Here is a 57,671-nt window from a genome sequence, read left to right as displayed (position 1 = left end):
GCTGAAAGAGTTTGAATGAGAGCGCTTGCGGCTATTTTTTTGATTTTTAATCTTGCATTTTGCGAGGCAAATTCTACGCTCTCCGCCGCGCACACGCGCTTAGAATCTAACGCTAGCTCTGCCGCTAGTGAGAAGAAAGATGAAAATTCCAAGCTATCCGCGTCGCTAAAAGATCAGATCCGTGTTATTGACGATGAGATCAAAAATAATATCTGGATTTCGCGCTTTTCAAATTTCATCGGCTATCAAAATTTACAAAAGCAATCCAGCCAGCTCGAAGCGGAGCTAAAAAAGAGCGCCGGCACCGATAAGATCGCAGAGATTCAAAAAAGACTTCGCGCCGTAAAAGAGCAGCTCATACTGCTAAAAGAGTATGAAAAATCTCCGTTTTTAGATATCATCGCGATGCCCGAAACTCCAGAGCCTGCGCGCATTACAAATCCTTTTTCGATAATTTCGGGTTTTTCTACGATTAGAAATTTGCAAGCTCAAAAGATGGAGCAGAAAAACGCCATAGAAAATATTAAAGCTTTAATCGATAAACTTGAAGCAAAAAGGGCGCTATATGAGCGCTTGATGCAGATTGATACAGACGCAAGCGCTGCGGCGGAGCTTAAAAGCTTAGATTACGAGCTTAGCGAGTTTAGCTCCGCATATGAGATCGCGCAGACTACGTATGACGTTTACGAAAAAAAGATCAACTCCCAAATCGCCGTGCAGACCGCCGATATAAAAGCGCAGATCAAGCGCGCGGGAAACATCGCCGTGTGGATTTTAATCGTCATCGCGCTGTCGTTTTTCTGCAAAGTGGTGGCGAAAAAATATATCAAAAACGACGAGAATTTTTATATCGTAAATAAAGCTATCAATGTTTTAAATTTCACGCTGATTGCGCTGATACTGCTCTTTTCTTACATCGAGAATATGACGCACTTCGTGACGGTTCTTGGCTTTGCCTCGGCAGGTCTTGCGATTGCGATGAAAGATATGTTTATGAGCTCCTTAGGCTGGCTTACGATCGTGCTTGGCGGCAGCTTTCGCGTGGGCGATCGCATCAGGGTGCATAAAAACGGCGAGACCTATGTAGGCGATATCATCGATATTTCGGTGCTTAGGATGACGATTTTTGAGGACGTTACTATGACTACGTGGAGAGAAAATAAACGCGCGGGCAGGGTAATTTTCATACCTAACAATTATATTTTTACAGATCTTATCTCAAACTACACCCATAGCGGGCTTAAGACCGTCTGGGACGGCATTAGCATACTTTTAACATTTGATAGCAACCATAAAAAGGCGATGTATCTCATAAAAAACATCGTGCGGAAGTATTCCAAGGGCTACACCGACATCGCCAAAAAGCAGATGGGCAAGCTTCGTTCGCAATATAGCATCAAAAATCCAAACGTCGAGCCTAGAATTTTTAGCTTCTTCGAGCCATACGGCATTGAAATTTCGGTTTGGTACATGACGAACTCTTACGCTACGCTCGGGCTTCGTAGTAACATCTCGGCTGAAATTTTAGACGCGCTAAGAAGCGAGCCCGACATCAAGATCGCCTATCCCGCATACACGCTTTTTAACGGCAAAAACTACGCGGCTGCAGGCGGAAATTTTGCGGCGCAAGATCTCGGCTCGGAGCAGCAAGGCTCACAAAATTTAAACGCAGCGGCGCAGGGCGCGGGCTTTGCTGGGGGAAGCGGATCCGGGAGCGAAATTTGAAAATTTATTTTAAAACGTTTGGATGTCGCACAAATATCTACGACACGCAGCTTATCAAAAGCAACCTCAAATCGGGCGAGATCACGCACGACGAGCAGGGCGCGGACGTCGTCGTGATAAACTCCTGCACCGTTACGAACGGCGCCGACGCAGACGTGCGAAACTACGTAAATAAGATGAACCGCCTCGGCAAAAAGATATTGCTAACCGGCTGCGGCGCGGTATCGCGCGGCGAGGAGCTGTATAAAAACGGCGCGGTATTCGGGGTGTTTGGGATGTCGCAAAAGGAAAAGATCGATGAGTTTTTAGGCTCGGAGTCGAAATTTTACGATATCGGAGATCTTGACGGCGTCGAAAAAAATCTGGTAAGCGACTACGAGGATCACACCAAGGCCTTTATTAAAATTCAAGAGGGATGCGATTTTAACTGCAGCTACTGCATAATCCCCTCGGTGCGCGGCCGCTCGCGCAGCAGCTCTGAAGACGTGATCTTAAAAGAGGCGGAAAGCCTCGCCGCAAACGGCTTTAGCGAGATTGTGCTAACCGGCACCAATATCGGAAGCTACGGTAGAGCCGCGGGCACGAGCCTGGGCGCGTTGCTTCAAAAGCTGGGCGCGATACGCGGAATTCGACGCATTCGCCTAGGCAGCATCGAGCCCTCGCAGATAGATGCAAGCTTTCGCGAAATTTTATCCGAGCCGTGGCTGGAGCGGCATCTGCACATCGCGCTTCAGCACACTTCGCAAAAGATGCTTAGCATAATGCGCCGCCGAAATTCCGCGCTAAGGGATTTGGAGCTTTTTTGCGAGCTTGCGGAGCGAGGGTTTGCGCTGGGGACGGACTTTATCGTCGCGCACCCGGGCGAGAGCGAAGAGATTTGGCTCGAAGCGGTAGAAAATTTCAAAAAATTTCCGCTCACGCATCTGCACGCCTTTATCTTTTCGCCGCGGCAAGGGACCGCCTCGGCGTCGCTAAAAGGTCGCATAGACGGCAAAACGGCGAAGGCGCGGCTAAAGATGCTGCAGAACATAACGGCGCTGAATAATTATAAATTTCGCCTTTCGCACAAGGTGCCGCTAAATGTGCTGATCGAGCGTAAAAACGGAGAGTTTTATGAAGGATATGATCAATTTTATGATAAAATTTGGATCGAAAGCGATGATGATTTGTCGAAAAAATGGATGGAGATAAGAGATTATGAGGTTAAATTTGATGGAAATTTTGCATAAAATCAAAAAAAGCAAGCTAAATATAATTCTGATTTTTTTAGTGCTGCTTATCGTTTTGCTCTCGATCGTTTATTTTAAGGACGATTCGCGATACATCACCGAGCGCGAATTTAGCGAGCTGGTGCGAAAAGATCAGATCAAGCGCGCGCATATCGAGGACGGCACGCTAAGCTTCGTTTACGACGGCAAACGCTATAAAATTTTAACCGATATCGTTAATTTAAAAGAGCTCTCCAACCACGCTTTGATTACGAAGGAAGAGGATAACGAAAGCGGCGGTATCAGCGCGATCTTGGTAATTTTTACGTTCGCATTTTTTCTCTTTGTATATTATTTTGAAACCGTTTTGGCTAGGCGCCGCAGGCTGGACGGCGTAGGCGCTGCGCGTCAAGGCGGCGCAAACGCAGAGCTCGGCGATCTTTCACCGAGCGTTAGCGACGTGAGATTTAGCGACGTCGCGGGCATCAGCGAGGTTAAAGACGAACTCATAGAGATTGTGGATTTTTTAAAAAATCCCGCAAAATATCGCAATTTCGGCATCAAGCTGCCGAAAGGAATTTTAATGATCGGCGAGCCCGGCGTCGGTAAAACGCTAATTGCAAAAGCCGTAGCGGGCGAGGCGGACGTGCCGTTTTTTTACCAAAGCGGCGCAAGCTTCGCCGAGGTCTTTGTGGGCGTCGGCGCTAGGCGGGTTCGCGAGCTGTTTGCGAAAGCCAAATCCTGTGCGCCCGCGATTATTTTTATCGACGAGATCGACGCGGTCGGCGGCAAGCGCGGTATAGGGCGCAACGACGAGCGGGAAGCGACGCTAAATCAGCTGCTGACCGAGATGGACGGATTTGAGGAAAATAGCGGCGTGATGGTAATCGGCGCAACCAACAAAATAAATATGATCGACGACGCGCTGCTGCGCTCGGGGCGCTTTGATAGGCGCGTTTTTATCGGGCTTCCGAACTACAAAGACCGCATCGAAATTTTAAAAATTTACCTCGAGGGCAAAAGATGCAGCGCGAATATCAACAAAGTAAGCCGCCTCTGCGTGGGCTTTAGCGGCGCAGGGGTAGCGACGCTGGTAAATGAAGCTGCGATCAACGCTCTTAAGCGCGGCAGCGATACGATCGAGCTTAGCGATTTTGAAAACGTGCGAATGAGGGTCTTTTATGGCGTGCAAAAAAGTAGAATTCTCACCGAATACGAAAAGGAGATCCAGGCGTTCTATCAGGGCGCAAAGGCGCTTAGCGCGTATTGGTATTCGTTTGATTTCGAAAAAATAGAGCTTTTAAACGATAAATTTTTAAACGAGGATTTCGAGATCGAATCCAAAACGCAAATTTTAAATCAAATCAAAGTGCTTTTAAGCGGCATGGCGGCGCTACAGATCCATAAAAACGACGCTTTTTCAAATTCTGCTAGCGACGTAAAGCAGGCTATCGCGCTGGCGCAAAAGATGGTTTTCGAGCTCGCGATGGGCGATAGTTTCACCCCTAGCGCGCAGAGCGTGAATAAAATTTTGCAAGATTGCTACGACGAGGTAAGCGAGATAATCCGCACGATGCAGGATAAGCTAAATCAAATTTCAAAGCAAATTTTCGTCTATGAGTTCATAACTTTCGAAGATGTTCAAAAGATCTGCGAATCCGATGGTGTGGAGCAAGAAGGCGTCTCCGCGCAAGAGCAGGATTTGCAAAAGCTGGAAAAAGATAGCGAAAGCTCTGAAGAAAAGCCGCAAGACGGCACGCTAAATTTCGATTAAATTTTAAAATTCCAATATAAGGAGAGGAAAATGGTAAAAATAGGTGTTTTAACGATCAGTGATCGCGCTAGCGGTGGCGTTTACGAGGATTTAGGAGGCAAAGAGATAATTGCCGTGATGGATGATTGGCTAACTTGCGAGAAAGAGTATTTTTATGAAATTGTCCCCGATGAGCTGGAGCTGATCAAAGATAAGCTGATTTATCTTTGCGACGAAGCAGGTTGTGATTTGGTGCTAACTACGGGCGGTACGGGTCCTGCTCCACGCGATGTAACGCCTGAAGCGACCGAAGCAGTAAGTGAGAAATTAATGCCAGGCTTTGGCGAACTAATGCGCGCAGAAAGCCAAAAGATCGTGCCTACGGCAATTTTATCTCGCCAGATAGCAGCGATCCGCAAAAAATCTCTGATTATAAACTTACCGGGCAATCCAAAAGCGATTAAAGAGTGCCTTCTGCCGGTATTTCCTGCCGTGCCGTATTGTATTGATCTAATGGGAGGGAATTACATAACAGCGGATGAAAATAAGATAAAAATATTTCGCCCTAAACGCAAATAATTCGCAAAATTTAGCAGGAATTAAATGATTTATGATATTATTTGGGCGCAAATTTAAGGAAAAATATGAAAATAAATCACAACGATATTTTGGAATTTCATAAGTATTTTAGCAAAATCAGCCACAGCAAAGGTCGTATCCGTATCCGCGTAAGTCCCAAAATTAGGGAGTTGCGAGATAGTGTGAGCGAGGAGAGCCTGAAGGCTAAAATAGCTGCAATTCGCGGGATAAAAGAGTATAAATTTAACTCCCTAATTGGCTCGCTGACGATTCATTACGACGAAAATATTTTTCCGATGCACCTTTGGGAGCAGTTTTTAAGCGGCATCAGTTCGCCTGAGCTAGTAGCGCTTGTAAATTCCAATATAGAGGCGATTTCTTGAGCGAAGAAGCATTGCGTAGTACTAAAAAATCGCGCAAATTTTCTAATAAATCTCGGAATTTAAATGAGGCGCAAATTGCAGATATCGCTCTTTTGCTCGAAAAAGAGGCGCAAATTTTACAGTTTTATTCGCTGGGCACAGTTAAATTTCAAGATAAAAAGTTAGGAGAAATTCTATCTTTACGAGCTGGATTACTTGAGCGGATGCTAGACTTTGCAAATTCTTGCGGGCTTGGCGCTATGCCTCCTGAAAATAGCAGTGAGGGACTGGTTGCAAAAGGTCTAAATGAGTTTTTGGCTTCGGCACTTTTGATAGAAAAAAGCTCTATGATGTTTTATGACGATCTAATTAATTCGTGCAAGAACGCGGAATTTAAAGAGCTGCTGTATAAGGCGCAGGCGGTTTCGTATAATGAAATTTTGCCGATTTTAAAGGAACTGAATTCTAAATACGAGGCTGATTTAAATTCTTTGAATTTCGCTGACTTATTAAATGAAATTTTAAAAAATCCGCAGGGATTAGAGCGGATATTTCAAAAATACGATTTGCAAAATATCTTAAATAGCGCATTTTCCAATTTAATTAAAGGAATTTTGCAGAAAAATTAAATTAGGATTGCAAAAATCTAAAAAAGTCGCTATAATATCAAAATCTATGTAAAGTTGATAAAACGACTTTATAATCTTAACACGAGGAGAATGAAATGCCGATCCCATTTCTAGCAGGTTTTGCGCTTGGTTGCGCGGCGGTTTACGCTTATAACAATCGAGATAAAATCAAAGAAGGTGCGAATAAAATCGTAAGTAGCAAAAGCGTCGAGGAGCTAAAAAATAGCGTCAAAGGCGGAGCGGAAAAATTAAGCAAAAAATCAAAAGAAATTTTTGCGGAAGCCAAAGAAGGCTTAGACGATGTCGCTGAGGCGGTAAAAGGTAAAAGAAAGTCTAGTAGCAAAAAAGCTGCGACAAGTAGCGATAGCACTGCAAAAAAAACCAGAAAAAAGCCGGGACCGAAACCTGGATTTAAAAGAACTAAAAAATCCACCGCGAGCGCTAAGACTGGCGCAACACCGGTAGGTGAGACATCCGCAGCATCTACTACTCCGCTTAATATCCCGCAGATCGTAAAAATGGACGATAATTCTTCGGCTAAATTTACGTCCGCAGACGATAAATCAGAAAAATAGAGGCCTAAATGAATAGATCACTTACGACACAGCGTTCGCCGCTGGATCACGTTTTAAGCGGCGCTATAGCGGGGGCGATCGGCGGTTGCGCCGTAGAGCTCGTTAAAGCCAAAGAAGGCAAGAGCAAATCTAAAGCGATTCGAGATGCGTTAGATATAGCGCTAAGCGGCGGTATCATCGGCGGCGGCGCGATTTACAGCGCAAATAAGCTCGTACAAGGCGAGTATCTACGCGCAGCAGCAGGCGTCGCAGTATGCGTAGGCGCGCTCATTGCGGGTAGAAATTTTATTCTTAAGGTAGGCAATGAGTAATCCCTATATCACAAAAAAAGATTTGAAAGAAATTCTAGACGATTACGATTTTGGTGACAACAAATATGCTAGCGGCTCTACGGGTAGCTTTGCCGGCGATGATAAGCTTGGCGGTTGGGCTAAATGGATAAATGAGCGGGTAAATTCTGCACCTTTTAACAGCTCTGCTTCCAGCAATAACTCGGATAGCAAAGATTCCGCCGCTCAAAGCTCAAGCGACGTAAATTCTACCCAGGGCTCGCAAAATTCCGCTTTCGGTGGAATTTTTAATTCCTTAGGTAGCAGACAAAACGCGAACGGCTTATTTGGTAGCAACTCATTTATCACAGGCATCGTTCTGGGAGCCGCAGCGACCTATTTTCTAACCGACGAAAACGCGCAAAAAAAGCTTTTTAAGCTCATCGCAAAGGGTACCGAGATGTTTCAGATGGGCATCGAAGAGATGAAGGAACGCTTCGAAGACGCCAAGGCAGAGATGCAAGAGTAGTCGATGCAAAATTTTAAAATTTTACATGAGACTAAAACTAGACTACGGCTAAAGATCGTCGGTTTTAGAGACATCGATGCGAGCGCACTACAAAAAGCAGCTACGAGGCTTGAAGGCGTAACGGAAGCTAGATTTAACGCTAAAATCGGCTCTTTGATCCTTAAGCTTGACGCAGGCGTAAATAAGGCAGGAATTCTAAAGCAACTTGAAGCTTTAAATTTAAGTGAGCTAAAATCAATTATCCCCTCTAGCCATAAAAATCTGCCAAGCAAAAACGAATTTATCTTAGCGCTTCTTGCGTTGGGCGGAAATTTAATCTTTCGCACTTCGCCTTTAGCGCGCGCATTTAGCATCGTAGCGTGCTTGCCTATCTTAAAAGAAGGCATTAAAGAAAGCTTTCGTCATGGGCTTACTTCAAAGGGCTTGGAGGCTGCCGCTGTTGGGATTTCTCTCGCGCGCGGCGATATCTTTGCCGCAAATAGCACCAACACAATGCTTGCTCTTGGCGAATATATGGAAGAGAGCACCGTTTATAAAAGCGACGATCTTATCCGCGAGCTAGCCCGCCCGGACATCGTCGAGGCGTGGGTAGAGATAGATCAAAACGGCAAAAAGACCGAGATTAAAATCGCAACTTCTAAGCTAAAGGTAGGCGATATCGTGGTCGTGGGCGCAGGCGATGTCATAGCCGTGGACGGACACGTCGTAAGTGGCGAAGCGATGGTAAATCAAGCCAACATGACGGGCGAATCGGTCGCGGTGAAAAAATCTCGCGGCGATAGCGTGCTAAGCGGAACGATCGTAGAGGAGGGTAGGATTCGTATCTGGGCGGAAAACGTCGGTGAAAACACCTCCACGCAGCGTATCAAGCACTACATCACGGCATCTCTTAACGAGCGCTCCAGCATCGGTATGCATACGACCCACCTAGCCGACAAGCTCGTGCCGGTGACCTTCGGGCTCGCGGGCGTGTCCTATCTGATAAATCGAAATTTTATGAGCGTAGCTTCGGTGCTGCAGGCGGATTACTCTTGCGCGCTTAAGCTGCCTACGCCGGTTGCTTTTAAGTCGAGCATTTCAAAAGCGGGCAAGAACGGGATTTTGATCAAAGGCGCCAAGGCTCTTGAGTCGCTTGCGAGTGCCGACACCTTCGTATTTGATAAGACGGGCACGCTTACGTACGGCAACCTGGAGGTCGCCGAGATCATATCGTTTGACGAGCGCTTTAGCAAAAACGATATTTTAAATTTAACCGCGAGCGCCGAGGAGCATTACTTTCATCCCGTAGCCGAGGCGATCGTGGATGCTGCCAAAAAGCACGGTTTTATCCACAAACACCACGACGAGGTGGAATTCGTCGTCGCTCACGGCGTTAAAACAAGCATCGAGGGCAAAAAGCTCATCATCGGCTCGCGCCACTTCCTGGAGGACGACGAGATGATCTCGTTTGCAGCGCATGAGCAGACCATCGATCTTGCGATGCAAAAGGGGCTTGCGCTGCTTTACATCGCATTTGACGGCAGACTTTTGGGGCTCATCGGACTTAGGGATGAAGTGCGCGCAAACGCCCGCGCCGTCATCGCTAGGCTCCGTGAGCTGGGCGCTAAACAGATCGTCATGCTAAGCGGCGACGTGAGCTCAAAAGCCCGCGCCGTAGCCAAAAAGCTCGGCGTAGATCGCTATTACGGCGAGCTGCTGCCGACGCAAAAGACCGAAATCTTAGAACAGCTGAAAGCCGAGGGGCGGAAGGTGGTCTTCGTGGGCGACGGCATAAACGACGCGCCGAGCCTGATGAAGGCAGACATCGGCATCAGTATGCTAAACGGCGCCGAGATCGCCAAGGCTTCCGCGCAGATCGGGCTTTTGAAAAATGACATCGAGGGCGTCGCGCAGGTAAAGGCGCTGGCCAACGACACGCTGCGGCTCGTGAATCGAAATTTCAACGCCACCGTGGGGATAAATTCGATCATTTTATTTTTGGCGACCTTCGGCACGCTAAGTCCCGTAGCTACGGCGCTGCTGCATAATGGCACGACGATCGGTCTACTACTAAATTCCATTAAAGGGGTAAAATTTGAGCATTGAAGATAAAATTTTGGATCTAAATTTTCAGCGCAAAGCGGCTAAAGTGACGCTTGGAGTAAGTATGGGCATCACAGCTCTAACCGCGCTGAGTATGAACTCGCGCATGTCGCAGCTACATAAAATTTCCGGGCTAGTGATGCTAGGATGCGCGATATGGCACGCTAGCCTTTACGGCTCGCCGTACAGCGAGTTTTTGCAAAATAGAAAAGCAAAGAGCAGGGGCAGAAAGAGATCCGTAGTAAATTTAGCCTTGGAAAATCTGCCAGACGGCAAAAGCGCTCCTGCAAAAAGCACGCCCCTAAAAAGAAAGCCTCGCGCCCGCAAAAGCACCTAACGGCATAGCGTGTCGCAGCTTTAAAGCGCAAAGATAAACTCTAAAGCCGCTAAATTTCTTTAGACGCAGCCGCCGAATAAAACGTCGCAAGCGGTCAAATCTGCGCCGTTTGCGACTAATTTATAGTCAATAATCTCTCACTTTGTAAATTTAAGTGATATTTGTATTTTTAAATTATGCGTTCATATTTCCGCTTGTAAATTTTACATTTAGCGGCTATGTCGGTCGCTAGCTACCGAAATTTTAATCCCAAACGTCTCAAATATTCTTTAAATTTTTTCACCCGTCTTTACCTGCCGCAAATTTAAATTTCGCTACAATCGCTTTTTAAAATTTTGCGCCGAGCGCGCGAAAAGAGGCTAAAAAAGCCAAAAAGCTAAATTTAAAGGATCAAGATGGATTTTCAAATAGACGCCGAGGACGGCGCGGCGCGCGCCTGCACGATCCGCACGGCGCATAGCACGATCCGCACCCCCGTTTTTATGCCGGTCGGCACCGTGGGCGCGGTCAAGGCGCTCGATGCGACGGACGTAGCGCAGCTTTTAGGCGCGCAGATCATCCTTGCTAACACCTATCACATGTATCTGCGCCCGGGCTCGCGGGTGGTGGCGGGCTTCGGCGGGCTGCACGGATTTACGAAATTTCCTCGCAGCTTTTTGACCGACAGCGGCGGCTTTCAGGCTTTCAGCCTGCGCGCAAACACCAAAAACGACGAGGGCGGCATAAAATTTAAAAGCCACATCGACGGCAGCACGCATTATTTCACGCCGCGCTCGGTGCTGGATACGCAGTATGAGCTGAATTCCGATATTATGATGATTTTGGACGATTTGGTGGAGCTGCCGCGTGAGCCGGGCGCGCTTAGCGCAGACGATAGATCGCGGCTTAAAAAGCGGATCGATCTAAGCGTCGCGCGCACGATAAAATGGGCTCGCGAGGCGATAGATTATCACGAGGCTATGAAATCTCGCGGCCTGCACGCGCATCAAAATATCTTCGGTATCATCCAAGGCGGCACTGACCCGCAGGCGCGTAAATTTTGCGCCGAAGCGCTGTGCGAGATGAGCTTTGATGGGCTTGCGATCGGAGGGCTCAGCGTGGGCGAGAAAAACGAGCTGATGTACGAAACCGTAGAGGCTATGATGCCTTACGTCGATCCCGCGCGCCCGCGATATTTGATGGGGGTCGGCACGCCTGAAGATCTCGTCGAAAACGTCGCTCGCGGCGTGGATATGTTCGACTGCGTGATGCCTACGCGAAATGCGCGCAACGGCACGCTTTTTACGAGCTTCGGCAAGATCAGCATCAAAAACGCGGGCTTTATCAGCGATCACGATCCGATCGATCCGCACTGCGACTGCTACACGTGCAAGCGCTTCAGTCGCGGCTACCTAAATCATCTATTTCGCGCGCGAGAGCTTAGCTTTTACCGCCTCGCGAGTATTCACAATCTACACTATTACCTGCGTCTTGCCGCAGATATGAGAGAGGCGATCGTGCACGGGCGGTTTGCGGAGTTTAGGCGTGAATTTTACGCCGCACGAAGTAGAGTACGAGATTGAATTTTAGCGGGCGAGAGCGTTTAAATTTAGCGAGTTAGTTGAATTTAGCCGCGACAGCGGGGCGGATTTTAATACGGCGCGCGCGGCTAAATTTAAACGCGACAAAATTTTGGCTATGAAATTTAATTAGCTGTGGAGTGCAGAGTCCATAGCTTTAAATTTGATTTAAATTCCGCGCTTAGATTTTTGCATCAATTAGAGTTTTATTTCAGCAAAATTTTATTATGATAAAGCTATGTCTTGAAATTTCGCCGTAGAATATGAGATAAAATTTAGTTTTGAAGCTTAGCACTGAATCCGTGGATAAAATTCTGCGTTGATATGCGCTGAGCGCGCGAGATTTAAAGATGGAATTTAGCGGTAGGATTTTACAGACGCGATGTCAATTGCCGCGGCTTTTATCAAATAAAAGGGGAGACATTGCATCGAAATTTCTCAGGCATTGGTGTATTTTTGTAAGCGCGCGTTAACGCGTAAAAAAGACATATATTGCTTTAGGGCGTGCGATCTGCGCCTACAATTGCGGAATTTTATTGCGATAAAATTTTACTTTGATAAAGTTCAAATCCCCGCTAAATTCTGTCTTCGTGCTAAATTTTGTGATGAAATTTTGAGTGGAATTCTATCGTGGTAAAATTTCATCATAGCGAGATTTGCAGCAAAATTTTGTAAAATTATTTTTTAATCCGCCTTAGCATACAAAATCCAAGGAAATAAAGCGGCGACATAACGATAAAAATTATGATATACCTCCACGCCGTGCTCGCAAAAAATAGCCCCGTAAGCTCCATAAATTTTATCGATGCGCCAGTATAGCGGTCGCCGATGCCTATGAAAATAATAGCTGCGAGCTCTACGAGCAGCGCAGGAGCAAATAGGATCGAGCCTGCAGTTTTGAAAAACATAAATGCAAAAGCCTTGAACTTATAATAAAACGAAATGAGCCCAAATCCGATCACGCCGCAGATGAAAATCTGCTCGAACTCATCCAGCCCCAGGCTCTTATCCTGCAGGATCGTAGAGATGACGCACAGGATGATAAAGACGTTGTAATTCGCCATTTGACGCATTGGGTATTGATCGTGCGTCGCTATGGAGAGTAGGTTTATCGCGCGGTTAAGCGGCAGCAGATAAAATAGCGCAAAACTAAGGAAAATAAGTAGGTCCATCACCATATAAACCGTGTCTTGATTGACATAAGCTTCGATCTGCGAAAAAGATAGAAATATGCTTGCGATTTGCGAGCGGAATATCAAAATAATGACTATTGGCGCTATGGGCAGGATTATGGATTTAAGCCCTTCCTTGCGGATAGATGAAGTATAAATTTTACTCTCGACGCTTTGTGTGGTGCGCAGATCGTCTGTTTGGACGAACTCAAATCCAAAGAATTTCGGTTTTTTTGCACTCGTAGGCTTGGCTTTGCGGTTAAATTTAAATTTATTAAATTTTTTTGCGACCTTCGTTTCTTTTACGGCAGAGTTATCCTCTGAGATCTTTTCGGCAGGACTTTGAATAAATGGCGCTTCGGATATATTATTTTCTGCAGAATTCTTATCGCCAAAAATTTCATCGTTTTGCTTTGCAGATTCTTTTGGCTGTGGGGCTACTTTTTGCGCTACGCGGTCTTTGGATTTAGAGCCCTCGACGCGCTTTATATTTATCGCGCTGGATGCTAGCGTGTCGAAACTTACCTCATCGCCGTCGGTTAGGCTAGGATCGCGCTCGCCCAGCATTTCATAGCTATACTCGACCCCGCCCGTGGCGACTATGACATTTTCACCTCTGATAAATCCAATAAGTCTCATATACTAACATTCCCCGATTTTTTAATGAGAAATATTAGTCAAAATGAACTTAAAAAACGATTATTCTACGGTGACGCTTTTGGCTAAATTCCGCGGCATATCTACGTCGTTGCCAAGTCTGACGGAGATTTCAAGAGCTAGAATTTGTAAAATTATCATCATCTCAAAAAACTCGCTCATCGCGTGACTCTGCTCGCTTGTTTTGATAAAATCATCCGCGATCTCTGGCTCTTCTGGACTGATCGCCAAAATATACGCATCGCGCGCAGCAAGCTCTTCGACATTGCTTTTGGTTTTTTCATAGAGCAAATGCTTTGGCATCAGCGCAACCGTAAAGAGATTAGAATCGGCAAGAGCGATCGGTCCGTGCTTCATCTCGCCGCTCGGATAGCCCTCGGCGTGCAGATAGGAGATCTCTTTGAGCTTGAGTGCGCCCTCAAGAGCGAGCGGATAGAAAATATCGCGACCGATAAAGAAAAAGCCGTGTCCGTGCAGATAGTGCTTGCTCATACGGTAAATTTTATCCTGCAAGCCGTCTTTGATCTTTAAAATTTGCGGGATATGAAGCATCGCCGAAATTTCAGCGGAATTCGTGCGCGCCGAGATGACTTCGCGCAGATTTGCAAGATACACCACAAACATCCATAGCACCATAACCTGCGTCGCAAAGGCCTTCGTAGATGCCACACCCTTTTCGATGCCTGCGCGGGTGAGGATCACGCTGCCTGCCATGCGCACGATCGAGCTGTTATCGACGTTGCAGATTGCAAGCGTCCTAAGACCAGCTTTTTTAGCGATATGCAGCGCCTCTAATGTATCGGCGGTCTCGCCGCTTTGCGAGATCACGATAAATAAGGAATTCTTGTTTAAAAATGGTTCTTTATAGCGGAATTCGCTAGCAACTTCTACTTTCGTGCGGATTTTAGCGATGCGCTCGAAAAGATACGAGCTTACGAGCGCGGCGTGATAGCTCGTGCCGCAGGCGCATAGCACGACCTCGTCGATGCCCTCAAACATCGCCGCATCAAGTTCGTCAAATTTTATCTTACCGCCCTTGATCACGCGCCCCATCATCGCTTCGGTTACGACTTGCGCTTGCTCGTAAATTTCTTTTTCCATAAAAAATCTAAAGCCCTCTTTTTGCGCATAGCCTTTATCTTTAGGAAGCTCACTAAAGGCGCAATTATGCGGTTTAGAGTTTTTAAAAATGTCGATTTGCCCTAGTTTGGCGACGCCGTAAATTTGATCGTCCAGATACGCAGCCGTATTCGCAAGCCCGATGAGCGGAGCGTCCGAGGAGCTAAAGAAAATTTCGTTTTTATCGTTTTTTGCGACGATGAGCGGAGCTGCATTTTTAGCAAAGAAAATTTCGCCGGGTGCTGCCTTGGTGATCAAAAGCGTTGCGTATGCGCCTTTTAGCCGTTTAATTGTGGCTTCATATGCCTTAAATGCGTCGTTACTAGCCTTGAAATTTTTTTCAAAAAGATGTACGATCACTTCGGTATCGGTCTGGCTTAAAAATTTCACGCCGTCCGCTTCGAGCTCATCTTTTAGCTCGATGTAGTTTTCGATGATGCCGTTATGTACGACGAAGCTAAAATCTCCAAAATGCGGATGCGCGTTAAGCTCGGTGGGCTTTCCGTGCGTCGCCCAGCGAGTATGTCCGATCGCAACGCCAAAGCCTTGCGAAGTGAAATCTTTCATCTTTTCTTCGAGATTATTTAGCTTGCCGACCGCTTTGAAGTACTTTATATTCGCACTCTCATCCATCACGGCAAGCCCAGCGCTGTCATATCCGCGATACTCGAGTTCTTTCAGTCCGTTTATTATGATTTTTTTCTTTTCGGCATTTCCTATGTAGCCTACGATTCCACACATTTTGCTTTCCTTATTTAAAATTTGGCGCCCATTTTACTACGCTATTTTAAATTAACGAAATTCGGCTCTAAATTTAGTCCGCTTATCCATTTTGTAAGCAAAAAATTATATAATTAGCTCAAAATTTGGCTTGGGAAATCGATGGAAATTTTAGAAAAACTACAAAGCGGCGAGAGATTAAATTACGAAGACGGCGTGAAATTATGGGATTTGGATCTTTTCGATCTGGGCAAATTCGCCTTTGCTATTCGCAAGCAAAAAAACGGCAAAAACGTCTATTTCAACGCAAATCGTCATATAAATCCTTCGAATTTATGCGCAGATACCTGTAAATTTTGCGCATTTTCGGCGCACCGCAAGAACGAAAACGCCTACACGATGAGCGATGATGAGATTATGCGTATCGTGGACGAGACGGTAGCGCGCGGCACGAAAGAGATTCATATCGTAAGCTCGCACAATCCATTCGTTACGCCGCAGCAATATTTAGGAATTTTTAAAGCGATAAAGCAAAAATATCCGCTTGTGCATATCAAGGCGATGACCGCGGCAGAGGTCGATTACTGGCGGCGAAAGTGGAAGATGAGCTACGAGGAGACGATAGAGCTGATGATGCAAAGCGGCGTGGATTCGATGCCGGGGGGCGGCGCCGAAATTTTTGATGAGGACGTGCGCGATAAAATTTGCAAAGGCAAGGTCTCAAGCGAGCAGTGGCTACGTATCCACTCGCTGTGGCATGCGCGCGGGCGTCAGAGCAACGCCACGATGCTCTTTGGACATATCGAAAGCCGCGCTCACCGCATCGATCACATCTTGCGTATCCGTGCGCTGCAAGATGAGAGCCTAGCTCGCGCTAACGGCGGCGGTTTCAACGCCTTTATCCCGCTCGTGTATCAGCGCGAGAATAACTATCTGGACGTGAAAGGCTTTTTGGGCTCGGTCGAAATTTTAAAAACGATTGCGATTAGTAGAATTTTGCTCGACAACGTCGCGCATATCAAGGCGTATTGGGCGACCTCGACGCTAAGCTTAGCTCTTGTAGCGCAGGATTTCGGCGCGGATGATCTTGACGGCACGATCGAGAACGAAAGCATTCAAAGCAGCGCCGGCGCCGGCAGCAAAAAAGGGCAGAGCAAGCGCGATTTTATCGATATGATCGGCACGGCAGGCTTTGTGCCGGTCGAGCGCGACAGCTTGTATAATCAGATCGAAATTTACGAATAAATTCTAAAGGAGGAGCAAGTGGAGAAATTCTTTCATCTCGCCGCGGCAAAAACGTCGGTAAGGCAGGAGCTTATTGCGGGGCTTACTACGTTTTTGGCGATGATTTACATCGTGCCGGTAAACGCTAACATTATGAGCATCGCAGGTATGCCGTTTGATGCGCTGGTTACGGCAACCGCGCTTATTACGATAATCGCGACGTTATTTAATGGGCTCTTTGCAAATACCCCCGTTGCGCTTAGCGTCGGCATGGGGCTAAATGCGTATTTTACCTTTGCGTTGTGCGTGGATGCGAAGATGCCGTGGCAGAGCGCGCTTGGCATCGTAGCAATAAGCGGGGCGCTTTTTACCGTGCTTTCGTTTACTAATTTTCGCGTTTGGGTTATCAAATCTATCCCACTTGATCTGCGTCGCGCCATAAGCGCGGGTATCGGCGCTTTTATCTGCTTCATCGGACTTAAGCAGATGGGTGTCATCGCGCCTAGTCAGGCGACGCTAGTAACTTTAGGAAATTTAAAAGATCTAAACGTTTTGCTTGGGATTTTAGGCTTAGCGGTCGTGCTGGTGCTTTTTGTGCTTAGAATCAAGGCAGCGTTTATCTTAAGCATTTTGATTACTTCGTGCGTTGCGTGGGTGGCTGGAATTTCACCCGCACCGCATGGCATAGTAAGTGCGCCAAGCGGCATAACGCCGATATTTGCTAAGCTAGATATCCCCGGAGCTCTGAAGCTTGCGTTCGTACCTTTTATAATCACATTTTTCGTTACGCATCTATTCGATAGCATCGGCACTCTAACTGGCGTAGGAAATCGCGCGGGGCTTTTTGGAGAGAATAGCAAAGACGGCATGAAAAAACTATCTAGAAATTTAACCTCCGATGCGATAGGTAGCGTCGCAGGAGCCGTTATCGGCACGAGCACGGTTACTGCATTTGCCGAAAGCGCCAGCGGCGTGGAGGCGGGCGGCCGCACGGGGCTTACCGCGGTATTTTGCGCTATGTTTTTCGTGCTGACGCTGTTTATGCTGCCGCTATTTAAGGCGATCCCTGCAAATGCAATCTATCCGATCCTCGTAATGGTCGGGGTTTTGATGTTTAGCGAGCTTGGCAAGATCGATTATAGCGACGCTGGAATTTTAATCCCTGCGTTTTTCATAGTATTTTTGATGCCTTTTACCTACTCGATCACCAACGGCCTAAGCTTCGGCTTTATCGCATATATCGTAGTTAGACTCGCTCAGCGCAGGATAAAAGATTTAAATTTCGGCGTTTTGACGCTTGGCGCGATTAGCGTTTTAGTATTTTTAATGCATTAAATTTTAAGGAAAGATATGAGATTTTATAGTTTTGACGAGATGGATCGCGACGCAAGAGTTATAGCAAAGCAGGTTAGGGACGAATTTATGCCCGATGCAATCGTGGCGATCGCTAGAGGCGGGCTCACATTCGGCCACGCGCTAGCCAATGCGCTTGATATGCGGACGATATTTTCGATAAATTCCATCCATTACGCGGACACCAAAAAGCTCGACACCATCGACGTTTTCAACGTGCCCGATCTGGAGCTTTACAAGCGCGTGCTGCTGGTGGACGATATCATCGACAGCGGCGACAGCATGGTCGAGATCAAGCGTGTGCTGCTGGAGAAATTTCCGCAAATAGAGCTTAAAACGGCGGTGATTTTTTACAAACCCAAGGCGCTTATCCAGCCCGATTTTAAAATTTCAAAGACGGATGAGTGGATAAATTTCTTTTGGGAAAATTATACGATAGAGGAATGAAGCGGCGCGCGGTTAAATTTAGCGGCTAAATTTTATAAAATTTCGGCCGTAGAATTCAGCCATAAATTTAAAGTGCCCGCAGCAAGGATGAGAGTGAAGAAGCTTTATCAAAACGAAATTTTCGTGATCTCTATAATGTGCCTGTTCCAGGGGATATTTTTGCTTTATGCGATCTCAAATTTAAGCATCAGCTACTACGAAGCCGAAATTTTTTATGAGAAAAAATCCCTCGTTTCGCTAATCGCAAATTTAAGTTGCGAAATTTTCGGGCGCAACGACTATGCCCTGCGCGTGCCGTTTATTTTGATCCACTTCGCAAACGCCGCGATGATCTATAAAATTTCAAAATTTATTCTAAAGCGCCGCTTCGATAGAGTAGTCGCTATGGCGCTGTTTATGGCGCTTCCTGCGTCGATGAGTAGCGCGATCTTGCTAAATCCCGCGGGCATCATCGTTTTTTTCACGTTGCTGGCGATCTATTTTGCAAAGAGCGAATACGATATCGCGCTTTTCGTGCTTCTCTCTGCCTGCGCCCTGATTGACAGAGCGTTTTTTATGCTCTACGTGGGCTTTGGAATTTGGGCTCTTTATATGCGCAAAAAGGAGCTTTTGCTGCTTTGCATAGCGCTTTTTAGCTTCAGCGTGATCTTTTACGACGTAAGTTCGAAGGGCAAGCCGAAGGGGTATTTTCTAGACACCGTGGGCGTTTTTGCGGGCGCGTTTTCGCCTTTAGTGTTTTTATTTTTCATCTACACTATCTATAGAATTTGGATCAAAGAGGAGAAGAGCTTGCTGTGGTTCATCGCTACAAGTGCGCTTTGTCTGACGATGCTTTTTTCGCTAAGACAGCGCGTGCCACTTGAGATTATGCTGCCGTATTGCGTCATCGCTACGCCTTTGATCATTCGGGTTCTGTTTAATTCATACCGAGTTAGATTGCCTAAATTTCGCACCTTTCATAAGATCGCCGTGGGCGTAACGCTGGCAAGCTTGATGTTTAGCTACTTCGCGGTGGTTTTTAGCGACGTGATGTATAAGGCGGTGTTTGCAAACAAGCCTCAGCGGCATTTCATCTATAAATTCGACGTAGCTAGGCAGCTGGCAAGTGAGCTAAAAAATCGCGGAGTAAAAAGCGTAAGCTGCGAGGACGAGAGGCTCTGCCTGCGCCTGAAATTTTACGGACTGCCTGGTGGGAATAGTGCTTTTATCTACGCGGATGAGCCGGAATATGTCTCGGATCATAAAAATTCGATACAAAATATAGATATTTACAAGCGAGGCGTGCGAATTGCGAAATTTTATGTTAAAATATAAACAAAATTTTTATGAAAGGTAAAAATTATGAAAAAAGCATTTACTATGATAGAGCTGATTTTCATCATCGTGGTGGTTGGAATTCTAGCGGCGGTGGCGGTGCCTCAAATCAATCGAAATAGCCTTGTGGAGGCGGCAGATCAAGTAGCTGCTCATATTCGCTATACTCAGCAGTTGGCTATGAATGATAACAAATTCGATCCTAATGACCCGGATTGGTTTAAAAAACTTTGGAGAATTCAATTTAGTTATACTACCGCCAAAGGTAGTGCCGAGGGTTGGACTTATACAGTGTATTACGATAGCACTATGAGCGGTAATCCTAACGGTAGTGCGGATCTGTCTGATCTATCGAGAGTTGATTTTGCTACGGATCCACAAAATCCAAATAAAATTTTGAGTGCCGGCTTTCAAAATCAGGCGATGAATAGAAATGCCGAGAGGATTAATAAGAAGCTAAATCTTACAAAAACTTACAATATTAGAAATATCACATTTACTAATTGCGGAGCCCCTACTAATCAAACTATAGTCTTTGACTCATATGGACGTCCTATGGGACAAGTAGCCGACTCTACAGTGCCTTATGATAGGCTTTTTGTGGGTCAAAATCCATGCATAATCACGCTTACCAATGATGCGAGAGAGACCGCTAGTATTACTATCGAGCCGGAGACCGGATACGTAAGATACACGCTAAATTCTAATACCGGCACAGCCACGCAATAGGACTAATAAAATTTTTACTCAAATTTAAGTAAGCGCAAGGAGAATGATGAAAAAATACATAATGACGCCGATTTATTACGTAAATGACGTCCCACACATCGGTCACGCATATACGACGATCATCGCCGATACGATGGCTAGATTTTACCGCCTGCAAGGACACGAGGTGTTTTTTAAAACGGGCACCGACGAGCACGGTCAAAAGATCGAGGAGGCCGCAGCCAAGCACGCTCAGAGCCCAAAGCAGTACGCAGACGGCGTAAGCGCTAAATTTAAAGACCTGTGGGACGAGTTTGACATCAGCTACGATATGTTTTCGCGCACTACCGATGCCGCGCACGAGGCGGCGGTGCAAAACGTATTTCGCAAGATGTATGAAAAGGGCGACATTTATAAGGGCGAATACGAGGGCAACTATTGCGTAAGCTGCGAGAGTTTTTTCCCTTCCGCTCAGCTCATCGACGGCGAGTATTGCCCCGACTGCGGCAAAAAGACTAAAATTTTAAAAGAGGAAAGCTATTTTTTCAGGCTTAGCGCCTATGCAGAGCGGCTTTTAAAATGGTACGAGGATGAAAAGTGCATCCTGCCGCTAGGCAAAAAAAACGAAGTGATAAGCTTTGTAAAAGGCGGTCTGAAGGATCTTTCGATCACGAGAACGGGCTTTGATTGGGGCGTTAAAATTCCGCCCGAGCTGAACGATCCGAAGCACGTGATTTACGTCTGGCTGGACGCGCTAATGGATTATCTTAGCTCGCTCGGATTTTGCGCGGGCGGCGAGCGGATGGAGTATTGGAGCGACGCGCTGCACATCGTGGGCAAGGATATTTTGCGCTTTCACGCCGTTTATTGGCCTGCGTTTTTGATGAGCCTGGGACTAAATATGCCACGCAGCATCGCAGCTCACGGCTGGTGGACGCGCGACGGCAAAAAGATGAGCAAGAGCCTGGGCAACGTCGTGGATCCGCGCGAGGTCGCAAACGCCTATGGGCTGGAGCAGTTTAGGTATTTCTTACTGCGCGAGGTACCGTTCGGTCAAGACGGCGATTTTTCGCAAAAAGCGATCATAAACCGCGTAAATTCCGAGCTTGCCAACGAGCTTGGAAATCTACTCAGCCGTATCGTCGGTATGAGCGCAAAATATTCGGACTACGTCATAAATTCCAAAGAGGTGATGAAATTTTTCGCCGCCGAGATAGAGGAAGCAAACTCCTATCTGAGCGCCGCGCTTAGCGCGCTTGAGGAGGTCGCTACTAATAGATACTTAGAGGAGCTTTGGAGGGCGCTTGCTCTTGCGAACGCTTCGATTGCGAAATACGAGCCGTGGAATTTGATGAAAAACGGCGAACAGGTTAAGGCGCTGGCTCTCGTCGCATTGGTCGCAAATATTTTGGCTAAAGTCGCCGTGCTGCTAAGCCCTGCAATGCCGAAGACGGCGGCACGTATCGCGGACACGCTCGGCTTTGAAATAGCCACGTCGCTTTATGAGAAGCTAGTGCTTCGCGGCGAAATTTTAGATTTTAAGGCCAAGCCGTGCGAGCCGCTTTTTACCAAGATCGATCACGAGCTAATGCCGAAGGCGGACTACGACAGGTTGGATGGCACTGCAAATTCTGCAAGCGGTTCGGGCACAGACGCTGCGGCAAAAAGCGCGCTAAACTCAAACGCAAACGCTTCCGGATCGGGCGCTACGGCGCAAGAAGCCCAAGGCGCAGCATCTGAAGTGCAGATTAAAATCGATGATTTTAAAAAGTGTGTTATCAAAGTCGGCACGATTTTGGAGTGCGAAAACATTGAGGGTAGCGAGAAGTTGTTGCGATTTATGATCGATTTGGGCGAGGAGAAACCGCGTCAAATCATCAGCGGTATCGCGAAATTTTACGATCCCGCCGCGCTTGTCGGCAAGCAGATCTGCGTGCTGGCAAATTTAAAACCCGCTAAAATTTTTAAACATAGCAGCGAGGGTATGATTTTAAGCGCCGAGGACGGCAGTCTTACGCTGCTTAGTACTCTCGCGCCCGTAAAAAACGGCGCGATCGTAGGTTAGCAATGAAGGCTTTAGCGCGCAAGGCTTCGAAGCTCGCTATCTACGGCGCGGCTGGGCTCTGTGCGCAAAAAAGCAGCGCTTCGGATAAAATTTTAAAGTTTTACCGCAGCTCCTCCCTCACCGCAAAGATCGGCACGGGCGGGCTTGTATGCGCCACGCCTTTGGCGCTAAAGCTCGGCGCAGGGGTTGCTTTAAAATTTGCGGCGCGTAAAATTTTAACGCTCGGCATTTGCGAGCTGTCGAAGTTTGCCGCTTTAAAATGTGCAAAGCTCGGCGCGCGCGCGGTCGTGCGCTCATTTTCACGCACCGATAAATTTACAGGCGAGCGCACGAAAAAATATGCGAGCGCGGATGGCGAGAGCTCTAAAGTAAGCGCCGCGTCGCGCAGAAAGCGCACGGCAGGTGTTTCTAGCGCAAGCATTAAAAAAGACGCCTTGCTTTCCAAAAGTGCCACTACTAAAAAAAACACAGCGATAAAAAGCGTGCCAGCAAGAAAATCCCTGCTTGCTAAAAAACCTGTACCTATCACAAAAACCGCATCGACCGCTAAAAGTATCGCAGCAAGTGTAGCCTCTACATCCACGGCAAAATCGCTATCTGTCGCAAAATCAGCGTCCGTAAAAAGCGCCGTGCAAAATAAAATTTCCGCAGCTAGCGCAAAAGTAGCACCCGCCAAAAATACGGCACAGAATGCAAAATCTCGCCGCGTTGCAAAAAACACCGCTACGCCTACCGCAGCCGCCGCAAAAGACGTCGCCGCGTCCGGTGCAATCTCCGCGCCTACCGCAAAGCAGTCGCATCGCGCCGCAAAGAGCGCGTCTGCCGCAGGGAAATCGTAATGGTAAATTTATTAAATTTAACCCGCATCGTAAACGGAACGATGCTAAATAATCCCGCGATCTCCGCGGTCGAGAGCTTTGCGATCGAGCCCGCAAAAGTCGCAAAAAAGGGCGCTTTCATCGCACTCGGCGCAAACGAGCGCGACGTGCGCACCGCGATCGATAACGGCGCGTATGCGATCATTTTCGATAATAATTTCAAGCCGCTTAACGACGAGATCGCCTTTATCAAGGTCGAAAATTTATGCTCGGCGCTAGTGCGGCTGATAAAATTTCTGGGCGAGACGTGGCGGCACGGCTTCGTGCTGATAAACGAGGTGCAAAGCGAGATCCTGCGCTACACGAGCGTGCCGAAAAATTTGATGTTTGCGCCGCGCAGCAAGGGCGAGCTTTTTATCAGTCTGCTGAATGCCAAGGAGAAAAATACCTACTTCACCACCGACGGCGATCTTTTGCAAAGCCTCGGTATCTCGCCCGTCACTATCCCCGCGAGCGCCGATTTTAGGCTGCTTTACGGCGGCTCGATATTTTACAGCAGCTTCGTTTTCGGCGGGCTTTATTATTCAAATTTAATCTTTCCGCAGCTGTTTTTGCCCGAGCTATGCGGCGTGATCGAGTATCTCTCGCGCAAAAACATACCCTTTAAATTTCAAAGCTTAAGCGCATTCGGCCATTTCGAGCCGATTTTTGTGGATAGATTTTTTAACGTTAGCTCGCTTGGCGGCAGCTACCGCGCCTTTATCGCCGAGAGCGATCCTGAGCTTTTTGCACGCGAGGCGGAGTTTTTGCGGGCGAAATTCCGCGAAAAAATTATCGTATGCGCTAGCTGGGAGGACCGCTTGGATGGCACCAAGATCGACTTTCGCTTCAATAAGCTAAGCGCGCTAAAGAGCCTGCCCGAGTTTCACTACGCGCTGGTTTTTGCGGAGAAGAGCGCGATCTTGCAGCTTCTAAATCAAAAACCGCAAGAAAAAAATCTATTTTTTTAAAGGCAGCGGATGCAGAGCTTTGATGAAATTTTAAACGGAAATTTTTGGATAAAGAGGCTTTACGAAAACGGGCTATTGCGCGAGGTAAAGGAGCAGATCGGCACCGAGCTTGAGATCGCGCACGCAAGTTACATCGAGGTCAAAAAGGGGCACTCGCAGGCGCTGCTTTTTACGAACGTGCGAAACGCGCAGGGCAAACGGATGCCGCCGGTGCTAACCAATATTTTCGGCTCCTTCGAGGCGTTAAATTTAATCCTCGGCCGCGAACCTGACGAGATCGCCGCCGAGATCGAGAGTCTGCTAAAGCCGAAGCGTCCGCAAAGCTTCGGTGAAAAGCTTGATTTTTTAGCGCACTTAATCTCGCTGCGTAAAATTTTTGTAAAGCGTCTTAGCGGTCGCGGAGAGTGCCAGCAGGTCGCGCATCTGGGCGCTGACGTCGATCTTGGCGAGCTTCCTGTGCTTAAGACCTGGGAGGGTGACGGCGGCGCGTTCATCACGATGGGGCAGGTTTATACGAAGGATCTGAACTCGCAAACGCAAAATCTCGGCATGTATCGCCTGCAAATTTACGGGCGCGACCGCTTGGGGATGCACTGGCAGATACACAAAGACGGCGCGGGCTTTTTTGACGAATATCGCAAAGCGGGGCGCAAGATGCCCGTATCCGTGGCGATCGGCGGCGATCCGCTCTATATCTGGTGCGGTCAGGCGCCGCTACCGAAGGGGATTTTTGAGCTGCTACTTTACGGCTTCATCCGCCGCAGCCCGGCTCGCCTCGTAAAATCGCTTACGAATGAAATTTACGTTCCCGCGGACGCTGATTACGTGATCGAGGGCTTTGTCGATCCCGCAGTAAGCGAGTCGGAGGGACCTTTCGGCGATCACACGGGATATTACACGCCGGTAGAGCCATTCCCAGTGATGGAGGTTAGCGCGATCACGCACAAGCGCGCGCCCGTATTTCACGCCACCGTCGTCGGCAAGCCGCCGCTTGAGGATAAATTTATGGGATACGCGACCGAGCGGATCTTTTTGCCGCTGTTTCGCACGAGCGCGCCCGATCTGATCGATTATAAAATGCCCGAGAACGGCGTATTTCACAACCTAATTTTGGCTAAGATCGCCGTGCGCTACCCCGCTGCGGCTAAGCAGATCATGCACGCGTTTTGGGGCGTGGGGCAGATGAGCTTCGTAAAACACGCCGTTTTCGTGCCGCAAGACGCGCCGAGCTTGGATGAGTACGAAGCGCTTACGAAGTACGTCCTAAACCGCATAGGCGCGCGCAGCCTCGTTTTTAGCGAGGGTGTGTGCGATCAGCTCGATCACGCAAGCCCGAACTCCTGCTTCGGCGGCAAGCTCGGCATCGATACGACGGCGGATTTAAGCTCGCAGGTGCCGCAAATTTTAAGCGACGAGGAGCTGCTAGCGAAATTTCAAAGCGAGGAGCCCGCTATTTTGGCGCTTAAGCAGCACTTTTGCGATACGAAAAACCCGCTCGTGCTGATAAACATAGACAAAAAAGAGCTAGTAGAGCGTAGCTGGCGGCGGCTTTTGAAATTTAGCGAGCATTTTAAAATTTTGATTTTTACCGATGCGAGAAACGACGCGAGCAACCTCTATATGAGCGTTTGGCGCGTCGTAAATAGCATCGATGCGCTGCGCGACGTGTTTGTGACGCAGGACGATCGCATCTGCATCGATGCTACGAGCAAGCACGAGTGGGAGGGCTATACGCGCCGGTGGCCGCAGGAGACGCTCTGCAACCGTAAAGTCGTAGCAAGCCTTATAGAGCGCGGCATCGTGCAGGACGAACCCGAGCTATTTAAGAAATTTGAAATTTTTTAAGGACGCGGGGCGAAACTTCGCGCGGATTTGAAATTTTAAAATTTAGCTTTGGTTTTAAGGGCTGCACATTAAATTTAAAATAAATTTATTTGAATTTATGTGTTTAAGCAGTGAAATTTTGTAAAATTTTCAATGATAGAAATAGCAAAATTTTTAAAATCTTTATAAAATTTGCAATAGCTAGATTTAGGAAGTATAAACGTATTGCGTATTTAGGATATGCCACAAATCCGAAGTCGGACGGGTTCGTGCGCCAAAGCAAAGTAAGCCAGCAGCTTAAAAGCTTTGAAATTTTAAAAATTTAAGGATCATATAAATTTAATGAAAGTAAGATCATCGATTTTTTACACCATCACGTTCATCTTCGCGCTCGCCGCCGTGGGCGTTTCGCTCGCGCTACTCTGGCTCATCGGCTACGATCAGCAAAACTACACCCGCGAGCTAAACTCCAAATACTCCATCGTCGCGCGCGCGAACCTATATCAGATGAGCAAGCTCATCAGCGATGTCGAATACGAACGGCAGGTCGCAAATTTCGAGTTTTCGACCATCCGCGATGAAGCTAAGCGCGATGAGATCATTAAAGGCGCTGAAATTTTAGACAGCATCTCCGCAGACATCGGCTCTGCAGACATCTTGCTGTTTAAGCGCAAGCACTACTTAAAAATCACTCACGCTGGCGAGACGCGGCTTTTAAACGACAAGGAGTATCAGCCCTACCGCTACGATATTTTCAAAGCGATCTACGGCGTCATTTTGGTGATCATCCTGCTTGCGTATATCTTCATCATCCGTAAAATTCGCCCCCTTCGCAAGCTCAAGCGTCAGATCGATAAATTTGCTAAAGGCGATCTTCAGATCAAGGACGTAAGTGCGGGAAATGATGAAATTTCCGAGGTTTCGCACGCATTTTACGAGGCGGTCACGCAGATAAATAAGCTTAATGAATCGCGCCATCTGTTTTTGCGAAACATAATGCACGAGCTTAAAACTCCCATCACAAAGGGTCGCATCGCCGTCGAGATGATCGAGCACGGCAAAAATCAAGAGCGCCTCATCTCGGTCTTTGAGCGACTGGAGAGCCTAATCAACGAATTTGCGGCGGTCGAGCGCGCGACTGCGGGAACGGCACTAGTCGAACGCGGAATTTTTTCAATGGATGAAATTTTAAAAGAAGCGCTTAGTATCGCAATGATCGAGCCCTGCTGCGTCACGCTGCAAAATCCGCTAGGCCTAAGCTTAAACGTCGATCTGAAGCTATTTTGCGTCGCGGTGAAAAATTTAATCGACAATGCCGTCAAATACGCCTCAGACGGTAAAATTTTAATCCGCCTAAACGCCGAAACGATGGATTTCATAACGCTCGGGGAGCCGCTACATAAGGACTTTAGCTACTACAAAGAGGCCTTCGTTAAGGGCACGAACGCCAAGCAAAGCTTCGGCCTGGGGCTTTACATCGTCGATAATATCGCCAAGGCGCACGGACTAAAATTCCTCTACCGCAGGCAGGATGAGCTAAACGTCTTTTATTTCGAGGGGATCGAAAAGATAGCGACGTTATGAAATTTAAGCACATTTTTTATATTATTGCGCCAAAAATTCGAAACGAGAAGATGCGAAATTTCATATTTTTAGCGCTGTTTTTAAACGCGGCTATATTTTTTCTACCTCGCAGCGCACAAGCCGAGAGCTTTATCACCGACGAAGAATACGGCGCGATGCTGTATAAAAACCCGCGCGGCGTGGGCTGCGACAAGTGCCACGGCGAAAAGGGCGAGGGTTCGCTAATCGTAAAGTATAAAGAATTTAACCGCACCTCGGGCGCCTACTACGAGCGCGCCCTAAATGCGCCGCCGATCAACAATCTCTCGCTTCAGGAGCTCGCCGACGGGATCAGCAGCTCGCGCGACGTGATGCCTAGCTACTTCCTGACGCAAAACGAGATCATCATTATCTACAAATATATAAAATCGATAAACCAACCAAAAAAGAAGGAGAAAAAATGAATAATCACGACGAATTTCTAGCAGCACAAAAACTTATCCCGGGCGGCGTCGATTCGCCGGTGCGAGCATTCGGCAACGTCGGCAGCGAGCCTTTTATGGTGGATCGCGGCGAGGGCTCGTATATCTACGATGTCGAGGGCAAAAAATATCTCGACTTCGTGCAGAGCTGGGGTCCGCTCATCTTCGGTCACGCCGACGCGGACATCGAGCGCGCCGTCGTGCAAACCGCCAAAAAAGGGCTAAGCTTCGGCGCATCTAGCCCGCTTGAGACGCAGCTCGCCTCGCTCGTGCTAAAAAATTTCGACTTCCTAGATAAGATCCGCTTTACCAGCAGCGGCACCGAAGCCACGATGAGCGCGATCCGCCTCGCGCGCGCCTTTAGCGGACGGGATAAAATTTTAAAATTTGAGGGTTGCTACCACGGTCACAGCGACAGCCTGCTCGTCAAAGCGGGCAGCGGCGCAAGCACCTTCGGTAACGCAAGCAGCGCGGGCGTACCGCAGGACGTCGCAAAAAACACCTACCTAGCCAGATACAACGACATACAAAGCGTAAAAGACGTCCTAGCGCAAAACGACATCGGCACGATCATCATCGAGCCTATCGCGGGAAATATGGGCCTAGTACCCGCTGATCCTAAATTTTTAACCGAGCTTCGCGCGCTGTGCGACGAGAAAAAGATCGTGCTGATAATCGACGAGGTAATGAGCGGCTTTCGCGCGAGCGAGCTAGGCAGCTACGGCATCTACGGCGTCCGCGGCGATCTGGTAACCTTCGGCAAGGTCATCGGCGGCGGTATGAGCGTGGCGGCGTTTGCGGGCAAGCACGAAATTATGGATATGATAAGCCCGCTAGGAGCGGTGTATCAAGCGGGCACGCTAAGCGGAAACCCCGTCGCAATGGCCGCAGGTATCGCCAGCCTAAGTAAAATTTACGCTAGCAGTGGCCTTTACGAAAGGCTCGGCGAGCTTGCGCGCAGACTTACGGACGGGCTTTGCGCCATAGCGCAGCGCCGCGGCATCGCGCTGCAAACCGCCTGCGTAGGCTCGATGTTCGGCTGCTTTTTCGCGGATGAAGAGGTGCGCGACTATGACGGCGCCTTGCGAGCAGACACCGCGCGCTTTGCGAAATTCCACGGCGAGATGATTAAGCGCGGCGTATTTTTGGCGCCTAGTCAGTTTGAGACGGGCTTTATCTGCGCCAGCATGGACGAAGTGCAGATCGACTTTGCGCTAAACGCCGCGGATGAAGGGATGGCGGCGCTTTAAGGGCTGCGTTTTAAAATTTTACGGATTTTAGATGAGAGTAACCAAAAATTTAAACAGAATCGTAAAGGGCGCCTGCGACATCAGCCTGGGCATCTCGATCGTCGTAGCGATCGGCATCGGAGTAGCGATCGGACTTGGGCTGCGGCATCTCACGGGCTCACTGCTTCTGCTCTGGTTCGGCATCGCTATCGGCATCGCGGCGGCGTTTCTGAACGTTTACCGCGCGTGCAAGGCGCTAAATTCGAGCTTAAAAGAGCTTGAAAACGATCCGAAATACAAGGCGGATCCGAAAAATTTTGACGACGACGATGAATGGGATGAGCGGGATTGAATAGGCGGTTTTTGCTCATATACTGCACGCTAAACGCGGCGTTTGCCCTGCTTGGGCTAGCGCTTTGCGGCACAGGGTTTTTCGGCTCGGGCTCTTTCGGCTCGGGCTCTTTCGGCTCGGGCTCTTTCGGCGTGCGAGCGCTTGCGTGGCTTCTTAGCTTGGAAGCGGGATTTTTGGGCGCATTCGGCGCTGTATATTTTTCGTTTCGCGCTTACCGAAACAAAATAGAAGATGAGCTAAGAACCGGCAAATACGATGAAATTTTACGGCAAAGCCCTAAAAATTCCGCAGGTTTCATAAGCGGCGAAACTTCCGCCAGCGATACGAATTCCGCAAGCTTTGGCGGCGAAAACCAAGGCGACGCAAGCGGCGATGAAATTTCATACGGCAAAATTTGCGGCAATGAAATTTTAAAGAACGAAAATTTTAAGGACGCAAATTTAGGCACCGAAATTTCAAACGCGCAAAATTCCGAAGACGCCGTAAATTTCACTAGCGGCGATTTCCGCGTCGAAAACGGCGATAGTTGCGTCACGCACGATGAGACCGCCGCCGAGCGCACCGCAAGCTCCGCCGACGACGAAGATATCAAAAATTTTGCCGCCGAGTGCGACAAAATCGCTACCGACGAGCGCGGCGTAAATTCTACGAAGAGCGACGACAAAACCTCCGCTTACGACACAACCGCTTTAGGACATGCTGCCGATAAATTTAATATGAATGGCAGCGCGATTTACGGCGACTCACACGGCAGCATAAACGACGAAGCTAGCGATAGTTCGCAAGACGGCATAGGTGAGCGCTGCGACGACTTAAAAAATGCAGCGAGCAGCTATCTGGGCGGCAGCTTAGATAGCAGCGAGCGGAGCAACGGCGTAGATCACAGCAATCATAGCGATGGCACAGATAGCGGCAATCGTGGCGGCGATATAGATAGCGGCGAGCCGGACGACGGTATGAGCGATTTTGGGAGTGGGTTTGTCGCCGCGCGCGACGGATCAAAGAATGATTTCGACGGCGCGGACGGCAGCGCCGATGATTGGGATGATGAGTGCGAGAGAGGCAAGGTTCGGAGCAATTTTGCGGGGGCGTTTTTCTCTCCGTTTAAAATTTTGTCCTACGCGGCGCTCGTGGCGGCGATCTATCTGCTTGCCAAGCTGTCCTTGCTAAACCCGCTAGCGATTATCTTGGGCGTTGCGATCATTCCTCTGGGCACGATGATCGTTGCCTTCGCTGACAAAGACGCGCGCTAAAGCTCAAAAAGCGCGAGCAGACGCTTTAAATTTAAAATTTAGCTTCAGCGGTATTGAGCCTAGATCGACGCAGGATAAAATTGCGGCGATGCCCGCCACCGCGAGCTGCGCCACGGACACCGCGCGTTTCGGCACGTACCCGGGCGCGCTAAATTTATAAAATTTGCGCCGCGCATCTTTGAACTTCTGCGTAAATTTAAACCGCTCATTGCGAGCCGTAGAAATTCTACGCAGCCTCTAAATGCATAATTCCAAAACTAAATTTAACCGCCGCGAATTGCAATTCAGCGCGAAATCCTTATCTATATTTAATTAAATTTTAGCTACCATTATGCAAAATTTGAGGAAAAATTATGAATTATGATACCTTGAAAAAAATCTTTTTTCGATTTGATCCAGAAACCGCTCACAAGATCGTAGAATTCGGGCTTCGCGCGCTCTATGCGACTCCGGGTGGGCTTGAGGTTTTGGCAAAATTCGGCGTTTATAAAGATGAAATTTTAACTCAAAATATATGGAATTTAAGCTTCGATAATCCAGTAGGTATCGCGGGCGGATTCGATAAAAACGCTACGATGATCGCGCCGTTAGCCGCTCTGGGCTTCGGGCACATAGATTTTGGTACCTTTACGCCGCGTCCTCAAAGCGGCAACGAAAAGCCGCGACTTTTTCGCCTCGTTAGTGAGCAGAGCATTCAAAACGCGATGGGCTTTAACAACGAAGGTGCCGATGTTATCGAGCGTCGCGTGCGAAAAATTTATCCTTTTGTAATCCCGATCGCCGCAAATATCGGCAAAAACAAAGCCACCTCGAACGAGGACGCGCTAAGCGATTACGAAGCCTTGGGCCGTAAATTTAACGGGCTATGCGATTTTTTTATCATCAACGTAAGCTCGCCGAACACCCCGAATCTGCGCGCTTTGCAAGAAAATAGCTTCATAAGCGAGCTGATCGGAGCGATGAAAAAAATCACGAATAGGCCGCTCGTCTTAAAGCTAGCGCCCGATATGAGCGCGGATCAGGCGATCGCGCTGTGCGAGTGCGCGGTGCAAAGCGGCGCAAGCGGCATCATCATAAACAACACGAGCGTCGATTATTCACTAAGTCCCAACGCTAGGGACTTCGGCGGCCTAAGCGGCAGGCTGATCACCGAAAAATCGCGAAAGCTTTTCGCACAGGTCGCTCGCGAGCTCTTCGGCCGCACGATCCTAATCAGCTGCGGCGGCATAGACAGCGCGCAGGAGGCCTACGAACGCATCAAATCGGGCGCGAGCCTGGTTCAAATTTTTACCGCCTTTATCTTCAAAGGTCCTTTCGTTGCAAAATCGATCAACGAGGGGCTCGCGAAGCTTTTGCGCGCAGACGGCTTTAATAGCATTAGCGAGGCGGTCGGGGCGAATTTAAAAGATCGCGCGGGCGAAGGATACGGCATCAGAGGCGATCAGACCGAAAATCGCGGCGGCGGCGCGGATTTGTGCGCTTGCGAAAATAAAGGAGCAGGCACTAAAACGGACGAAATTTCAAGCACGAGCAAAAGTAGGGAGACGAGCGAAATTTCAAACGAGCCCGAGAGCAGGGATGTGGACGAAATTTCTAACGACGGCGAAAGCAAAATTTTAAGCGCTCAAATGGGTGAAACTCTCGCCACTAAAACAGATGAAATTTTGGGCGCTCAAACAGACTCAAGCTCCGAAGCGGATGAAAATTCCGGCGCTTCGGCAAATTTAAACGCCTTGGTAAACGCAGATACCGCGACGGATCAAAGCTCAGCCGAACAAGGTAGCGCGGAGAACAAAATTTCCGAGGTTAAAAATACAAAACGAAGCAACGCAAAAAGCGAAAATTTAGAGGCTAAAAGCACAAAGCAAGGCGGCGCCGATGAGAAGCAGGATAAAATTTCAAAAAGAGTTTCCAAAAACGGTGCGGATCAAAAACAAAGTCAAATTTCAAAAAGCGGCGCAGGTTCCAAGCGCGGTAAAATTTTAAAAAATACTTCGCAGAATGACGCCGTACAGGATAACGCCTCGCAGCAGAAGGACGCTGAAGCTAAAAATCTCTCGAAAAGCAATGCAAAAAGCGAGAATTTAGAGGTCAAAAACGCAAAACAAAGCAGCGCGGCGAGCAAAACCGCAAAAACAAAAACCGCGCCGAAAAATAAAACCGCGATCAAAGCCGCGTCAAAAAACGACATAGAAAGCAAAAATTCTAAAACTAAAGCCGCGTCAAAAAATAGCGCGGAAAGCAAAAGCTCAAAGAGCAAAAACGCAAAGCAAGGCAGCGCAAAAACTAAAAATGCCGAGATCAAAGAGTTTAAAGAGGTTAAAAAAGCGAGCGGCACCCAAGACTCGGAGCAAAACTCAAGCAAAAAACGAAAGGCGAAAAAAGATTAATGTTTCCAAAATTTAAGAAAATCACGCTGCAAAACGGGCTTCAAATTTATCACATCCCGATGAATAAAGGCAGCGGCGTCATCAGCGTGGACGTGTTTTACAACGTCGGCTCGCGCGACGAGACGATGGGCAAAAGCGGCATCGCGCACATGCTGGAGCATCTAAATTTTAAATCCACGAAAAATCGCAAGGCGGGCGAGTTTGATGCGATCGTAAAGGGCTTTGGCGGCGTAAATAACGCAAGCACGGGCTTTGATTACACGCACTACTTCATCAAGTGCGCGAGCTCAAATTTAGAGGTCTGCTTGGATCTTTACGCCGACATAATGCAAAACTTAAGCCTCAAAGACAAAGAATTTCAGCCCGAGCGCAAGGTCGTGCTCGAGGAACGGCTGTGGCGCACCGATAACGATCCGTTCGGATACCTATTTTTCAGGCTATATAACACCGCGTTTTTGTACCACCCATACCACTGGACACCGATCGGTTTTCGCAAGGACATCGAAAACTGGAGTATCAAAGATATCAAGGAATTTCACGCTAAATTTTATCAGCCGCAAAACGCCGTGCTGCTGATCACCGGCGACATCGGCGAAAAGGCGGCGTTTGATGCGGCTAAAAAATACTTCGCGCCCGTAAAAAATAAAAGCGAAATTCCGCGCCCTCACTGCACAGAGCCTGCGCAAGACGGCGAGAAGCTTAGCGTTATTTATAAAAACAGTGAGGCGCAGATCGTGGCCGTCGCTTTTAAAATTCCGCCGTTTAATCATCCTGACGCCGCGGCGATCAAAGCGATGGATATATATCTTAGCGGCGGCAAGAGCTCGCTTTTACAGCGCGTGCTGGTCGATGAGAAAAAGCTCGCCAATCAGATCAACATCTACGATATGAGTGCCAAGGACGAGAATTTATTTATAGTCTTTGCCGTTTGCAACCAAGGCGTAAGCGGCGAGGCGCTGAGGAGTGAAATTTTAGCGTTGATCGAAAAAGCCAAAAAAGCTAAAATAAGCGACGACGATATGTTAAAGATCAAAAACACCCTAAGTAGCGATCTGATCTACTCCCTCGACAGCGCTAGCAAGGTAGCGCAGATGTACGGCAGCTACATCGTCCGCGGCGATCTGGACGCGCTATTTAGGCTGGAGCGCGAGATCAAAAGTCTAGATAAAAACGCGGTTAAAAAAGCGATGAAAACCTATCTAAGCCTTAAAAATTCCACGAGCATTATCTTACGAAAGGAAAACGATGAATAAAAATGTCATAATCGGCTCTATGACGGCGCTGATCACGCCTTTTAAAGAGGGCAAACTAGACGAGCAGACCTACGCTAAGCTCATCAAAAGACAGATCGCAAACGGCATAAGCGCGGTCGTGCCCGTAGGCACCACGGGCGAGAGCGCGACGCTGACGCACGACGAGCATCGCGTCTGTATCGAGATCGCCGTAGATGCGTGCAAGGGCACGGACGTCAAGGTGCTAGCGGGCGCGGGCAGTAATGCAACTCACGAAGCGATCGGGCTAGCGCAGTTTGCACAGGCTCACGGCGCGGACGGAATTTTATCCGTAGCGCCCTACTACAACAAACCCACCCAAAAGGGACTCTATCTGCACTATAAAGCAATCGCGAGCTCGGTAGATCTGCCGGTACTGCTCTACAATGTCCCGGGTCGCACCGGCTGCGACATAGCCGCAGATACGATCATCAAGCTTTTTAACGACTGCGATAATATCTACGGCGTCAAAGAAGCTAGCGGCAGCATCGATAAATGCGTCGATCTACTCGCGCACGAGCCGCGCCTTAGCGTGCTTAGTGGCGAGGATGCGATCAACTATCCGATACTAAGTAACGGCGGTAAGGGCGTGATCTCCGTTACGGCAAATTTACTGCCCGATTACACGGCGAAGCTTGTGAAATTTGCGCTGCAAAATGAGTTTTTAAAGGCCAAGCAGATCAACGACGATCTCTACGCGATCAATAAAATTTTATTCTGCGAGAGCAATCCGATCCCGATCAAAGCGGCGATGTATATCGCGGGCCTAACGCCGAGTTTAGAGTACCGCTTGCCGCTTTGCGAGCCGAGCGCGGAAAACCTCAAAAAAATAGAAAATGTAATGAAACAATACACTATCAAAGGATTTTAATTGACGAACGAATTTAAAGGAAAAACGCTAGTTATCAGCGGCGGCACGAGAGGCATAGGCAGGGCGATAGTTTTGGAATTCGCAACTGCGGGAGCAAATATCGCTTTTACGTATAATTCCAACGAGGAGCTGGCGACTTCGCAAGCGGCCGATCTTGAGAAGGCTTACGGCATCAAGGCGCGCGCTTATGCGCTCAATATCTTGGAGCCCGAGACCTACAAGGAGCTCTTTGCCAAGATCGACGAGGATTTTGCGCGAGTGGATTTTTTCATCTCAAACGCCATCATCTCGGGTCGCGCGGTCGCGGGCGGATACACTAAATTTATGAGGCTAAAGCCGCGCGGCATCAACAATATCTTTACAGCGACGGTAAATGCCTTCGTCGTGGGCGCGCAAGAAGCCGCAAAGCGTATGGAAGCGGTAGGCGGCGGCTCGATCATCTCGCTTAGCTCCACGGGAAATTTAGTCTATATCGAAAACTACGCGGGTCACGGCACGGCGAAAGCCGCAGTTGAGGCGATGGCACGCTACGCCGCAACCGAACTCGGCGAGAAAAACATCCGCGTAAACATAGTAAGCGGCGGACCGATCGAGACGGACGCGCTACGAGCCTTTACGAACTACGAAGAGGTACGCGATAAAACCGCCGAGCTTAGCCCGCTAGGACGTATGGGGCAGCCGGAGGATTTGGCGGGAGCATGTTTATTTCTATGCTCGAGCAAGGCTAGCTGGGTGACGGGGCACACCTTCATCGTCGACGGCGGAACGACCTTTAAATAATGCTAAATTTACCCAATATTTTAGCGAGCTTTCGCGTTGCGCTGGCGCCGCTGTTTTTTTGGCTGATCTTACTAGCCGGCCATGCGAACGGCGGCATGGTGGGCTCGGTGCACGTAAGCTGGATCGATTATTTTGCCGCGCTAGTCTTCGTCATCGCCTCCGTCACGGATTTTTTCGACGGATACATCGCGCGCTCTTGGAACCAGAAGACCAAACTAGGCGCCATCATCGATCCGCTCGCCGATAAGATGCTGACGCTTGCGGGCTTTTTGGGGCTTATGTTTATCGGGCGCGCCAGTGCTTGGGCGATCTATCTGATCCTGATCCGCGAGTTTTTCATCACTGGCCTTCGCGTGGCGATGGCGGGCGACGGCGTAGAGGTCGCCGCGTCGATGGCGGGCAAGGTAAAGACGGTCTTTCAGATGATCGCTATAGGCTGGCTAATGATGCAGTGGCCCTATGCAAACGCCCTACTCTGGATCGCAGTCGCGCTGACGCTATATTCGGGCTTTGAATACGTCGCGGCGTATGCTAAGGCTACGAAAAAAAGCTAAATTTTAGGCTAGATATAGCTTCATATTTGAAGACAAAATCGGTATCGTAGAGCGCCAAAACGCACGCTTAAAGCGAGTTTTAGTGATAAAATTTCAGCGTGAAATTTCACCTATATTAGCAGCGCGGAATTTTAAAATTTTACGTTCAAATTTTACCGATAAAATTCTATAGATGCTTGATCTATGCACGCACGGCGGCGTGCTAAGCCTATAAATTTGAAAGATAAAATCCGCTGCGCAAAATTTTTACGGCGCAGAATTCCGTTTAAACCGCCACGCAAAATTTCAGGGCGGCGCAGCAGTGTTTCAAAACATGACGGAATTTCAAAGCGCGACAAAATTTTAGAGTATGACGACTTGTCAAAACATAATGAAATTTCAAAGCATAGCGGCAGTTCAAAACACAAAGCCTCGTGCGGCGAAATTTTATAATCCACTCCGCAAAATCTCGCGGTAAAATTTCGTTTTTAAATTTTAAATTCCGCGCGTCCTCTATCCGCCTGCGCGCCCTTAATTTAGCTAAATTTATAGCCCGAAACGGCGGCGGGTTAAGCTCAAAGTTAACCAAGTTTAAAAAAGCGGGCTAAGCCCAAAAAGCGATCTAAGCTTAAAATTTGCAAAATAATAGTAAGCTTAGCCCATTTTTTACAAAGGTCTGAAATTTGAAAAGCATAATTTTAACGCTAGCGATCCTGGCGGTCGGATTTTATTTTTACTCGATAAATTTTATGGTCACGGTGCTGGCGATCAGCTTCCTCATCTTTTTCCACGAGCTGGGGCATTTTTTGGCGGCGCGGGCGCTGGGCGTGGGGGTGAACGTCTTTAGCGTGGGCTTTGGAGAAAAGGTCTTTACTAAGCGTATCGGCGCGACGCAGTATGCCATCAGCGCGATCCCTCTGGGGGGCTACGTGAGCCTTAAGGGGCAGGAGGATTTGGATCCCGCCGCGGCAAGCACGGACCCCGACAGCTACAACTCCAAAGGCCCAATCGCGCGCATAATCATACTTTTTGCGGGGCCGTTTTTTAACCTGCTGCTTGCGTTTTTGATCTACATCGCGCTGGGCTACATCGGCGTCGAAAAACTCGCACCAAAGGTCGGCAGAATTTCGCCAAATTCCGCCGCGGCAAGCGCAGGGCTGATGCTAAACGATGAAATTTTATCGATCGACGGCAAGCAGATCCGCGAGTGGGACGACATCTCAAGGCAGGTAACCGCAGCACCTCTAAACTTAGAAATCATGCGCGGCGGCGAGCGGCTGAGCCTGCAGCTCACGCCAAAGTTCGGCGAGAAAAAAACCATCTGGCGCGAGAGCATCAGAGTGCCGCTCATCGGCATTTCGCCCGATTACAACGCGACCGTGACGCTATATCACAAGGGCGCAAGCTCGCTTAGCTTCGCGTGGGATCAGACGGTAGAAGCGTCAAAGCTCATCTTAGTAGGGCTCGAAAAGCTCGCTAGCGGCGTCGTTTCGCCCAAGGAGATGGGCGGCATAGTCGCCATTACGGACATCACCTCAAAGGCGGTCGATTACGGCGCGGCGGTCTTGCTCGCGCTCGTGGCGCTAATATCGGTAAATTTAGGGCTTATCAACCTCTTTCCGATCCCAGCACTTGACGGTGGGCACATCGCGTTTAATCTCTTTGAGCTCATCTTCCGCCGCCCCGTGCCAAAGCGAGTATTCGTGGGTGCCAGCTACGTAGGTATGGGGATTTTGGCACTTTTGATGATATTTACGGTGCTGAATGATTTCGCTAGAATTTTGGGATTTTACAAATGAGGCTGGATGAAATTTTAAAGCGCATTGAGGCCGCGAAAGTAGGCGCAGGCGACGTGCAGCTAGTCGCGGTAAGCAAAAACGTAGGCACGGATGAGGTGCGCGAGCTGTATTCGCAAGGACAGATCGCATTCGGCGAAAACAGAGTGCAGGAGCTGAAGCGCAAAAGCGAGCTACTGCGCGAGCTACCGCTAAAGTGGCACTTCATCGGCACGCTACAAAGCAACAAAATCAATCAACTCATCGCTCTGCGCCCGACGCTGTGGCAGAGCTGCAACAGTTGCGAGCTCGCGCTTGCCGTAAATAAGCGGCTAACTTATCCGCTAGATACGCTGCTGGAGATCAACGCCGCGGGCGAGAGCTCCAAAACGGGGCTCGATAAAAACCGCGCGGTGGAGGAGTTTTTACGCATCAAGCAGGAGTGTAAAAATCTAAATTTAATCGGCGTGATGAGCATCGGAGCGCACGTGAGCGAGCCCGCGCAGATCGCGCGAAGCTTCGAGGTGAGCCGCGAGATCTTTGACGCGCTCGTACCGCACGGCGCGCGGATCTGCTCGATGGGGATGAGTGATGATTTTGAGCTCGCGATCAAATGCGGCTCGAACATGATCCGCCTGGGTAGAATTTTATACGCCTAAGCGCCGAAAGACGGGCTTTATCGCGCGAGCAAATTTATACCGCTTTTATTAGGCGGCGCGCTTGATTTGCCGCGCAAGCCAAATCGGGCGCGTAACTTGAAATTTAGCGCAATGCTTGATTTTACGTGCTACTTAAATTTAGCGCGTTATTAAAATTTTCGCGGCGCGGTAATGCGACATCAAATTTTAAACTTCTATAAAAATTTATTCGCAACGATGTAAATTTTAAAGACGCGGCGATATAAAATTATCCGTATAAAGACGGAATTTTAAAAGATGAAATTTCAAAGTAGCAGCAGCTAGCGTATGTCGCGCGCACGCTGGTTCAGGGCGCGAAAGTGATCTTTATGGACGAGCCGACCAACGGGCTGGACTTTGGCAATCAGATCAAGCTGCTCGAGATGATCAAGGCGCTAGGCGACGAAGGCTACACCTTCGTGCAGACGACGCACTACCCGCGGCATGCGAAGTTCGTTTCAAGCTTGACGCTGTTTATAAAAGACGGCGAAATTTTAGCTTTCGGGCGCAGCGAGCAGCTCATAAACGCCGAAAATATCTATAAAATTTACAGCATCAACTACGAAAGATATAAGGATAGATTATAAATTTTACGGGCGCGTAGCGCCGTTAAATTTAGCCGAATTAGGGTAAAATTGCGCGCATTATATGGTTTTCGGCGGCAAACGGCGCGCATTATAAAATGCTGTGTGGGTCGCGGCTGCGGCAATGTAAGCTGCAAACCGAATTGCTAGCGAGCAAAACGTCTAAATTTAAACGATAAATTTAAAAGGAAAATCATGACTCCGCGGGAGATATTTTTAAACGGCTGCAATGAGATTGCGGCAAATTTTACGGACTTCAAGCCCACGCAAAAGGGGCAAAAACTAACGAAGCTTGCAAGCGACAAGGAGATTTTATTTGAGATTTATTTTAGCTCCAGCATGCGCAATTACTCTGGCAGCGTGAGCATCCTGCCGCAGGTCGCGATCTACTGCAAGCGCCTAAAAAAGCTTATGCAAGAGGAGCTGTCCTACTCGACCGACCTTGTTTTCGTATCATATCTGGGCTATCTCACGCCGCGCAAGCAATTCCGCGACTGGCAGCTCGCGGGCGCTAGCTTTGAGCCCAGCGTGCAAGAGATTAGCGCGGCTATCAAGGATTACGCGCTGCCTATTTTTGAGCTTTTTGAGGACAAGCAAAAGGCGGTGGAGTTTATGACGCAACGCGGGGCTAAATTTAACAAAAATCTAAGCGCCTTCGATCTGTGTCCGATCTACTTTGTATATTATTTCGGCGGTAAGGACGCGGCGGAGGCGTTTTTTAACGTCTGCCTAAGCGATTGCATCTACAAAGGGCGATTTTATAAGCTTTATGAGGAGCTTGCAAACGGCGCGGAGGCGGATTTCGGCAGGAGTTCATTTTGGAGTGATACGGAGGCGAAATTTGCATTTGTAAAAGGACTTAGAATTTTAAATGGCTGAAGCTTTAATTCAAATTTTAATCGTAATTTTTAGCGTCTTGCTTCTGGGCGGGATTATTTGGACGCTCTTTTGCCGCAACCCTCGCAAGCTTAACCAACACCGGCTTGCCGCGATAGATGGGATAAGCGAAGCAGGCGCGGTAAAAAGGCTCTCCGTGCGACCGTTTTTGTTCTGGCTGAAGCGGTTTTTTATCTCGTGCGAGAGCCTTTGGTTCGATCAAAATTTCATCTACGTTTTTGACGGACAGAAGCTCTCGGCGAAGTATAAATTTGAGCAAATTTTAGAGCTTGAAGTTACAAAAATACGGATAAATCATGCTAGGATTTGGCGGATCAGCTTTGCAGGCGGCGCGAGCGAACTTGAACGCGGCAGCGCGGACAAACCCGAGCAAGACGGCGCGAGCGAGTATAAATTTGCACCCGCCGCTTCGATTTTTACGCCGAGCTTTAAAGAATTTTTGCAAATTTTACGCGAGAAAAACAGAGGCGCGATCAAGACGGAGCCGAGATTCTGGGAGACCGTTTAGCGCGGCAGAATTTTACAAAGCGGATTTGCAAAAAAATAGAAAAGGCGCGGAGCTTTCAGGCGCGATCGTCGCAAAGGGCGGCAAAAGCTACGCACGGAACCGCAAGAAGCGATAAATAGATAAAAGTGGGCAAAATGAAACGCTGGAGCAAACTTCAAAAACGGCTTTACGAGCTCGTGGATGAAAGCATTGATTTTAAGCTCCACTGCACGGTTTATAGGATGCAAAGCAGGCGCGGCAGCACGGATTTGCCGCGATATTTTATCACGCTTGCGGGCGAGATTATTTTTGACTACCCGAAGGATTTCGTGCTAAAAAGCGGCGGCGTAAAAAGCCTAGCACAGGGCACTCTAACGAAAATTTATCCGTATGGTAACGACATAAGCGACATCGGCGAGCTTATCCGCGAATATATCGATACGCCCAAAGAGGAGCTGTTTGCAAAGCACTTTGGTGCCGATGATTGGGGGCTTGCGAATATCCTAAAGGCCGCCGACAAACGCATCGGCAAAAGGAGGCTGCAAATTTTAGCCAAAAACAAGAAAAATCAAGCGATGCAAAAGGTGATAGCGGCCAGGCTGGGAGCTTTGCAATAAATTTGAGCGGTGATTTAAATGCGGAGCGAACAAGCGCGGACGACAGACTAAAAATTTTGATTTATGAGCGGACTTTTAAAATTTAACTGCGATCGTTCGGTGAAAATTTAAAGGATCGCGAAAATTTAAAGGATCGCAGGCAGGAAAAGCCTATAAAAGCGGGTATGCCTCGCTGCTTTTGCTCGACGGTTTAAAATTTTAAACAGTTTGAGTACGATATGAAAATTTACGTTAAAATTTAACGAAAAAACGGTGCGATCTGCCCGATAAATTCAGGAAAGGATAATTATGATTTTAGCTTCAAACTACAATGAGATCGACTTTGACGCGCTTTATAAGGCGCAAAAGGCAAAAAGCTCATTCGGCAAAAAGCTGGCCGAGCATTGGGATAAAAAGGCGCCGAGCTTCAACGAAGGCGTGATGAAAAGCGCCTACGCGCGCGAGTTTATAGACAAGGTCGATTTTACGGGTGCTTCTACGCTGCTTGATTTCGCATGCGGCGCGGGCGCGCTAAGCGTACTGGCGTCGGAAAAGGTGGATCAAATTTACGGCTATGACTTTTCGCCCAAAATGCTGGAATTCGCCCGCGAGAATGCTCAAACTTACGGCGCAAAAAACGCAAAATTTGCGCAAAAGGCCTTCGAGGACGACTGGTCGGACGTGCCTGCGTGCGATCTCGTTTTTGCTTCACGCTGCCTCGAGGTGGACGATCTAAAAGCCGCGCTTAAAAAGCTTCTTTCAAAGACCAAAAAGGCGCTTTACATCACTTTTAAGGTGGACGACAGCTTCGTGGATGATGAAATTTTGGATGCGATAGGACGCGAAGTGGAACAAAAGCCCGACTTCGTCTATCTTTTAAACATCCTGTTTCAAATGGGCTATCTGCCGAGCCTCAGCTATATCAAAGCCTGGTGTCACGGCGGCGGAGCGAAAAGTGCGGAGGAGTTTGTGCAAAAGACGCGCTGGAGGCTTGGCGGCGAGCTAAGCGAAACGGAGGAAGCGCGGCTGGCGGAGTATTTTAACAGCGGCAAATACGAGCCAAAGCGGGATTTTATGCACTGGGCATTTGTAGCTGTTGATAAGGCGCAAGCTCTAAATTTATAGCTCTTAATAAATTTCAAAATGGAGCAAATTTAGTGCTCGCTATTTGGCCGCCACCTCTGCTCCTCAAGGTCGATGTGATATAAAAACGTCCTAATGACCTCTTCGTCGATCTTTGGGTCTTTGTTTAGCTCACAAAGCGCCTTTCTTTGCTCCTCTAAAATTTTAAAATATCTCTGTCTTGCCTCGTCGCTGATCTCAAATTTTTTACTCTCAAGCTCGAAATTCCAAAACTCTTCAAACTTTTGAAATAAAAAATTCTCATCGCCCACAAATTTCTCTTTTTTAAATTTAAGCGAAGCCTCGGCAAGCGCCTTTATGATCTTGATCCTTGCAAGCTCATTTGGCATATGGTCGTTAAAGTCTGGAAATTTGACACTTTTTATGAGTAGCGGCAGAGTTAGTCCCTGAACTACGAGCGTTAGCAAGATAACTACAAAGGTGATAAACAAGATGAGGTCTCTATGCGGAAACGGCTCGCTACCAGCCATGGCAGGGATAGAAAGTGCTGCAGCCAGCGAGACTACGCCCCTCATGCCAGCCCAGCCGACGATAAATGGTGCGGCTTTGCCAGGGTTGCGATCGTCCGCCACGCTGATATAGCGCTTCATAAACATCGTGATATAAACGGCTCCATAAGATGCCATGAGGCGGATAACGATGAGTACAGCAGTGACCAAAACGCCGTAAGAGATCGCCTCAAATAGCGAGACGCCGCTACGCTTTAGCCCTGCTAAAATTTCAGGCAGGTCAAGGCCGATCATGGTAAATGCAAGGCCGTTTAGTAAGAAAATAAAGTTGTTCCAAACTGGCATCGCGTGGATCCTTGTTGAAGCGGTAAAAATTTCATTTCTTTTAGTCGAGAGATAAAGTCCGCCACAAACCACTGCTAAAACGCCGCTAGCGCCAAGCTCCTCAGCCAAGATATACATGATATAAGGCGTCGTGATCGTCATTATCGTGTCGCTGTTTTCATCAGTTGGCAAAATTTTATGTAAAAAATAAGCCGCAAGTGCCACTACAAGACCCACTAAAACGCCACCAGCCACCATCCACAAAAAGGTCGTTGCGGCCTTGTACCAGACAAACTGCCCAGTCGTGACCGCAACTGCGGCGAAGCGAAAGATGATGAGCGAGGAGGCGTCATTTAAAAGGCTCTCACCCTCCAAAATAGCGCTGATCCTGCGCGGTGTTTTTACAAATTTAAGGATCGCAGCCGTACTCACCGCATCTGGTGGCGAGACGATGGCGCCAAGCATAAAGCCAAGGGCGAGCGAGAAGCCGGGAATCACTAAATTTGCTATCAAAGCAACTGCTGCTGCGCTTATGAAAACCACGATAAAGGCGAAACTGCCGATCGTACGGCGCCATTTATAGAGCTCTTTTAGCGAGTTTGCCCACGCAGCCTCATAAAGAAGTGGCGGCAAAAATATGATGAAAATAAGCTCAGGATCTATCTTGATACTTGGTAAATTTGGCACGAAGTTAATGACAAGTCCACCAAGGACTAATAGCACTGGATAGGCGATCTTTAGGCGGTTTGAGACCATCACTAAAGCGATGATGATAGCTAGCAGTGCAAAAACTAGCAGTAAATGTTCGATCATTTTTGTCCTTTAAATTTCTTTTTTGTTGTTGCCTAGGCTATCTTTTGTGCCAAAGCTATCGATCAGGCATCTTTTGACCAAATTTGCGATAGATTTTCTTGAAATTTGGGCATTTTCGTTTTTAAATTTCTCTCCTTTTGCCCAGCTCGTGACCTCGTAGTCTATCTCATCAATGCCACTAAACCACTGCGGACGTATCAGCGTGTAGTCAAGAGCTTAGTTTTCTATGATCTTGGCTGAGTCTATGTATAAGCTTGGAGTGCGCCTATAACGTAGCCGCCAAGGCTTTCGCTAGCGCCTAAGAGCAAAATTTTCATATCTGCTCCTTAAGGCCAAGCAAATTTAATAGATTTAAAAAATGGCGGGGAGAGATTCGAACTCTCGGTGAGTTGCCCCGCACACGCTTTTCAGGCGTGCTCCTTAAACCGCTCGGACATCTACCTAGGTTTCGGGCGAAATTATATCTTGATTTGCTTAATGTTTAGCTTTTATAGCTTTAGTCCCAAGATAACGGCATATTTTTACTCATTATCCATCGGGGAATGCTAGGCGGCTCGCCCCATTTTTCAAAGCCAAATTTCAAAAATAGCCCAAGACTTGCTCTGCTTTGGCAAAAAATTTGCCGAGCATTGGAGCAAAAAGGTGCCCAGCTTCAACGATGGCTTGTTAAAACTAGCTATGCGAATGAATTTATAAGCAAGGTTGATTTTAACAGCGGCAAATACAAACCGAGGCAAGGATTTATGCACTGGGCATTCGTGCGAGTGGATAAAACGGATGAGCCTTAGTTTGGTTGCCTTATTTTATGAATGAAGCAAGATAAATTTTGAAGCTAAATTTAGCTAGAAATGAAGCGTAAATTTAGCCTGCCAAAAATTTTATCGATTAAATTGCGAGAGCCGGTAAGTATTCGCTTTTAAAAATTTAATGAGAAATCGGGGTCGCTTGTCTGCCAAAAAAGAAGCAAGCCAAAAAAACCCGCTTCATTAAATTTAAAACGCTACGGAGTAAAAAAGCAAAATTTGAGCTAAAATAACCGAGAAAGGCGGTAAAATGCAAACGCAAAAAGACAAAATCCCCGCGGACATCAGCCAAATTCCGCAAGAAATTTTAAAAAGCTACGATAGATTTCGCTTTTGTAGATATCTGCTTTTCGGGACACTTTTGACCTTCCTGATTTATATCGTCGTGTTTCTTACGTTTGTACATAATGCGCCCATAATGTCGTTTTTATGCATGCTCGCGCTATCTGCGATAAATATACTCGTCTGCCTAAACAGGCTGAAGTATAAAAAATATGCCCTGCTTTTATTTAGTGATGCAGATAAAGCCTTTATGCTTATATGGATACATGTGGCTGCGATATTTTACGTCCTTTATGCTTTAATCGGATTTTATTTACAGATAAAATATCACATAGACTGGGATACGCGTCAGATTATACCCGCTATTTTTATCGCTATTTTGATGGCGATAATAACATATAACGCAAATCCGGAATTTGACGCCGATGAGACCGTATATTTACCGGCACTAAAATCGCAAGCAAAAATCGGCGGAGTCATCGCTGATAAAATTTCTGGCGAGCAAAATTTTAACAAAATAAACGGCGAGGCGCAAGCTACCCAAGATGAAGCCGCTAAATTTGAGCAAAAATTTAATGACGCGAGCCTTGAAACAGAATCTATCCAAAGAAAAGAGGAGGCGCTAGAGTACGGCAAAGCTCTAGCACGAATTGCAAAAAATTTAAAGCAAAAATATCAACTTCACCGTTTGATCAGATTTGCTTTCGTGAGTTTTGCGACAACGGTTTTTTTGATTTTATTTTTATCGGATTCGTACGAATTACACTGGGCGTTTATAGTTAGCGCCGTTTGCACGATTATATTTTTCTTTTCAAAGCGCAGATACAGCAAACTTTTCGTAGAAAATCCCGAAAAAAGCAATACGATTTTCGCGATAGAAAATTTTGCGATTGTGACATTGGTTTTGTATTATCCCATTATGGCTATAGCGTTATGGCTTGCCGGCGGCGGTAGTGAATCTAGCGATATAGGGCTATTTTTTGGCTTATTTTATCTTCTAGCAGTGACGCCTGTGTCCGTTATTACTACCCTTGTTTGCCTAGCACGCAACTTAAGCGTTTATAAAGAGATAAAAGAGTGAAATTAGTAAAATTTAAACGAATTTTTAAATAACTTTATCGCTCAAATATATTTCATCAGCTCCTTGTCGGAGTATCCCTTTGCTGTGGAATGACAGCTTAAATTTAGAATTTAAATCAATCCAAAGCAGAGCACTTTGAGTCTTTAAATTTGCAAGCCCACCATCTTTAAATATATCTATTATCTGCGTTCATTAAAACGCTTCAAATTAGCCGAATGTAGAAGCAAGAATAAAGAAGCGTGGATATTTTAGACATAGCAAATGCGTTTAAATTTGATCTTAAACGCTCAAGGCTACTGCGTTAGCTTGCATTTCAGCGCCTCTTGTAAAAGCGCATTGGCTACTACTCTCTCCTTTTTTACAAAGATAAAATTTTCGCCGTATTCGCTCTGCAGCTCGCTTTGCGGATCGGCGCCCGTATGCATCACTATGATATTTGCTTTTAAATTAGAGCCGTTTAGCATCTTAGCGACGATGTCGAGCTTTTGCTGATTTGCGATCGTTAGGATGATGACCGACGCATCGCGCGCATGTAGCTCGTCGATCGCAGTTTTTTGCATTATATTTACAAAGTATATGTTCTCTCCGCGCGATTTGCCCAGATCCACAAGCTCTAAATCGCTCTCGGCGACTACGTATAGCAGCCCCTGATCTTTAAGGCGCAACACCACCTCCTGCCCTATCCTGCCGTAGCCTGCTACAATGATGTGATTTTTCATCGGCGGGATTTGAGTTTTATGCTCCTCATCCTCGAGCTTTTCGACCTTGGACTCGAAACGGTTGGCGATTTTGTTTAAATTCTTAAGAATAAACGGCGTTAAAATCATAGTCGCGGTTACGACTGTAATTAAAATTTGCCCGTTTTCCTTACTTAGCATATCGCGGCTCATCAGTAGCGAAAAGATCGCAAGCGCAAACTCACCTATCTGGCATAGCGATAGCGCCGCTTTTAGCGCTATCCTTTTGCCGGTCGAGAGAAATAAGATCGCGTAAATCACTACCGTTTTAAGCGCCATTATAACGATAATAGCGAGCAGGATTAGCCCATAGTGCGAGACGATGACTTCAAAATTTATCTGCATGCCAATCGTGATAAAAAAAAGTCCCAGCAGTATGTCTCGAAACGGTGTCAGATCGGCCTCTATCTCGTGTTTATACTCGGTTTCTGCGATGAGCATACCCGCGATGAATGCGCCCAGCGTGTATGAAAAGCCAAAAACATGCGCCAAAAAGCTAGCCCCCACGACGGTAAAAAGGATGGTCGCGATGAAAATTTCTTTAGAATTTGTCCTTACGACGTAGTAGAGGAAGCGGTTAAAAGCAAATTTACCGAGCACGAAAAGGATCACTACCACTATGGCGGCGCTTACGGCGGTTTTTAAGATTAGATAGTTCACGGGGGTATTGTCAGTCGAGCCGAATATGTCAAACATCAGTAAAATGGGAATGACAGCGAGGTCTTGAAAGAGCAGGATCCCAAGCACCTTGCGCCCGTAGTTTTGGTTGATTTCGCCTGTTTCGTTGAGCGTTTTTAGCACGATCGCCGTAGAACTAAGCGCGAGCGCAAGCCCGATAATCATCACCGTTTTTATGTTTCCGCCGAAAGCTTGATCGATGATGAGCGCTAGAATAATACCGGTGCCGAGTACTTGGAGTATGCCATTAAAAAACACGTCCTTTTTCATACTCATCAGGTGATGGAAGCTAAACTCAAGCCCGATGGTAAACATCAAAAAGACGATGCCAAATTCCGCCAGCTCAGACATATGGGCGTTTTCGACACTGCTTAAGCTATAGATCTGCGAAAAGCACACGCCCGCGACGATATAGCCGATGATGGTGGGAATTTCAAAAATTTTAAAGACGATATTTAGCACTATCGCAAGCGCCGTGATCGCAAGAAATAGCTCTATAACAAGCTCCATTAACTCCCTTTTTTGTAAGATTATACGTAAAATTTAGCGCTAAATTTATTGTAAATTTTACATATCCGCGACCATTTACCGGAGGCGATAATCGATGAAATTTTATCTTTTATATAAATTTACGGGTAAATTTTATAATGTGATTTTACTAAAATCCCGCTTAAAAATAGAGAAATTATGTCGCACTTTATCGCTAAATTTAGAGGCTCGCGACAAAATTTTAAAATCTAACGCGGCTTGGAATTTTAAATTTTAAAGCTAAATTATATAAGACGGCTTTTAAATTTAATCGCAAGAAAATTTACCCAGGTTTGTTTGGCGCGACTTTAAATTTGACGCGAAATTTAACGCGCCCACAAATCCTCTCTGAAAATCAAAATTTATCGCTTGAATCTACGCTTGCGAGGTGATCTTGCTTTTTGATAGCATTAAAATTTCAGCTTATAGCGCCAAGATCCGATTTTTGCTGAGCTTTAAAATCTTTATCTCGAAAACCTTAATCTGTCTCTCCGCCAAGCTCTAAAATTCTAGCCCGCAGCTCCTCGATCTCGCGCTCATACTCGGCGATCCTTTCTTGCAGGCGAAAGATCACGTCCACGCCCGCAAGATTGACGCCTAGCTCCTTTGTAAGGTTTAAAATCATGCGTATGCGATCCATATCATGTGCCGAGTACAGGCGCATCTTGCCCTCCGTGCGCCCCGGGCTTACGAGTCCTTCGCGCTCATATTGCCGCAGCGTCTGCGGATGGATATCTAGGACCTTCGAGACTATCGATATGAGATAAACCGGCTCATCGTAATCATGCATTTTGATGCCTCCTTATAGCTTTTGCAGTGCGGCTTTGATGTCCTCGCCCAGCGAATCGACGTCTGGCAAAATGACATTTACCACCGCGTATAGATCGCCTAAAATTTTACTCTTGCGGTTTTGCACGCCATAGCCTTTTAAGCGGTATTTCTGCCCGTTTTTGGTATTTTTTGCGATCTTTATCGTTGCGCTTTTGCTTGGCGTCGAAATTTCTACCTTTCCGCCAAACATCGCCGTTTTCAAAGGAATGTCAATCTTTTTGAAAAGATCGTCGCCTTCGCGGCTATACTCGGTACTTGGCGCGATTTTTATCTCTAAAATCAGATCGCCGCTTTGAGCGCCTGATTTTTGTCCCTTGCCCCTTATGCGCAGCTTCTCGCCCGCATTGATGCCCGCGGGTACTTTAAATTTAATCGTCTCGCCACTTACGCGCACGCTCATCTCGCCACCTTGTATCGCGGTTTCAAAAGGAATTTCAATCGAGCTGTGCGTATCTAGGCTCTGCACGCCGCCAAATCCGCTACCGAAACTACTGCCGCTAAAGCCACTAAAACCCTCGCCACCACCGAAAGAGCTGAAACTAAATCCGCCGCGCGAGCCTGCGCTTTTTGCGCCGAAGGAGCCGCCGAAAATGCTGTTTAGGATGTCGTTTAGATCGCCCATGTTTGCCGAACCCTGCGCGAAATCGTGAAAATTCTGCCCGCCGAACATCTCATCGCCATGGCGGTCGTACTGCGCGCGCTTTTTCTCGTCGCTTAAAATTTCATACGCAGCGTTAATCTCTTTAAATTTATCCTCAGCTCCTGGTTCTTTATTGATATCCGGGTGATACTTGCGAGCTAACCTGCGGTAAGCTTTTTTAATCTCCTCGGCGCTTGCTGATTTATCTACGCCTAAGGTTTCGTATAAACTGCTTGTGCTTGCCATTTTAATCCTTAAAATCTTAAAATTTATGTAGATTATATCATAAAACTTTAGTGAGTGTCAATCAAGTTTGCTAAATTCTATTTATAAATTTTAATTTTGCATTAAGAATATATTAGCGGACAAAATTTATAATTCCGCCAAAATTTCATTATCACAAAGGAAGCAAAAATGAAAAAATCGATCATCATATCGATAGCTTTAGCAGGTGCGCTTTTTGGCGCCAGTATCGACATTAAAGAAGCTCCAAGCAATTATGAGCGCGTAAATCCTGGCTTTAATCAAGACGTGGTGCTTTCATATCACAGCTCGCTTGCGGACGTAAAAAAATCCGTCGTCAATATTGCAACTAAAACCAAGATCAAAGCGGGCAATAGCCCGATGTCGCAGATGTTTGACGATCCGTTTTTTAAGCAATTTTTCGACTTTGACATTCCGCAACAGCAGGAGCGCGAGGGAAGCTCGCTAGGCTCTGGCGTTATCATCTCCGAAGACGGCTATATTGTCACAAATAATCACGTAATAGAAAATGCCGACGAAATCGTAGTTACGCTATTAGAAGGCGATAAGGAATATAAAGCCAAGGTAATCGGCACCGACCCTAAAACCGACCTTGCGATCATCAAAATCGACGAAAAAAATCTCTCTGCGGTTAAATTTGCCGACTCGTCCAAGGCTATGGAGGGCGACATTGTATTTGCTATCGGAAATCCTTTCGGGGTGGGCGGCACCATCACTCAAGGTATAATCTCGGCGCTAAATAAAAACAATATCGGGCTAAATCAATACGAAAATTTCATCCAAACCGACGCTTCGATCAATCCTGGTAACTCAGGCGGTGCGTTAGTGGATAGCCGCGGTGCGCTTTTAGGGATAAATTCCGCTATTTTAAGTCGCGGCGGCGGAAATAACGGCGTAGGCTTCGCGATCCCTTCAAATATGGTAAAAGAGATCGCAGAAAAGCTCATCACAAACGGCAAGATCGAGCGTGGCTTTATAGGCGTTACGATCTCAGATATGTCTAAAGATCAAAAAGAGCTCTATGAAAGCAAAGAGGGCGCGCTAATCTCAAGTGTCGAAAAAGACATGCCTGCCGATAAAGCAGGCATCAAGCGCGGCGATTTGATTACCAAAATAAACGGCAAATCTATCAAAAACGCCAACGAGCTAAAAAATTTAATCGGCTCAATGGCTCCAGGAAGCTCAGTGGATGTAGAATTTGAACGCGACGGCAAAAGCAAGAGCACCACTATCAAGCTAGACGCGATGAAATCCGACTCCACCACCTTAAGCTCAGCCGGCGAGGACTCAAAAAGCGCAATAGAGGGGCTAAAGCTAAGGACGTTAAATGATAGCTTACGCCGCAAATATAACCTCGACGACGATGTCTCGGGCGCCCTCGTCTTAAACGTAAAAGATGGCTCAAAAGCCGATGATTACGGCTTTGAGGTAGGCGACGTGATCATCCAAGTCGGTCAAAACGATGTCAAAAGCTCGGACGATTTCGATCGATATATCAAAGATTACAAGGGCAAGAAAACCCTAGTTTGGGTTATCAGACGCGGAATTCCGCAAGGTCTTGTAATCCGCTAAAGCTTGGTCTACCAAGCTTATCTGCGAGAAACACGTAAGCGTTAAAATTTAACCGCGGCAAGCCCAGCTCAAAGCATTAGCGGAGCTTGCGAGTAAGCCAGCAGATCTTTTGAGGTTTTGGACTTTTTGACAAGCGAGATTTCGAGCTTTCGAGCGTAAGAGATACATAAACTATAAAAATGGGCTTTTGGCGAGCATTAAAATGCTGCCGAAAGCCCTCTGTTATTTCAAGCATCTCTGAAAGCCCTTTGCTATTTCAAAACACCGCTAAAAGCCCAGATTTTTCGCTTGAAATTCTTAGAATTTTGCTTTTGTTTTCACTTGGAATTTTTAAAATTTAACCCTCCACGCCGCTACTTTATCGTTTTTATCGCCTCGTCTGGGACTGCTTTAAAATTTTAATCTCTTTGCTAACAACATACCGCAGAAGTATGTGCTTCTAGCCTGGACTTCAAATTTTAATTCCTCTTGTATATTACTTCACTTTAAATTCTACAAATCCAAATTTTATAAAATCTATGTCCTACCCTACTTCTCATTATCAGAAACTGCTGCCTTTTTATTCTAGCGCTTTTCTCGCAGCGTCACTTCTTGGGAATTCCGCTGGCTAAATTTTAAAGTCGGAATTTTAAAATTCCATCATTTTGTAACCACCATTTTTCGTTTAAGCTTCGATAACAAAAATAAGCTGAAATTTTACTTTATTATCGAAAACGTTACATTACGATACCGATTTTTTCGCATTAAGCTACCTTTTATTAGAAATTGTATTAAATTTATTGTAAATAGGTATTTTTATAGTATAATGGATAGTTTTTATTTTTTACGAAGGATTACAACTATGAAGGAGATCAAAATCCCAATTATCTCAGGGCTGAGCATCGCTGCTACGCTAGCATTGATGCCTATACAGGTCTTAGCCAAAGACGGGCAGGTAACCGTTAAAGACACAAACGGACATCCAGGTAACTTTTACAATTCATCAGGTAAAAATTTCTCAGGTGGCTTTGAAAGCTCCGTAGGCACTTACGGTCAAAACGATAATAATATCGTAACGATAAAAGGCGTTAATAGCGGCGGTCAACCTATGTGGGATTATACGATTTACGGTGGAGGCAACGGTGACGGCACTCCTACAACCCCACCTTTTTATTATAAGCAAACTAGCGCAGCTGAAAATAATACGCTTAATGTTGAAAGTGGTGCTACGGTAGCAGTACTTGTGGGCGGCGAAGGAAAAGGTGCGAAAAATAATACTGTCAACTTGATTGACGCAGATGTGAATAATGTCGTGCTTGGTGGTAACGGTACGTGGTACGGTCAAGCAGATAGCAGTGGAGATGCTACCTATAATATCGTAAATATCAGCGGTTCTACGCAAGTTAAATATAATAATTTTACAAATTTTAATAGCACATCGGTAATGGGTGGTAGAGCAACAGGCACACATCAAGCAAATAATAACGAAGTAAATATTAGTGGAACACCTACTATCGCTGGTAGAATTGCGGGTGCTGCGGTAGAAAACGGCAATGCCGAAGGTAATAAGGTTACTATAACCGGCGCCGTTACGCTCGGCAACGGCAATACTACCGTTAACGGCGTAATCTCTTCGGTCAGCAATGCCGCTACTTTAAAAGACAATACCGTTACGTTCGATAATGAGAATGCAAAGATGATAGGCAATGCCGGCGTATTTGGTGCAAATGGCAACAACGCCGGTATACATGATCCCGCGGGAAAAGCTACTGCCGAAGGCAACGGCGTGATACTCAGAAACGGAAGTATTGAAAGCGACGGCGGTATGGCAGGCTCGTATATGGTTACGACATCTAAAAATAACTACTCGAATATTAGCGGCGGCTATGTGCGTGCATATGTTTATGGAGGTTACTCCAGAGCGGACGGATATACGAGCGAAAACGACCATGTTATTATGAGTGGCGGTAAAGTTGACGGCGGCGTTTACGGTAACTGGAATTTGAAAGGTAGCATAAAAAACGGCTACGTAACGATGAGCGGCGGCGAAGTAGGAGCTAGCGACGGCGTTTACGGCGGTTGGAGCGATGTCGCAGGAGGCGATGTTACCGAAAGCCACGTCGATATTAGCGGAACCGCTAAGATAAATGGAAGAGTCGTCGGCGGACGAAGTGATGCTAAAAACGTTACGAAATCCTATGTAACCGCTACAGGCGGAACGATCGGTAAGGAAGCAATCGGCGGCGAAGGCAAAACCGGCGCTTCCGAAAATAAAATAACCGCAACCGGCACGACTTTTAAAAAGAGCGTTATCGGCGGAAAAAGCTCTAACGGCGCCGTAACCGACAGTAGAGTATTTTTGACTAGCTCCAAAGTCGGCGAGAATATTTACGGCGGCAATGCCACGGGCGGAAAAGCGGAAGATAACCACGTCAAACTTAGAGGAAATAACGTCGTAACCGGTGAAATTTACGGCGGCACATCCACTACTAACGATGCTTCAAGAAATATCGTAGATATAGAAGACGGCGAAGTAGGCGGTACGATTTTTGGCGGAAGAGGCGTAAATTCGTTTAATAATACCGTAAATTTAACCCGTACTCACGCTAAAAATCAAGTCAACGGCGGCGGCGTTAATACGAGCGGCGGTAGTGCCCACGATAATAAAATAACCTTAGACGGCGCTAAGGTGGACGGCATCGTAAGTGGCGGCCAAGCTAATAGCGGAGATGCCGCAAAAAATATCGTAACGGCGCAAAATAACTCAAAAATAAATTCCGTTATCGGCGGTCAGTCTTCAAGCGGAGCCGCTAAATTAAATGAGGTACATTTAAGCGATAGCGCCGTGACGAAAGAAATTTACGGCGGATATAGCATAAGCAATAACGCAGAGGAAAATGTCGTAAATTTAACGAATACTACCGCGAATGATGAAGTCTACGGCGGATTAAGCTCACAAAAAGCTGCCGATAAAAATACTGTAAAATTAAACGGCGGCGAAGCTAAAAAGAACATTTGGGGCGGATACGGTCGCACCGGTACCTCGCAAAACACCGTGACAATAGAGGGAGGCGCACAGGTAGCGGGCAGCGCACTGGGCGCAGAGGCGACGGCAGGCAGCGCAACCAATAACACGGTAAACGTCGATAGCGGTAAAGTTACCGGCGACGTAAAAGGTGCAAAAGCTAGCGGCTCTGCAACCAATAACACTGTAAATTTAAAAGGCACAGCTAGAGTTGACGGTAACGTCTATGCTGCAGATGCAAGCAGCGGTAGCGGCAACAGCGTAAATTTTCATAGCGGAAGCGTAGGAGGAACGATATATGGTCTATCTAATACAAGCGGCACCAACAATAGCCTAAACGTATATAACGCCTCTGCTCAAAAAACCGCAGGCGATATAGCAAATCTTAACGTATTAAACTTCGACGGAATTTCAAGCGCCAACGGCAACGCTGCAACTGCAGCTTTAAATTTAAATGCAGGCTCAACTACCGATATTAATAACGCCAAATTCCAATTAGATGGCACTGATTATAATGTAGATACTTACGCGATAGGCGACGGCGAGAAGCGCTATCTGATCCATAATGAAAACGGATTTACGGGCTTTGACGAAACGCAAACGACTAAGCGCACTGATAACGTATTTACGATCAAAAATGCCACTACCTACTCGATGAATTTAAAGGGTCTAATGAAAGATGATGACGGAAAATCCATCGTAATCCAAGGTAAAAAGAAAACCGACCGCACTATCACTGGAGCATTTGATAACGACGAAATCACTAAATACTCCGGTCCTGCAGGCGATCCTACTATTGACGTAGGTGAAGATCCAAATGCACCGCAGAATTTCGGCGGACTAGATATCGATACAAATAACGTTCCTAACGCCACGATAAATCTAGTAAGCGGTGATGATATCGGCGAGATAAGAGCCAATAGCGACGATACGATAAACGTAGGTAAAGATAGCAACAATCCACTAGTACCTGGTAAAATTACAGCTAAAAATATATCTGGTGCAGGTAAGCTAAATTTCAACGTTCCAGACGGTTTTTCAGGCAGCGATACTGCGTTAACTTTAACAGATGGTAATCCTACCGATCTAAGCGGTACTAAAATTAGCGTAAATTCTGATAAATTAGCCGATAATACGCAATATACGCTAATCAATAAAACAAATGGAACGATCAATCAGCTTGATCGCACTATCCAAAAAGATCAAGTCTATACTATCAAGAACGCAAACGAATATAGCTTCGTAGGAGAAAGCTATAAAACCGATGCAAGCCTCAAAAAGTTACAATATTCGAAAGGCACACAGACTAGAAACTGGGATGGAGAATTCGACTATGGCGAAACCGAACTCAATAAAATTACCAATGCAGCAAATAACGGTCACTCACTTGATAGGAATAAAAACAATACTGTCATCATTGATGCCAATGCGGGCAATCTAAATGGTAAGAAAATTTACGGCGGAAGCACTGCGACGGGCGACACCTTAGATATCCACGACAATACGGTAGAGATCAATGGCGGAACAAATATTGGCGATGTCATCGCAGGTAATAACGCTAGCTCAAGCGGTAAAGTCAGCAATAACGTTATAAATTTTAATGCAGGCGCATTATCGGGCAAGCTCTATGGCTCTGACGATGCATCTAACGCAAGAGGCAATAATAGTGACAACACCCTAAACGTAAATAACGCCTCTACTCAAAAAACCGCAGGCGATATTAAGAATTTCAATGCTCTTAACTTCAACGGAGTTACCGCAGCTGCTAATGGAGCTATCGATAAGGCTGCTTTAAATTTAACTACTAATGCCAATACAGACATTAATAACGCTAAATTTAAGTTAAACGGCGAAGAGTACAACGTAAATAAAGATACCTACGGCTCTTTAAATATAGAGGAGGGTAAGGAGTATCACCTTATCCGCAATGCTGGCAATACCTTTACGAATTTTACCGAAAAGGCTAAGCAAACGACCAGTGAGTTTACGCTTAGAAATTCTACCACCTACGATATAATGCTAAAAGGCCTAATTAAGAGCAGCGACGATCAATCTATCTTGATTCAAGGAAACAAGCTTACTTCAAGAAAAATTTCCAATGACGGCAAATTCGACGGCGGAGAGATCAATAAATACGGAAATATCCCAAATCCTGTAATAAACGTAGTTAACGAAGATCCTTCTAATCCTACAGATTTTAACGGCTTAGATATCGACGGCGGCAACAACTCTACCGTAAATTTAACCGGCGGCAATAATATCGGAAATATCACCGGCGGAGCTGGAAGCACTCTAAACGTGGGTAAAGATACTACCAATCCGGCAGCTCCTAATTCGATCACTGCCAAGAATATCGGAGGATTTGACGATATCAATATCTTTATGCCACCTACCGTTAAAGACGGCGATTCGATGATTAAGCTTACCGATCCTACAGCCAATACTGATCTAAGCAATATGAGAGGTAAGATCACCGCTTACGTTAGTGGCAATACTGACGTAGGAGATACCAGCACTATCCATCTGATTGATAAGCAAGGAAGCGGACGATTACTACTTCCTGATCCTTCGCATCTACAAACCAGGGTTCAGCAAGGCGCTACCATAGATTATGAAACATATGCTATGGTAGATGCAAACGGAAGAGCTTTAGATCTTAGATTTAGCGGCAAAAGAAGGGTAAAAGACGATACCAAATCCTTCGCAGAAACCCGTGCCGCAAGCTTAGCCAGCTTAAAGAGCGG

Annotated in this window: 49 protein-coding genes and 1 pseudogene (1 of these 50 running past the window's edge); 43 read left to right on the top strand and 7 right to left on the bottom strand. The window is 47.0% G+C overall.

All coding sequences use genetic code 11. From position 1 onward, the window contains the following. The 13 genes from aroB to tgt form a co-directional block, all read left to right on the top strand. Positions 1 to 19: the 3' portion of a 3-dehydroquinate synthase gene (gene aroB, locus Q0380_RS00355; RefSeq protein ID WP_298958761.1), read on the top strand. The gene continues 1,013 nt to the left of window position 1, outside the view; only the last 19 of its 1,032 coding nucleotides appear in the window; its start codon lies beyond the left edge, outside the window; its stop codon occupies positions 17 to 19. Continuing rightward, on the top strand, positions 16 to 1,725 hold the full coding sequence (locus Q0380_RS00350; RefSeq protein WP_298958758.1) for a mechanosensitive ion channel family protein: 1,710 nt from the start codon (positions 16 to 18) through the stop codon (positions 1,723 to 1,725). The genes aroB and Q0380_RS00350 overlap by 4 nt, the downstream gene beginning before the upstream one ends. Then, complete coding sequence (mtaB, locus tag Q0380_RS00345; protein ID WP_298958755.1) at positions 1,722 to 2,954, top strand: tRNA (N(6)-L-threonylcarbamoyladenosine(37)-C(2))-methylthiotransferase MtaB; 1,233 nt, start codon at positions 1,722 to 1,724, stop codon at positions 2,952 to 2,954. Before Q0380_RS00350 ends, mtaB begins: the two co-directional genes overlap by 4 nt. Next, on the top strand, positions 2,923 to 4,707 hold the full coding sequence (locus Q0380_RS00340) for an AAA family ATPase (protein WP_298958752.1): 1,785 nt from the start codon (positions 2,923 to 2,925) through the stop codon (positions 4,705 to 4,707). Before mtaB ends, Q0380_RS00340 begins: the two co-directional genes overlap by 32 nt. Before the next feature lie 30 nt (positions 4,708 to 4,737). Next, a complete protein-coding gene (gene mog, locus Q0380_RS00335) occupies positions 4,738 to 5,265 on the top strand; it encodes a molybdopterin adenylyltransferase (protein ID WP_297894536.1) in 528 nt (175 codons plus the stop codon). A 65-nt stretch (positions 5,266 to 5,330) separates the two neighbouring features. Then, positions 5,331 to 5,648, top strand: coding sequence for an HMA2 domain-containing protein (locus tag Q0380_RS00330; RefSeq protein ID WP_040304047.1), 318 nt, complete (start codon positions 5,331 to 5,333; stop codon positions 5,646 to 5,648). After that, positions 5,645 to 6,256 carry a hypothetical protein gene (locus Q0380_RS00325; protein WP_298958749.1) on the top strand — a complete coding sequence of 204 codons (612 nt, stop codon included), beginning with the start codon at positions 5,645 to 5,647 and terminating at the stop codon, positions 6,254 to 6,256. The genes Q0380_RS00330 and Q0380_RS00325 overlap by 4 nt, the downstream gene beginning before the upstream one ends. A gap of 95 nt (positions 6,257 to 6,351) precedes the next feature. Next, positions 6,352 to 6,831: a hypothetical protein gene (locus Q0380_RS00320; RefSeq protein ID WP_298958746.1), complete on the top strand. Its 480-nt coding sequence runs from the start codon at positions 6,352 to 6,354 to the stop codon at positions 6,829 to 6,831. An 8-nt stretch (positions 6,832 to 6,839) separates the two neighbouring features. Then, complete coding sequence (locus Q0380_RS00315) at positions 6,840 to 7,142, top strand: Cys/Met metabolism pyridoxal-phosphate-dependent enzyme (protein ID WP_177386687.1); 303 nt, start codon at positions 6,840 to 6,842, stop codon at positions 7,140 to 7,142. Further along, complete coding sequence (locus Q0380_RS00310; RefSeq protein WP_298958743.1) at positions 7,135 to 7,629, top strand: hypothetical protein; 495 nt, start codon at positions 7,135 to 7,137, stop codon at positions 7,627 to 7,629. The genes Q0380_RS00315 and Q0380_RS00310 overlap by 8 nt, the downstream gene beginning before the upstream one ends. Positions 7,630 to 7,632: 3 nt before the next feature. Beyond that, entirely contained in the window at positions 7,633 to 9,714 is a 2,082-nt protein-coding gene (locus tag Q0380_RS00305) for a heavy metal translocating P-type ATPase (RefSeq protein WP_298958740.1), read from the top strand. Next, positions 9,704 to 10,048: a hypothetical protein gene (locus Q0380_RS00300; RefSeq protein ID WP_298958737.1), complete on the top strand. Its 345-nt coding sequence runs from the start codon at positions 9,704 to 9,706 to the stop codon at positions 10,046 to 10,048. The genes Q0380_RS00305 and Q0380_RS00300 overlap by 11 nt, the downstream gene beginning before the upstream one ends. A 395-nt stretch (positions 10,049 to 10,443) precedes the next feature. Then, entirely contained in the window at positions 10,444 to 11,610 is a 1,167-nt protein-coding gene (gene tgt / locus Q0380_RS00295; protein WP_298958734.1) for a tRNA guanosine(34) transglycosylase Tgt, read from the top strand. A gap of 674 nt (positions 11,611 to 12,284) precedes the next feature. On the opposite strand, the gene Q0380_RS00290 is transcribed toward tgt, so the two are convergent. Both Q0380_RS00290 and glmS read right to left on the bottom strand, forming a co-directional pair. Next, positions 12,285 to 13,418 (bottom strand): hypothetical protein, encoded by a 1,134-nt coding sequence (locus Q0380_RS00290; RefSeq protein WP_298958731.1) that lies wholly within the window; start codon positions 13,416 to 13,418, stop codon positions 12,285 to 12,287. 60 nt (positions 13,419 to 13,478) lie between these two features. Continuing rightward, positions 13,479 to 15,296 carry a glutamine--fructose-6-phosphate transaminase (isomerizing) gene (gene glmS / locus Q0380_RS00285; protein WP_297924864.1) on the bottom strand — a complete coding sequence of 606 codons (1,818 nt, stop codon included), beginning with the start codon at positions 15,294 to 15,296 and terminating at the stop codon, positions 13,479 to 13,481. 141 nt (positions 15,297 to 15,437) lie between these two features. Between glmS and mqnE the strand changes: the two genes are divergently transcribed. The 27 genes and pseudogenes from mqnE to Q0380_RS00150 all read left to right on the top strand — a co-directional run bounded on the left by mqnE (position 15,438) and on the right by Q0380_RS00150 (position 42,903). After that, the gene (gene mqnE / locus Q0380_RS00280; RefSeq protein ID WP_298958729.1) at positions 15,438 to 16,520 is read left to right on the top strand and encodes an aminofutalosine synthase MqnE; all 1,083 of its coding nucleotides are present in this window, start codon (positions 15,438 to 15,440) and stop codon (positions 16,518 to 16,520) included. Between the two features lie 18 nt (positions 16,521 to 16,538). Further along, complete coding sequence (locus Q0380_RS00275) at positions 16,539 to 17,834, top strand: NCS2 family permease (protein WP_298105616.1); 1,296 nt, start codon at positions 16,539 to 16,541, stop codon at positions 17,832 to 17,834. Positions 17,835 to 17,849: 15 nt separating this feature from the next. After that, positions 17,850 to 18,299, top strand: coding sequence for a phosphoribosyltransferase family protein (locus tag Q0380_RS00270; RefSeq protein ID WP_005871628.1), 450 nt, complete (start codon positions 17,850 to 17,852; stop codon positions 18,297 to 18,299). Positions 18,300 to 18,386: 87 nt separating this feature from the next. Beyond that, complete coding sequence (locus Q0380_RS00265; RefSeq protein WP_298958726.1) at positions 18,387 to 19,613, top strand: hypothetical protein; 1,227 nt, start codon at positions 18,387 to 18,389, stop codon at positions 19,611 to 19,613. 27 nt (positions 19,614 to 19,640) lie between these two features. Then, positions 19,641 to 20,342 carry a type II secretion system protein gene (locus tag Q0380_RS00260; RefSeq protein WP_298958723.1) on the top strand — a complete coding sequence of 234 codons (702 nt, stop codon included), beginning with the start codon at positions 19,641 to 19,643 and terminating at the stop codon, positions 20,340 to 20,342. A gap of 46 nt (positions 20,343 to 20,388) precedes the next feature. Then, positions 20,389 to 22,386 carry a methionine--tRNA ligase gene (metG, locus tag Q0380_RS00255; RefSeq protein ID WP_298958720.1) on the top strand — a complete coding sequence of 666 codons (1,998 nt, stop codon included), beginning with the start codon at positions 20,389 to 20,391 and terminating at the stop codon, positions 22,384 to 22,386. Positions 22,387 to 22,388: 2 nt separating this feature from the next. Next, a complete protein-coding gene (locus Q0380_RS00250; RefSeq protein ID WP_298958717.1) occupies positions 22,389 to 23,225 on the top strand; it encodes a hypothetical protein in 837 nt (278 codons plus the stop codon). Continuing rightward, the gene (locus Q0380_RS00245; protein ID WP_297880373.1) at positions 23,225 to 24,214 is read left to right on the top strand and encodes a hypothetical protein; all 990 of its coding nucleotides are present in this window, start codon (positions 23,225 to 23,227) and stop codon (positions 24,212 to 24,214) included. The genes Q0380_RS00250 and Q0380_RS00245 overlap by 1 nt, the downstream gene beginning before the upstream one ends. 9 nt (positions 24,215 to 24,223) lie before the next feature. Next, the gene (locus Q0380_RS00240; RefSeq protein WP_298958712.1) at positions 24,224 to 26,059 is read left to right on the top strand and encodes a menaquinone biosynthesis decarboxylase; all 1,836 of its coding nucleotides are present in this window, start codon (positions 24,224 to 24,226) and stop codon (positions 26,057 to 26,059) included. A 321-nt stretch (positions 26,060 to 26,380) separates the two neighbouring features. Beyond that, complete coding sequence (locus Q0380_RS00235) at positions 26,381 to 27,622, top strand: ArsS family sensor histidine kinase (protein WP_298958710.1); 1,242 nt, start codon at positions 26,381 to 26,383, stop codon at positions 27,620 to 27,622. 50 nt (positions 27,623 to 27,672) lie between these two features. Continuing rightward, entirely contained in the window at positions 27,673 to 28,065 is a 393-nt protein-coding gene (locus tag Q0380_RS00230) for a cytochrome C oxidase subunit III (RefSeq protein WP_298958707.1), read from the top strand. Beyond that, positions 28,062 to 29,333, top strand: a complete 1,272-nt coding sequence (gene hemL, locus Q0380_RS00225) for a glutamate-1-semialdehyde 2,1-aminomutase (RefSeq protein WP_298958704.1) — start codon at positions 28,062 to 28,064, stop codon at positions 29,331 to 29,333. The genes Q0380_RS00230 and hemL overlap by 4 nt, the downstream gene beginning before the upstream one ends. A gap of 31 nt (positions 29,334 to 29,364) precedes the next feature. Beyond that, entirely contained in the window at positions 29,365 to 29,664 is a 300-nt protein-coding gene (locus tag Q0380_RS00220; protein ID WP_298958701.1) for an AtpZ/AtpI family protein, read from the top strand. 11 nt (positions 29,665 to 29,675) lie between these two features. After that, positions 29,676 to 30,917 carry a hypothetical protein gene (locus Q0380_RS00215; protein ID WP_298958697.1) on the top strand — a complete coding sequence of 414 codons (1,242 nt, stop codon included), beginning with the start codon at positions 29,676 to 29,678 and terminating at the stop codon, positions 30,915 to 30,917. Between the two features lie 353 nt (positions 30,918 to 31,270). Further along, positions 31,271 to 32,323 (top strand): annotated as a pseudogene (locus tag Q0380_RS00210) (quinone-dependent dihydroorotate dehydrogenase); the annotation flags it as partial. Between the two features lie 983 nt (positions 32,324 to 33,306). After that, complete coding sequence (locus Q0380_RS00205) at positions 33,307 to 34,560, top strand: pitrilysin family protein (RefSeq protein WP_298958694.1); 1,254 nt, start codon at positions 33,307 to 33,309, stop codon at positions 34,558 to 34,560. Next, positions 34,553 to 35,449 (top strand): 4-hydroxy-tetrahydrodipicolinate synthase, encoded by an 897-nt coding sequence (gene dapA, locus Q0380_RS00200; protein ID WP_298958692.1) that lies wholly within the window; start codon positions 34,553 to 34,555, stop codon positions 35,447 to 35,449. Before Q0380_RS00205 ends, dapA begins: the two co-directional genes overlap by 8 nt. Beyond that, the gene (locus Q0380_RS00195) at positions 35,450 to 36,229 is read left to right on the top strand and encodes an enoyl-ACP reductase (RefSeq protein ID WP_298958690.1); all 780 of its coding nucleotides are present in this window, start codon (positions 35,450 to 35,452) and stop codon (positions 36,227 to 36,229) included. After that, positions 36,226 to 36,783: a CDP-diacylglycerol--glycerol-3-phosphate 3-phosphatidyltransferase gene (pgsA, locus tag Q0380_RS00190; protein WP_298958768.1), complete on the top strand. Its 558-nt coding sequence runs from the start codon at positions 36,226 to 36,228 to the stop codon at positions 36,781 to 36,783. The genes Q0380_RS00195 and pgsA overlap by 4 nt, the downstream gene beginning before the upstream one ends. A 216-nt stretch (positions 36,784 to 36,999) precedes the next feature. Continuing rightward, the gene (locus tag Q0380_RS00185; protein ID WP_298958687.1) at positions 37,000 to 37,215 is read left to right on the top strand and encodes a hypothetical protein; all 216 of its coding nucleotides are present in this window, start codon (positions 37,000 to 37,002) and stop codon (positions 37,213 to 37,215) included. Between the two features lie 230 nt (positions 37,216 to 37,445). Then, the gene (gene rseP, locus Q0380_RS00180; RefSeq protein WP_298958684.1) at positions 37,446 to 38,561 is read left to right on the top strand and encodes an RIP metalloprotease RseP; all 1,116 of its coding nucleotides are present in this window, start codon (positions 37,446 to 37,448) and stop codon (positions 38,559 to 38,561) included. Continuing rightward, on the top strand, positions 38,558 to 39,196 hold the full coding sequence (locus Q0380_RS00175; RefSeq protein WP_298958681.1) for a YggS family pyridoxal phosphate-dependent enzyme: 639 nt from the start codon (positions 38,558 to 38,560) through the stop codon (positions 39,194 to 39,196). Before rseP ends, Q0380_RS00175 begins: the two co-directional genes overlap by 4 nt. Positions 39,197 to 39,534: 338 nt before the next feature. Continuing rightward, the gene (locus tag Q0380_RS00170; protein WP_297924357.1) at positions 39,535 to 39,801 is read left to right on the top strand and encodes an ABC transporter ATP-binding protein; all 267 of its coding nucleotides are present in this window, start codon (positions 39,535 to 39,537) and stop codon (positions 39,799 to 39,801) included. Between the two features lie 192 nt (positions 39,802 to 39,993). Continuing rightward, the gene (locus Q0380_RS00165; protein WP_298958677.1) at positions 39,994 to 40,677 is read left to right on the top strand and encodes a hypothetical protein; all 684 of its coding nucleotides are present in this window, start codon (positions 39,994 to 39,996) and stop codon (positions 40,675 to 40,677) included. Next, a complete protein-coding gene (locus Q0380_RS00160; RefSeq protein WP_298958673.1) occupies positions 40,670 to 41,203 on the top strand; it encodes a hypothetical protein in 534 nt (177 codons plus the stop codon). Before Q0380_RS00165 ends, Q0380_RS00160 begins: the two co-directional genes overlap by 8 nt. Before the next feature lie 134 nt (positions 41,204 to 41,337). After that, entirely contained in the window at positions 41,338 to 41,799 is a 462-nt protein-coding gene (locus tag Q0380_RS00155) for a hypothetical protein (RefSeq protein ID WP_298958670.1), read from the top strand. A gap of 288 nt (positions 41,800 to 42,087) precedes the next feature. Continuing rightward, on the top strand, positions 42,088 to 42,903 hold the full coding sequence (locus tag Q0380_RS00150; RefSeq protein ID WP_298958667.1) for a class I SAM-dependent methyltransferase: 816 nt from the start codon (positions 42,088 to 42,090) through the stop codon (positions 42,901 to 42,903). A 29-nt stretch (positions 42,904 to 42,932) separates the two neighbouring features. On the opposite strand, the gene Q0380_RS00145 is transcribed toward Q0380_RS00150, so the two are convergent. Then, positions 42,933 to 44,507 (bottom strand): Na+/H+ antiporter, encoded by a 1,575-nt coding sequence (locus Q0380_RS00145; RefSeq protein WP_298958664.1) that lies wholly within the window; start codon positions 44,505 to 44,507, stop codon positions 42,933 to 42,935. 9 nt (positions 44,508 to 44,516) lie between these two features. Then, entirely contained in the window at positions 44,517 to 44,708 is a 192-nt protein-coding gene (locus Q0380_RS10460; RefSeq protein ID WP_366806591.1) for a hypothetical protein, read from the bottom strand. A gap of 852 nt (positions 44,709 to 45,560) precedes the next feature. On the opposite strand from Q0380_RS10460, the gene Q0380_RS00140 reads away from it, so the two are divergent. Continuing rightward, on the top strand, positions 45,561 to 46,673 hold the full coding sequence (locus Q0380_RS00140; protein ID WP_298958661.1) for a hypothetical protein: 1,113 nt from the start codon (positions 45,561 to 45,563) through the stop codon (positions 46,671 to 46,673). A gap of 293 nt (positions 46,674 to 46,966) precedes the next feature. Here Q0380_RS00140 and Q0380_RS00135 read toward each other — a convergent pair whose 3' ends face one another. The 3 genes from Q0380_RS00135 to Q0380_RS00125 form a co-directional block, all read right to left on the bottom strand. Next, complete coding sequence (locus Q0380_RS00135) at positions 46,967 to 48,598, bottom strand: cation:proton antiporter (RefSeq protein WP_298958658.1); 1,632 nt, start codon at positions 48,596 to 48,598, stop codon at positions 46,967 to 46,969. 496 nt (positions 48,599 to 49,094) lie between these two features. After that, complete coding sequence (locus Q0380_RS00130; RefSeq protein WP_005870178.1) at positions 49,095 to 49,406, bottom strand: helix-turn-helix transcriptional regulator; 312 nt, start codon at positions 49,404 to 49,406, stop codon at positions 49,095 to 49,097. Positions 49,407 to 49,418: 12 nt separating this feature from the next. Next, complete coding sequence (locus Q0380_RS00125; protein WP_298958655.1) at positions 49,419 to 50,333, bottom strand: DnaJ C-terminal domain-containing protein; 915 nt, start codon at positions 50,331 to 50,333, stop codon at positions 49,419 to 49,421. A gap of 168 nt (positions 50,334 to 50,501) precedes the next feature. Between Q0380_RS00125 and Q0380_RS00120 the strand changes: the two genes are divergently transcribed. Then, the gene (locus tag Q0380_RS00120; protein ID WP_298958652.1) at positions 50,502 to 51,923 is read left to right on the top strand and encodes a Do family serine endopeptidase; all 1,422 of its coding nucleotides are present in this window, start codon (positions 50,502 to 50,504) and stop codon (positions 51,921 to 51,923) included. A gap of 841 nt (positions 51,924 to 52,764) precedes the next feature. Beyond that, positions 52,765 to 57,671 (top strand): hypothetical protein (locus tag Q0380_RS00115; RefSeq protein ID WP_298958650.1); only part of this gene is annotated, 4,907 nt, incomplete at its 3' end.

Origin of the sequence: uncultured Campylobacter sp., from assembly GCF_937959485.1 — a bacterium.
Classification (GTDB): Bacteria; Campylobacterota; Campylobacteria; order Campylobacterales; family Campylobacteraceae; genus Campylobacter_B.
This window is presented reverse-complemented; position numbering and strand designations above follow the sequence as displayed.

What these genes read in the sequence shown, in the direction of transcription:
- Q0380_RS00350 (WP_298958758.1), top strand. Translation starts at nt 16, where the DNA reads ATGAGAGCGCTTGCGGCTATTTTTTTGATTTTTAATCTTGCATTTTGC.
- Q0380_RS00340 (WP_298958752.1), top strand. Translation starts at nt 2,923, where the DNA reads ATGAGGTTAAATTTGATGGAAATTTTGCATAAAATCAAAAAAAGCAAG.
- mog (WP_297894536.1), top strand. Translation starts at nt 4,738, where the DNA reads ATGGTAAAAATAGGTGTTTTAACGATCAGTGATCGCGCTAGCGGTGGC.
- Q0380_RS00330 (WP_040304047.1), top strand. Translation starts at nt 5,331, where the DNA reads ATGAAAATAAATCACAACGATATTTTGGAATTTCATAAGTATTTTAGC.
- Q0380_RS00320 (WP_298958746.1), top strand. Translation starts at nt 6,352, where the DNA reads ATGCCGATCCCATTTCTAGCAGGTTTTGCGCTTGGTTGCGCGGCGGTT.
- Q0380_RS00315 (WP_177386687.1), top strand. Translation starts at nt 6,840, where the DNA reads ATGAATAGATCACTTACGACACAGCGTTCGCCGCTGGATCACGTTTTA.
- Q0380_RS00310 (WP_298958743.1), top strand. Translation starts at nt 7,135, where the DNA reads ATGAGTAATCCCTATATCACAAAAAAAGATTTGAAAGAAATTCTAGAC.
- Q0380_RS00305 (WP_298958740.1), top strand. Translation starts at nt 7,633, where the DNA reads ATGCAAAATTTTAAAATTTTACATGAGACTAAAACTAGACTACGGCTA.
- tgt (WP_298958734.1), top strand. Translation starts at nt 10,444, where the DNA reads ATGGATTTTCAAATAGACGCCGAGGACGGCGCGGCGCGCGCCTGCACG.
- Q0380_RS00290 (WP_298958731.1), bottom strand. Translation starts at nt 13,418, where the DNA reads ATGAGACTTATTGGATTTATCAGAGGTGAAAATGTCATAGTCGCCACG.
- glmS (WP_297924864.1), bottom strand. Translation starts at nt 15,296, where the DNA reads ATGTGTGGAATCGTAGGCTACATAGGAAATGCCGAAAAGAAAAAAATC.
- mqnE (WP_298958729.1), top strand. Translation starts at nt 15,438, where the DNA reads ATGGAAATTTTAGAAAAACTACAAAGCGGCGAGAGATTAAATTACGAA.
- Q0380_RS00270 (WP_005871628.1), top strand. Translation starts at nt 17,850, where the DNA reads ATGAGATTTTATAGTTTTGACGAGATGGATCGCGACGCAAGAGTTATA.
- Q0380_RS00265 (WP_298958726.1), top strand. Translation starts at nt 18,387, where the DNA reads ATGAGAGTGAAGAAGCTTTATCAAAACGAAATTTTCGTGATCTCTATA.
- Q0380_RS00260 (WP_298958723.1), top strand. Translation starts at nt 19,641, where the DNA reads ATGAAAAAAGCATTTACTATGATAGAGCTGATTTTCATCATCGTGGTG.
- metG (WP_298958720.1), top strand. Translation starts at nt 20,389, where the DNA reads ATGAAAAAATACATAATGACGCCGATTTATTACGTAAATGACGTCCCA.
- Q0380_RS00250 (WP_298958717.1), top strand. Translation starts at nt 22,389, where the DNA reads ATGAAGGCTTTAGCGCGCAAGGCTTCGAAGCTCGCTATCTACGGCGCG.
- Q0380_RS00245 (WP_297880373.1), top strand. Translation starts at nt 23,225, where the DNA reads ATGGTAAATTTATTAAATTTAACCCGCATCGTAAACGGAACGATGCTA.
- Q0380_RS00240 (WP_298958712.1), top strand. Translation starts at nt 24,224, where the DNA reads ATGCAGAGCTTTGATGAAATTTTAAACGGAAATTTTTGGATAAAGAGG.
- Q0380_RS00235 (WP_298958710.1), top strand. Translation starts at nt 26,381, where the DNA reads ATGAAAGTAAGATCATCGATTTTTTACACCATCACGTTCATCTTCGCG.
- Q0380_RS00230 (WP_298958707.1), top strand. Translation starts at nt 27,673, where the DNA reads ATGCGAAATTTCATATTTTTAGCGCTGTTTTTAAACGCGGCTATATTT.
- hemL (WP_298958704.1), top strand. Translation starts at nt 28,062, where the DNA reads ATGAATAATCACGACGAATTTCTAGCAGCACAAAAACTTATCCCGGGC.
- Q0380_RS00220 (WP_298958701.1), top strand. Translation starts at nt 29,365, where the DNA reads ATGAGAGTAACCAAAAATTTAAACAGAATCGTAAAGGGCGCCTGCGAC.
- Q0380_RS00205 (WP_298958694.1), top strand. Translation starts at nt 33,307, where the DNA reads ATGTTTCCAAAATTTAAGAAAATCACGCTGCAAAACGGGCTTCAAATT.
- dapA (WP_298958692.1), top strand. Translation starts at nt 34,553, where the DNA reads ATGAATAAAAATGTCATAATCGGCTCTATGACGGCGCTGATCACGCCT.
- Q0380_RS00175 (WP_298958681.1), top strand. Translation starts at nt 38,558, where the DNA reads ATGAGGCTGGATGAAATTTTAAAGCGCATTGAGGCCGCGAAAGTAGGC.
- Q0380_RS00165 (WP_298958677.1), top strand. Translation starts at nt 39,994, where the DNA reads ATGACTCCGCGGGAGATATTTTTAAACGGCTGCAATGAGATTGCGGCA.
- Q0380_RS00160 (WP_298958673.1), top strand. Translation starts at nt 40,670, where the DNA reads ATGGCTGAAGCTTTAATTCAAATTTTAATCGTAATTTTTAGCGTCTTG.
- Q0380_RS00155 (WP_298958670.1), top strand. Translation starts at nt 41,338, where the DNA reads ATGAAACGCTGGAGCAAACTTCAAAAACGGCTTTACGAGCTCGTGGAT.
- Q0380_RS00150 (WP_298958667.1), top strand. Translation starts at nt 42,088, where the DNA reads ATGATTTTAGCTTCAAACTACAATGAGATCGACTTTGACGCGCTTTAT.
- Q0380_RS00145 (WP_298958664.1), bottom strand. Translation starts at nt 44,507, where the DNA reads ATGATCGAACATTTACTGCTAGTTTTTGCACTGCTAGCTATCATCATC.
- Q0380_RS00140 (WP_298958661.1), top strand. Translation starts at nt 45,561, where the DNA reads ATGCAAACGCAAAAAGACAAAATCCCCGCGGACATCAGCCAAATTCCG.
- Q0380_RS00135 (WP_298958658.1), bottom strand. Translation starts at nt 48,598, where the DNA reads ATGGAGCTTGTTATAGAGCTATTTCTTGCGATCACGGCGCTTGCGATA.
- Q0380_RS00130 (WP_005870178.1), bottom strand. Translation starts at nt 49,406, where the DNA reads ATGCATGATTACGATGAGCCGGTTTATCTCATATCGATAGTCTCGAAG.
- Q0380_RS00125 (WP_298958655.1), bottom strand. Translation starts at nt 50,333, where the DNA reads ATGGCAAGCACAAGCAGTTTATACGAAACCTTAGGCGTAGATAAATCA.
- Q0380_RS00120 (WP_298958652.1), top strand. Translation starts at nt 50,502, where the DNA reads ATGAAAAAATCGATCATCATATCGATAGCTTTAGCAGGTGCGCTTTTT.